Origin of the sequence: Streptacidiphilus fuscans (genome assembly GCF_015690355.1) — a bacterium.
Classification (GTDB): Bacteria; Actinomycetota; Actinomycetes; order Streptomycetales; family Streptomycetaceae; genus Streptacidiphilus; species Streptacidiphilus fuscans.
Genome location: NZ_JADPRT010000002.1, coordinates 677,330 through 733,407 on the forward strand (window position 1 = coordinate 677,330; position 56,078 = coordinate 733,407).

The following is a 56,078-nucleotide window of genomic DNA, read 5'->3' on the forward strand; positions in this document are numbered from 1 at the left end:
CCGCCGTAGCGGCGGTTGCGCTGGGCGTAGTCGCGCAGGGCGCGGAGGAAGTCGACCTTGCGGAAGGCCGGCCAGTACGCCTCGCAGAAGTAGAACTCCGAGTGCGCCGACTGCCACAGCAGGAAGCCGGAGAGCCTCTGCTCTCCGGACGTCCGGATGACCAGGTCCGGGTCCGGCTGGCCGCTGGTGTAGAGGTGGCGGGCGATCTGCTCGACGTCGATCATCTCGGCGACCTGCTCCAGCGGAGTCCCCTCCGCCGCCTGCTCCTGGAGCAGCTTGCGCACCGCCTCGGCGATCTCGTGCCGACCGCCGTACCCGACTGCGACGTTGACCAGCAGGCCCTTGTTGTCCGCGGTGTCCTGGTCGGCCGCCTTCAGCACCGAGGCCGTCGACTCCGGCAGGAGATCGAGCGCGCCGACCGGGTGGACCCGCCAGCGGCCGGAGGCGGCGAGCCCGCGGACGGCCTCCTCGATGATGCCGAGCAGCGGCACCAGCTCGTCGGCGGGCCGGTTCAGGTTGTCCGTGGACAGCAGCCACAGGGTGACCACCTCGACGCCGGTCTCCTCGCACCAGCCGAGGAACTCCGGGATCTTGTCCGCGCCGGTCTGGTGCCCGTCTGCCGTGGACATGCCCGCCGCGCGCGCCCAGCGGCGGTTGCCGTCGAGCATGACGCCGACGTGGCGCGGCACGTCGCCGCGGTCGAGGTGCGCCTCGACGCGGTATCCGTACAGGCCGTAGACGGCGCTCCGGAGCAGCGGGGAACGCCGGACCCATCCTCCGAGATCCATGTCGGCCCCTCCGTGTGCTCGCCAGTGCGGGGCCACCCTACTCCCCACCGGTTAATGTTCCGTGAGGAGACAAAACCCACGGAGAGGCCCCCATGATCCCCGCCCCCTACCGGCCTGCCGACAACCGCTACGACGGTTCGATGAAGTACCGCCGGACCGGCCGCAGCGGTCTCAAGCTGCCCGAGATCTCCCTCGGGCTGTGGCACAACTTCGGCGACGACCGGACGCTGGACACCCAGCGCGCCATCCTGCGCCGGGCGTTCGACCTGGGCGTGACCCATTTCGACCTGGCCAACAACTACGGCCCGCCCTACGGCTCGGCCGAGGCCAACTTCGGCCGTCACCTGGCCGCGGACTTCCGCCCGTTCCGCGACGAGCTGGTGATCTCGACCAAGGCGGGCTACGACATGTGGCCCGGCCCGTACGGCGAGTGGGGCTCGCGCAAGTACCTGACCGCCAGCCTGGACCAGTCCCTGAAGCGGATGGGCCTGGACTACGTCGACATCTTCTACTCGCACCGCTTCGACCCGGAGACCCCGCTGGAGGAGACGATGGGCGCGCTGGCGTCCGCCGTCCAGCAGGGCAAGGCGCTCTATGTCGGCATCTCCTCGTACAGCGCGGAGAAGACCCGCGAGGCCGCCGCGATCCTGCGCGACCTGGGCGTCCCGCTGCTGATCCACCAGCCGTCCTACTCGATGCTGAACCGCTGGATCGAGGACGACGGCCTGCTGGACACGCTGGAGGCGGAGGGCGCGGGCTGCATCGGCTTCGCGCCGCTGGCCCAGGGCATCCTGACGGACCGCTACCTGCACGGCATCCCCGCCGACTCCCGTGCGGCGCAGGGCAAGTCGCTGGACCCGGCGTCCATCGACGAGCGGACGCTCGGCAAGCTGCGCGGCCTCAACGAGCTCGCGGCCGGACGCGGCCAGTCGCTGGCCCAGCTGGCGCTGAGCTGGCTGCTGCGCGACCCGCGGATGACCTCGGCGCTGATCGGCGCCTCCTCGGTGGCACAGCTGGAGACGAACGTCGCCGCGGTGCAGGGCGCTCCGCTGAGCGACGAGGAATTGGCTGAAATCGATCGCTATGCGACCGACGCGGACCTCAACCTCTGGGCGAAGTCCAGCGAGAGCTGAGTCGTAAGACGCCCACCGGTCCAGACTGCGACTGAAGCGAACGCTCCAGTTGTGGTCTGGACCATCTTTTTGCCGGTCACCGGGGCAACACCCCTGTTGAACAGCCAACTTCATGGACACCGCACGACCTTAACCAAGCCTTAAGAGGCTTTCTGACCCCTTGACAGGCCAACTGGTCTAGTCCAACTTGTGTTGCGGGTTTCACTTCTCGTCTTTCCCCGCTTCCCCCACAGTTGAGGACAGACCGCCATGCCATCCCCCCGTGCTGTGAACGCCGCGCTGGCCTCCGTGGCCGCGTTGGGACTCGGCCTCACCGGCCTGGTCGCCCTGAGCGGCGGCGCGTCCGCCGCCACCGCCAACCTCGTGGTCAATCCCGGTTTCGAGACCGGGACGCTGGCCAACTGGACCTGTGACGCCGGCACCGGCGCGGTCACCACGTCCACCGTCCACTCCGGCTCCTACGCGCTGGCGGCGACCCCCACCGCCTCCGACGACGCACAGTGCACGCAGACCATCAGCGTCCAGCCCAACTCGTCCTACACGCTGAGCGCGTGGGTCAACGGGCCGTACGCCTACCTCGGCACCCAGGGCGACGGCACCACGGACGTCAGCACCTGGTCCGACACCAGCTCCTGGAACCAGCTGAGCACCACCTTCAGCACCGGGGCGTCCACCACCAGCGTCACCATCTACCTGCACGGCTGGTACGGGCAGTCGACCTACTACGCGGACGACGTCGTGCTGAGCGGCGCGGCCGGTCCCAGCCCGAGCCCGACGCAGAGCGGCAGCCCGTCGCCGAGCGCCAGCGCGTCCGCCTCGTCGAGCCCGAGCTCGTCCCCGACGCCGACGGCCACCGCCACGACACCGACCCCCACGTCCACCGCGACCGGCAGCGGCGGCGGGGGCAACCCGAAGCACTGGGTGACCGGCTACTGGCAGGACTTCGACAACGGCGCGACCGACCAGACGATCGCCGACGTCAACTCGGAGTACAACCTGATCGCGGTCGCGTTCGCCAACGCGGACTCGGCCGGGGACGGCGGGATCACCTTCTCGCTCGACCCGACGCTGCAGAGCAAGCTCGGCGGCTACACCGACGCCCAGTTCAAGGCGGACATCGCCGCCAAGCAGGCGGCCGGCGACAAGGTGATCCTCTCGGTGGGCGGCCAGAACGGCACCATCTCGATCACCAGCGCCGCGCAGGCCACCGCCTTTGCGAACAGCGCGTACTCGATCATCCAGCAGTACGGCTTCAACGGCGTGGACATCGACCTGGAGAACGGGCTCAACCCGACCTACATGGCCTCCGCGCTGCACCAGCTGGCGGCGAAGGTGGGGTCGGGCTTCATCCTGACCATGGCCCCGCAGACGATCGACGTGCTGAACTCCTCGTCCGACTACCTGGCGACCGCGCTGCAGGTGAAGGACATCCTGACGATCATGAACACCCAGTACTACAACTCGGGTTCCATGAACGGCTGTGACGGCGGTGTCTACTCCGAGGGCAGCGTCGACTTCATCACCTCGCTCGCCTGCACCGCGATCCAGGCGGGCCTGAGCCCGAACCAGGTGGGCATCGGCGTCCCGGCGTCGAGCAGCGCGGCCGGCAGCGGCTACGTCGGGCCGAGCGTGGTCGAGAACGCCCTGAACTGCCTGGCGAAGGACACCAACTGCGGCACCTTCAAGCCCAGCACCACGTGGCCGACGATCGGCGGCGTGATGACCTGGTCGACCGCCTGGGACGCCAGCAACGGCAACCAGTTCGCGACCAACGAGGGCGCGTTCGTCCACGCCATGCCGTAACACCCGCTGAGAACGGAAGACTGCCCGCCGCGCTCGACAAAGCGCGGCGGGCAGTCGCGTCTGCCGTCCCGTGCTCAGTCGGTGACGGCCAACGCGTCGATCTCGACCAGCAGACCGGCCGGGAGGCCGACGTAGACGGTGGTGCGGGCCGGGACGTCGCCGTCCGGCAGCTCCTTGGCGAACCACGCGTTGTACGCCTCGTTGAGCTCGGCGAAGTGCGCGGTGTCGGTGAGGTAGACGCGCATCATCACCAGGTCGCCCCAGCTCGCGCCGCCTTCGCTCAGCACGGCTCCGACGTTGCGGAGCGTCTGCTCGACCTGCTCGGTGAGGCCGGGGCCGACCGGGGCGCCGGTGGCGGGATCGAAACCGACCTGTCCGGCGACCTGCAGCAGGCCGCCCTTGGCCACGCCCTGCGAGAAACTGGCGACCGGGGTCGGGGCGTGCTCGGTCCGGATCACTCGCTTGCTGCTCATGCGGCTTGCTCCTCAGCACTCTGGGGGTTCTCCGACGGACTGCTGTCAGGCAGGATATGCAACCGACGTTGCACACGGCGCAACCGAATCGACATCCGAAGGAGTCGCTTCATGGGCAGGGACCGGATGAACGGAGCCGCGCTCGACGCGCTGGGCGAGACCGTCGTCGACTGGCGCTTCAAGGGCATGCCGCTGGGCATGTCGACGATGACCGTCGACCGGATGCGGGACGCCAAGCTGAACCTCTTCGAGGACGGCTTCTCCACTCCCCTGCTCACGCTGGAGTCGACGGCGCTGAGCCACAACCTGGAGCTGATGGCCTCGTGGGCCGCCCGCCACGGCCTGGCCCACGCCCCGCACGGCAAGACGCCGCTCGCCCCGCAGCTGATGCAGCGCCAACTGGAGCTCGGCGCCTGGGGCATCACCGCCGCCACGCCGTCGCACGTCCGGATGTACCGGCACTTCGGCGTCCAGCGGATCTTCCTCGGCAACGAGCTGGTCGACGCGGCCGCACTGCGCTGGCTGAGCGACGAGCTCTCCGCCGACCCGGAGTTCCGCTTCGTCTGCTACGTCGACTCGGTGCGCGGCGTCGAGCTGATGGACGCGGCGCTCAGCCACCGCGTGGACGTGGTGGTCGAGCTGGGCGCGACCGGTTCGCGCACCGGCGTGCGGTCGGCGGCGGAGGCGGACGAGGTGGCGCAGGCCGTTCGCGCCTCACGGTGGCTGCGGCTGGTCGGCGTCGCGGGATACGAGGGCACGCTGCCCGACGTGGACGCGGCGCGTACCGTCGTCGCCGACTGGATGGCGAACCTGGTGGCGACGGCCCACCGCTTCGACGCGGCAGGCTGCTTCGCGGATCTCGCGGCGGACGACGAGATCGTCGTCAGCGCGGGCGGCAGCGAGCACTTCGACCTGGTCGCGGCGGCGCTCACCGAGGAGGCACTGGAGCTCTCGCGTCCGGTGCTGCGGCTGCTGCGCTCCGGCGCGTACGTCACGCACGACCACCTCCACTACGCCAGGATCACCCCGCTCACCGACGAGGCGGAGCACTTCCTGCCCGCCCTGAAGCTCTGGGCGCAGGTGGTGTCCCGCCCGGAGGACGGGCTGGCGCTGGTGAACGCGGGCAAGCGGGACGTGCCGTACGACCTCGGCCTCCCGGTCCCGCTGCAGATCCGCACGCCGACGGGGCTGTTGCGCAAGGCCGAGGGTCTGACCGTGACCAAGCTGTCCGACCAGCACGCCTTCGTCGAACTCGCCCCGGGCGCGGCCCCGCTGGAGGTCGGGGACTGGGTGGCCTTCGGTCTGTCCCACCCCTGCACGGCCTTCGAGAAGTGGCAGTTGATCCCCGAGGTCTCCCCCGACGGACAGACGGTCGTCGACTACATCCGCACCTTCTTCTGATTCATATGAGAACGGTCCTGCGCGGCGCGCTCGTCGTCGACGGCAGCGGCGGCGCGCCCTACCGCGCCGACGCCGTCCTCGATGTCAGCCCCGACGACGGCGGACGGATCGCCCGCCTGCACCGCGAGGGCGCGCCCGGCCCCCGGCCGGGCGCTGCCCCGGGCAGCGGTCGGGTGATCGACGCGGACGGCCTCGTGCTCGCGCCCGGCTTCGTCGACATGCACGCGCACTCCGACCTGGCGCTGCTCACCGACCCCGGGCACGAGGCCAAGGTCGCCCAGGGCGTGACGCTGGAGGTGCTGGGCCAGGACGGCCTCTCCTACGCGCCCGTGGACGAGACGACGCTGCCCGGGCTGCGCCGTCAACTCGCCGGCTGGAACGGCGATCCGGACGCCGCCGAGCTGGACTGGAACTGGCGCTCCGTCGGCCAGTACCTGGACCGGCTCGACCAGGGCGTCGCCGTCAACGCCGCCTACCTCGTCCCGCAGGGCACGCTCCGCGCCCTCGTCCTGGGCTGGGAGGACCGCGCGGCCACGCCCGACGAGCTGGAGCGGATGCGCGGGCTGCTCGCGCAGGGGCTGGCGGAGGGCGCGGTCGGCATGTCGTCCGGGCTGACCTACACGCCGGGGATGTACGCCGACACCGCCGAACTCACCGCGCTCTGCGAGGTGGTGGCCGCGCACGGCGGCTACTACTGCCCGCACCACCGCTCGTACGGCGCGGGTGCGCTCGCCGCCTACGCGGAGATGGTCGCGGTGGCCCGCGCCTCCGGCTGCGCGCTGCATCTGGCCCACGCCACCATGAACTTCGAGGTCAACCGGGGCCGCGCGGGCGAGTTGCTGGCGCTGGTCGACGCCGCGCTCGCGGATGGCGTGGACCTGACTCTGGACAGCTATCCCTACCTGCCGGGGTCCACCACCCTGGCCGCGCTGCTGCCCGGCTGGGCGACGGCAGGCGGCCCGGAGGAGACCCTGCGCCGCCTCGGTGACCCGGCGGCGCTGGCCCGGATCCGCGCCGACCTGGAGGTGCACGGTTCGGACGGCTGCCACGGCGTCGTCGCCGACTGGGACACCGTGCAGGTCAGCGGCGTCCGGACGCCCGCGCTGCGCTCGCGCGTCGGCCTGACGGTCAGTCAGTTGGCGTCGCGGGACGGCGTCGAGCCGTTCGCGGCGTTCACGCGACTGCTGGTCGAGGACGGCCTCGGCACGACGATCCTCCAGCACGTCGGCGACGAGGCCAACGTGCGCGCGATCATGCGGCATCCGGTGCACTGCGGCGGCAGCGACGGCCTCCTGGTCGGCGACCGGCCGCATCCGCGCGCCTACGGCACCTTCCCGCGCTATCTCGGCCACTACGTCCGCGAGTTGGGCGTGCTGGGACTGGCGGAGTGCGTGCGGCACCTGGCCGCGACCCCGGCGCGGCGGCTGGGCCTGCGCGACCGCGGACAGGTCCGCGAGGGATGGCGGGCCGACCTGGTCCTGCTCGACCCGACCGAGATCGCGGACGAGGCGACCTACGAGCAGCCCCGGCGGCTGCCGCACGGCATCCCGTACGTCTTCGTCGACGGTGTCGCGGTGCTGGACGACGGCCGACGGACCGCCGCCCTGCCGGGCCGCTCGGTGCGGCTCACCCCTCCGACGTAGCAGGTCACCCGACGTTCTGGTCAGCCCACGTTCTGGACCGGGGTCGACGGGGTCAGTTGGAGCGTGTGCAGGGTGCCGGGGACGGGCTTCTTCTCGGTGAGCGACAGGATGTGCCGGACCGGGTCCCAGGCGTAGGTGTACTCGGCGTCGAACTCGATCTGCGGCCCGTTCGGGAAGTCCGAGGGCGGCAGATAGACGTCGGTCGAACCGCTCACCCCGGCGGCGTCGCGGAACTGGAGCGTGAAGACCAACGTGCCCTTGTCGTAGTCGAACTCCACCGGCACCCCGGCCACCGCCCGCGGGTACGCGGTCTGGAGCACGTTCGCCAGGTCGCTCGGCTGCCCCGGCTTGGTCCAGGGCGAGTACGGACCAGGCGTGGCGCTCCAGTACGCGGAGCCGACCATCATCTGGTCGAACAGCGCCTGCGTGTGGTCGACATAGAGGTGCGCGCCTATGGAGTTGTCGTTCACCGTCCAGCCGCCGACCAGCACCGGCGCGTCCAGCCGGGCCGCGGTCCTGGCCACCTGGATCTGCCAGGACGCCTCCGCCCGGTCGGCCATGAAGGCACTCGTGCCGCTGTACGAGCCGGACGGATCCAGCGGAGCAGGGTAGAGCTGCGGCGCGTACCCGATCCGCGCGCCCCCGGACCGGGGGTCGGTGAGCGCGGGCAGCGCGCTGGGCATGCCCCAGTCCGTGGCAGCGGCCTCCGGTTCGACGAAGAGCCAGTGCTCGGGATCGACCGCGCGGATGTCGTCGATGACGCGCTGGTAGAACTGCGCCAGCGGCCCGGACTCGAACGCCGCGCCCTGGACGGAGCCGCCCCACGGACGGTCCATCAGGTCGAAGCCGAGGATCGGGTCGACGCCCTTCATCCCGTGCCGGTCGAGGTAGTCGGCGATGTGGACCCAGGCGGCGGCATAGCTCTGCCGCAGGTCGGGCCGGTCACCGCGGGTACCCCAGAACTCGTCCGCCGCCTGCGTGGACGCGGCGTCGACGGCCGCGAGCGCGACGGGCGTGCCCGGGGGCGGGCCGTAGGCGTCCTGCTCCATGGCCAGCACGACGTGGTCGCCCTGGGCCGCGTACCAGCCGATCCGCTGGACGACCCCGGCCAGGTAGGCGTCGTCGTACCGGCCGGGCCGGGGCTCGACCTGGCTCCAGCGCAGCACGATGCGGGCGTAGTCGTCGCCGAGTGCGTCGTACTCGGCCGCCGCGGCCGGTCCGGAGCCGACCGCACTGCCGGCGTCGGCGTCCAGCCCGTCCAGGATCAACGCGCGCCCCTGGCCGTCCGTCAGAAAGCGCGGCGCGGCCGACACCCCCTGCGCGGAGGGCGTCCCGACATGCACCAACAACCCGGCCGCGCACGCGATCACGACCAGCGTCACCAGCAGTCGGCGCAACCGAGAGCGCCGACTGCGTATCCGCCTCCGCATGACCCCTCCCCCGGACCAGGCAACTGGAGTGATCCTAGATCGCGTTCCTGGGCGCCCACAGGGAGAGGGGTGCTGATCGGGTATCAACATCGCCTTGCCGCCCGCGCGCGTGAACACCCGCGCTACAGTCCGGCCATGTCCGCGTTGCCACACCCTTCGCGCTCCCCGCACTCTCCGCATCCACAACTGGACCGCCCGCGTCTGGTGCTGACCGCTGGCGTCGCCGCCGCCCTGCTGCTGGTGCTCGCGCTCGGCACGGACACCGTCTGGCTGGCGCTGACCGACGCGTACGGCGGGCGGCTGCTGCGGCCCGCCGCGCTCGGGCTGCCGCTCTTCCTGCCCGGCCTGCGCCCGGACCCGCGCGGCGACACCACCTGGGCGTACCTGTGGTGCGAGGACTTCGCGGCGCTGCTGCTGGTCGGTGCGGTCGCGCTGGTGCTGCGACGGCACGTGCTGCTGCACCCGTACGCGTCCCGGCTGCACCGGCTGCTCACCGGGTGGCGCGCGGTGGTGCTCGGCGGGGCGGCTGCGGGCCTGTTCCGGGGGCTGGTCGAGGCGCGGATGACGGGCGACGGCCCGATCGGCTGGACCGGCTATCCGGTCAGCGGGGCGGTCGCCGGAGCGCTCTGGGGCGTGGCGCTGGGCTGGACCGTCGGCGTCACCGTCGCGATGGTCTCGCGCGGCGCGACGCTGCGGCGGATCGCGCGCGGGGTGGTCCGCCTGGGCGGGGTGGGCGCCAGACGGGCGGAGGCCGGAATGGCGAAAATCACCCGGCGTACCTGATGGTCAGGCACTAAAGTGCATGGGTATGCAGCCGGTGCTTCAGTCCTCCAAGCTCGCCAACGTCTGTTACGACATCCGCGGCCCGATCCTCGACGAGGCGATGCGCCTCGAGGACGAGGGCCACCGGATCCTGAAGCTGAACACCGGCAACCCGGCACCCTTCGGTTTCGACGCACCGCCGGAGATCCTCCAGGACATCGTGCGCAACCTCGCCGGGGCGCACGGCTACGGCGACTCCAAGGGCCTGCTCTCGGCCCGCCGCGCCGTGGTCATGCACTACGAGGAGCGCGGGCTGCCCGGCCTGAGCGTGGACGACGTCTACATCGGCAACGGCGTCTCCGAGCTGATCCAGATGGCGATGCAGGCGCTGCTCGACAACGGCGACGAGGTGCTCGTCCCCGCCCCCGACTACCCGCTGTGGACGGCCTCGATCAGCCTGTCCGGCGGCACGGCGGTGCACTACCGCTGCGACGAGCAGTCGGAGTGGTACCCGGACCTGGCCGACATCGAGGCGAAGATCACCGACCGCACCCGCGGCATCGTGATCATCAACCCGAACAACCCGACCGGCGCGGTCTACCCGGTGGAGCTGTTGGAGGGCCTGGTCGAGATCGCCCGTCGGCACAACCTGATCGTCTACTCGGACGAGATCTACGACAAGATCCTCTACGACGACGCCACCCACACCTCCACCGCGTCGCTCGCCCCGGACCTGCTCTGCCTGACCTTCAACGGCCTGTCCAAGGCCTACCGGGTGGCCGGCTTCCGCTCCGGCTGGATGACCATCTCCGGCCCCAAGGACAACGCGCGCAGCTACATCGAGGGCCTGACCACGCTGGCCACGATGCGTCTCTGCGCCAACATGCCCTCGCAGCACGCGATCGCGGCGGCGCTCGGCGGACGCCAGTCGATCAAGGACCTGGTCCTCCCCGGCGGTCGACTGCGCGAGCAGCGGGACATCGCCTGGAAGATGCTCAACGACATCCCCGGCGTCTCCTGCACCAAGCCCCAGGGCGCGCTCTACGCCTTCCCGCGGCTCGACCCGAAGGTCTTCAAGATCAAGGACGACGCCCAGATGGTGCTGGACCTGCTCAAGCAGCAGCACATCTACGTGGTCCAGGGCACCGGCTTCAACTGGCCCGAGCCGGACCACTTCCGCCTGGTCACGCTGCCGCGCGCGGAGGACCTGACGGAGGCCATCGAGCGGATCGGCGTCTTCCTCAGCGACTACAGCCAGCCGTAGCCAGGGCAGCGAGCTGACCGACACGCGAGACAGGCGATTGTTTTAGACAGAGTCCAAGTTAGGCTGTTCTCCATGTACGAGCAGCCGAGGACTCATGCTGCGCCGCGCCATGTCCGCGTGAGCCAGATGTCGAACGCTTCCGTGCGCCCGCAGAGCGGACGGGCCGGGCAGTTGGCCGGTCACCTGTCGGCGCTGCTCGACGTCACCAGCGAACTCCACCGCCGGACCGGCGACTCCGCACTGGAGATCGCCGTCGCCGCACTCACCGCGCGGATAGCGGAGATCGGCGCGAGCCTGCCGCCGCGCGCGGCCACCGCCTACCCGGACGACCTCACCACCCTGCACGCCCAGGCGTTCGACCTGGCCGGCCGGGTGCTGGTGGTCGCCGCCGCCCAGCAGGACACCAGGACGGCGGTACTCGCGTGCCGCCGCATGGATGTCCATACGGCGGCACGGGAGTCGGTTGCCCTGTGAGCTGAGCGCTCAGGCGCTTCGCCTCAGCTCAGTCGCTCAGCTCAGTCGCTCAGCTCAGTCGCTCAGTGCTGTTGCGCGACTTCCGCTTCAGCTCCGCTTCGCTGCGCCTCAGCTCAGTCGCTCGGTGAGCTTGTTGTACTCGTCCCACAGCGCCTGCGGCGTGTGCTCGCCGAACAGCTCCAGGTGCTCGGGGATGAGCGCGGCCTCCTGCTTCCAGATGTCGTTGTCGACGGAGAGCAGCAGGTCCAGGTCGGCCTGGTCGATCGTCAGACCGTCCAGGTCCAGCGCGTCCTGGGTGGGCAGGACGCCGATGGGCGACTCGACACCCTCGGCGGAACCCTCCAGGCGCTCGACGATCCACTTCAGCACGCGGCTGTTCTCGCCGAAGCCCGGCCAGACGAACTTGCCGTCGGCGTTCTTGCGGAACCAGTTGACGTAGTAGATCTTCGGCAGCTTGGCGGCGTCGGCGTTCTCGCCGACCTCCAGCCAGTGGGCGAAGTAGTCACCCATGTTGTAGCCGCAGAACGGCAGCATCGCGAACGGGTCGCGACGCAGCTTGCCGACGGTGCCCTCGGCCGCGGCGGTCTGCTCCGAGGCGACGTTGGCGCCCAGGAAGACGCCGTGCTGCCAGTCGAAGGACTCGGTCACCAGCGGAACCGCACTGGCGCGACGACCGCCGAAGAGGATGGCCGAGATCGGCACACCTGCCTGGTCCTCCCACTCCGGGGCGATGGTCGGGCACTGGGCGGCCGGGACGGTGAACCGGGCGTTGGGGTGCGCCGCCGGGGTCTCCGACTCGGGAGTCCAGTCGTTGCCCTTCCAGTCGATCAGGTGGGCGGGCTTCTCCTCGGTCATGCCCTCCCACCAGACGTCGCCGTCGTCGGTGAGCGCCACGTTGGTGAAGACCGTGTTGGCGTACATCGAGTCGATGGCGTTGGCGTTGGTGTCACGGCCGGTGCCGGGCGCGACGCCGAAGAAGCCGGCCTCCGGGTTGATCGCGTAGAGGCGGCCGTCCGCACCGAACCGCATCCAGGCGATGTCGTCGCCGATCGTCTCGACCTTCCAACCCGGGATGGTCGGCTGGAGCATGGCCAGGTTGGTCTTGCCGCAGGCGCTGGGGAACGCGGCGGCGACGTACTTGGCCTCGCCGGACGGCGGGGTGAGCTTGAGGACGAGCATGTGCTCGGCCAGCCAGCCCTCGTCACGGGCCATCGTGGAGGCGATGCGCAGCGCGTAGCACTTCTTGCCGAGCAGCGCGTTGCCGCCGTAGCCGGAGCCGTAGGACCAGATCTCCTTGGTCTCCGGGAAGTGCGAGATGTACTTGGTCTCGTTGCACGGCCACGACACGTCGGCCTCGCCCTCCGCAAGCGGGGCGCCGAGGGTGTGCACGGCCTTGACGAACTCGCCGTCCTCACCAAGGAAGTCGAGCACGGCCTGTCCCATGCGGGTCATGGTGCGCATCGACACGGCGACGTAGGCGGAGTCGGTGATCTCCACACCGTAGGCGGCCAGCGGCGAGCCCACGGGACCCATGGAGAACGGCACCACGTACATGGTGCGGCCCTTCATGGAGCCCTTGAAGATGTCGCCGAAGATCGCCCGCATCTCCGCGGGAGCCTTCCAGTGGTTCGTCGGACCGGCGTCCTTCTCCTGCTCGGAGCAGATGAACGTACGGTCCTCGACGCGCGCGACGTCACGCGGGTCGGACGCGGCGTAGTAGGAGTTGGGCCGCTTCTCCGGGTTGAGCTTGCGGAAGGTGCCCTTCTCGACAAGCAGGTCACACAGACGCTGGTACTCGGCTTCAGAGCCGTCGCACCACTCGATCCGATCCGGCTGGGTGAGCTCTGCGATCTCCTGGACCCACGCCAGCAGCGCCTTGTGCTGGGTCGGGGCAGCGTTGACCTGGGCAGAGTTCTCGTACGGCACGATCGCTCCGTTTCACATCCGGTCGTCCTTGAACGGATGGGGAGGGGTTGAGGGTCTTCGCAGCGTATCTCGCATGTCGGAGAAGTGACATACCGCCCCCCTTGTGAGAACGACAACACCGCAGGTCAGCGTCACATTGACGAGAACCTCGACCGACCTACCAGTAGGTAACCTACGGGTCCGTAGCTACACTTTGCGACATGACAGCTGGGGTGGAAATGACGGAGCCCGATACCGGTCGCAATTCCCTGCAAAAACCAGCAATGCGCGGCTGGTTGCACGCAGGCATGTTCCCGGCGACAGTCGCCGCAGGAATCGTGCTCATCTGCCTGGCAACGACCACGGCAGCGCGGGTCGCGTGCGCGATCTACGCCGCAAGCGCCTGGATGCTGTTCGGCATCAGCGCGCTCTACCACCGCTTCTCGTGGGGGCCGCGCGGCGAGGCGGTGCTGCGGCGGCTCGACCACAGCAACATCTTCCTGATCATCGCCGGGACCTACACACCCGTCACCATCCTGCTGCTGCGCGGCGGCCAGCAGCAGATACTGCTCTGGCTCGTCTGGGCGGGCGCGCTGGCCGGGATCGCCTTCCGGGTCTTCTGGGTCGGCGCGCCGCGCTGGCTCTACACCCCCTGCTACCTCGCCCTGGGCTGGGCGGCCGTCTTCTTCCTCCCCGACTTCTTCCGCACCGGCGGCATCGCGGTGACCGTGCTGATCATCGTCGGCGGCCTGCTCTACAGCGTCGGCGGCGTGATCTACGGCCTGAAGCGGCCGAACCCCTCACCGCGCTGGTTCGGCTTCCACGAGATCTTCCACGCGTGCACCCTGGCGGCGTTCACGGTGCAGTTCGTGGGGGTGTCCCTGGTCGCCATGTGACGGGACCGCCTTCCGACAGTCGGTAGTGATTGACAGCCCCTATATTTTGAGAGTCACTGTCAGAAGACAGTAACTCTTAGGGGGCTGCCATGAGCACGCACGCGACCGTGAGCACCACCGCACCACCCGACTCCCCGCCCGCCGACCGCCGCCGCTGGTGGGCGCTGGCCGCCGTCTGCCTGAGCGTCCTGGTGCTCGGCTTCGACGGCACCATCCTGAACGTGGCACTGCCCGACCTGGCGGTCCAACTGCACGCCACCACCGACCAGTTGCAGTGGATCGTCGACGCCTACCTGGTCGTCTTCGCCGCCGCGATGCTCCCCGCCGGGCTGCTCGGCGACCGCTTCGGTCGCCGCAGGCTGCTGGTCGGCGGCCTGGTCCTCTTCGGCGCGGCGTCGCTGGTCGGCACGCTGGTGCACTCCGCGGACACGCTGATCGCGGTCCGCGCGGTGATGGGCCTCGGCGGGGCGTTCATCATGCCGCTGGGCATCGCGATCCTGCCGAGCCTCTTCGCCCCGGCCGAACGGCCGCGCGCGGTGGCCGTGATGACGGCGGGGATGGCCGTCGGCATGCCGCTCGGCCCGATGCTGGGCGGACTGCTGCTCAACCACTTCTGGTGGGGCTCGATCTTCCTGATCAACGTGCCGCTGATCGCGGTCGGCATCGTCGCCTGCCTCTGGCTGATCCCCGAGTCCCGCGACCCCGCCGTCCCCCGGGTCGACGTGCTGAGCGCGGCGATCGGCGTCCTCGGCCTGGCCGCGCTGACCTTCGGCATCATCCAGGGCCCGACGGACGGTTGGGGCTCGGCGACCGTGGTCGGCTCGCTGGTCGCGGCGGTCGCGCTGATCGGCGGCCTGGTCTGGCGTGAGCGCAGCCAGCCGCACCCGATGGTCGACTTCACGCTGCTGGCCGACCGGGTCTACCGGTGGAGCACGGTCGCGTCCGTGCTCGTCTCCTTCTCGCTGATGGGCGCGCTGTTTGTGCTGCCGCAGTACCTCCAGTCCGTCCTCGGCAACGACGCGCTGGGCACCGGCATCCGGCTGATGCCGCTGATGGGCGGCCTGCTGGTGGCCGCGCGGCTCGCCGAGAGGCTGGTGGAGAAGCTGTCGGTGCGGTGGGTGGTCTCGGTCGGGATGCTGATCGTGGCGGGCGCGCTGCTGCTCGGCGCGACCACGACCGTCAGCGACGGCTACGGGCTGACCGCGGTGTGGCTGTCGCTGCTCGGCTTCGGCATGGGCTTCACCATGGTCCCCGCGATGGGCGCGGCGATGGCCGCCCTGCCGGACGAGAGGGCCGGCGTCGGCTCCGGCCTGTTGCAGACGCTGCGTCAGTCCGCCAGCGCCATCGGCGTCGCACTGCTCGGCAGCCTGCTGGCCGGCGCGTACACCGCGCGGCTGCACACGGGCCAGCTCCCGGCGCCGCTCGCGAAGACGGCCCAGGGTTCCGTCTCCGCGGCCCAGGCCGTCGCCACCCAGCTCCACGACACGGCGCTGGCCGCGAGCGCGCACGCCGCGTTCGTCCACGGCATGGACCTGGTGCTGCTGGCCTGCGGCATCGGCTCGGCGCTCTCCGCCGCACTGCTGGCCCTGCGGATGCCGGGCGCGCGGGCCGGAGCGGGAACGGGAGCGGGTACGGGAACGGGAGCGGGTACGGGAGCGGGGATGGGTACGGAGGAGGTGGCTGGGGCAGCGGGGGCGGCCGGTGCGGGACAATCCCTGACATGAGTGCCGCCTCCCCCCATCCCCGCCCCGCAAGCACCGAGCTGGAGCATCTGCTGGAGGCTCCACTCGGTTTGCGGGAGCGCAAGAAGCTGAAGACCCGCCGGGCGATCCGCACGGCGGCCTTCGGCCTTTTCGCCGAGCAAGGCTACGAGGCGACCACCGTCGACCAGATCGCGGCGGTGGCGGAGGTCTCCCCCAGCACCTTCTTCCGCTACTTCCCCACCAAGGAAGACCTGGTCATCAGCGACGACTACGACCCGCTGCTGGAGGCCGCGTTCCGCGCCCGCCCGAAGGACGAGCCCGTCCCGCAGGCGCTGCGGATGGCCATGGTCGGCCCCCTCCGCCAGGTGCTCGCCGCAGAGCGGGACGAGATGCTGCTCCGGATGGAGCTGTACCGGGAGGTCCCGGCGATCCGCGCGAGGTCCATGGCGGAACAGCAGCAGACCTCCGCCCGCCTCTGTCGGCTGATCGCCGAACGCACGGGCGAGGACCCGTCCGGCCTGCACCTCCGCGTCCTGGTCACCACGATCATCGCCGCGGCGAGCGAGGCGGTCCTCTACTGGTCCGAGCGCGGCGGGGTGGACGACATGACGGAACTCCTCGACCAGGCACTGGACGTGGTCATCGGGCCGGCTAGCTGAGGCAGGGGCCGCAGTTCCACCACCCCAGGGGCGCGAGGCTCTACTGATCTGCGGCTCCGCCGCGTGGGCGCGACAAGCTGCGCTTTCGATCCCGCAGGTGGTTGCACCGTCAGGGGCGCGGGGCTCTACTGATCTGCGGCTCCGCCACGTGGGCGCGCCAAGCCACCTACGTCGGCGGTGCCCCGAACGCGCAGGGCCATCCGCGCGCCGGTGGTTGCTCACGCAGTTCCTCGCGCCCCTGGATAGTGCAACTCACTCACCTGGTCTGGCGTTCAGGCCCTCGCGGAGCCACTGCGGGTCGGTGACCGGGGCGTCGCAGGTGAACCTCCGGCAGACGTACGCTGCCGGCCTGCCGTCCGCGAGAGGCTTCTCCTCGTCCGGGGTGATCACCAAACCCGGCGCGGTAGCGCCGAGCGCCGCCGCCCGCAGGGCGAGCGTCTCGGGCGCGTCCGGCGCGCCCGCCAGGGCGACCCGGCGGGGGCCGTCGAGCAGGGCCTCGGCCACGGCCAGGCCCCAGCCGATGAACCGGGGAGCGCGGCTCGCCAGCGGGGTGACCACCGTCAACGCCTGCTCCGCGGCCTCGCGGTGGCGTTCGGACTCGGTGAGCGTCGCGTACGACAACATCGCGCCGGCCGCCGCCGACCACCCCGAGGGCGCCGCGTTGTCGGTCGGGTCCTGGGGGCGACGGATCAGCTGCTCCGCGTCGGCCGCCGTGTCGAAGAGCGCACCGGAGGACTCGTCGGTGAACTGGTTAAGCACGACCTCCAGCAGTTCGCCCGCGGCGTCCAGCCAGCGCCGGTCGCCGGTGACGTTGTGCAGCGTCACCAGGCCCTCGGCGACGTCGCCGTAGTCCTCCAGCACGCCGACGTTCGTGCCCGCGCGCCCGTCGCGTGAGGTGCGCAGCAGGCGGCCGGACGCGTCCCGGTGGACGTCGAGCAGCAGGGCGGCCGCGACAACGGCCGCGTCCAGGAACTCGGGGCGCTCCAGCAGGGCCCCGGCCTCGGCCAGAGCCGCGACGGCGAGGCCGTTCCACGCGGCGACGACCTTGTCGTCCCGCGCCGGACGCGGGCGCAGCTCACGGGCCTCGAACAGGCGCGCCCGCAACTCCGGTTCCGGCTCCTCGCCGGGGAGTTGGAGGACGGAGGCGCCCTCCTCGAAGGTGCCCTCCGCGGTGACGCCGAACAGCTCGACGGCGCGTGCGCCGTCCTCCGCGCCGAGCACGTCGACGAGTTGCTCCGGCGTCCAGACGTAGAACGCGCCCTCGTGGCTGTGGCCCTCCGGGTCCGCGGGGTCGGCGCTGTCCGCATCCAACGCGGAGGCGAACCCGCCCTCGGCGGTGCGGAGTTCACGCAGCAGGAACTCGCCCGTCTCGACCGCGACCCGGCGGGCGAGCGTACTACCGGTGGCCCGCCACAGGTGGGTGTAGACGCGGAGCAGCAGCGCGTTGTCGTAGAGCATCTTCTCGAAGTGCGGCACGACCCACGCCGCGTCGACCGAGTAACGGGCGAAGCCGCCGCCGAGCTGGTCGTAGATGCCGCCTCGGGCCATCGCCTCGCAGGCGTGGACGGCCATCTCCAGCGCGGGGTCGCTGCCGGTGGTGGCATGGTGGCGGAGCAGGAACTCGAGCACCATCGACGGCGGGAACTTGGGCGCGCCGCCGAACCCGCCGCGACTGCCGTCGTACTCGCGCGCCAGCGCGGCCACCGCGTGCCGCAGCGCGTCCGGTCCGGGTGTCTCGGCCCCGGCCAGCCCGGCGTAGACGCCTCCGCGCTGGGTCAGCTCGGCCACGATCCGCCCGGCCACCTCGGTGACCTCCTCACGCCGCCCGCGCCAGGCGTCGGCCACGCCGCCGAGCACCTGCCGGAACGACGGCATGCCGTGCCGGGGCTCGGGCGGGAAGTACGTGCCGAAGTAGAACGGGTCCCGGTCCGGGGTCAGGAACACCGTCATCGGCCAACCACCCTGGCCGGTCGCGGCCTGCACCGCCTCCATGTAGACGGCATCCACGTCGGGCCGCTCCTCGCGGTCCACCTTGATCGCCACGAAGTTCTCGTTGACCACCCGAGCCGTCGCGTCGTCCTCGAAGCTCTCGTGCGCCATCACATGACACCAGTGACACGCCGCGTACCCGACGCTGAGCAGGACCGGGACGTCCCGCTCCCGCGCTGCGGCGAAGGCCTCCGGCCCCCACTCCCACCAGTCGACGGGGTTGTCGGCGTGCTGCTGCAGATACGGCGACGTGGCGTTGTGCAGTCGGTTCACACCGCCAGCCTCTCACGCAGGGGGGTCGCACCGCCGTATGCGTCCGGGGCAACCGGAGACCGACCTGCGCTTCACCCCCGCCGGGACGAGGATGGAGGGGTAAGGGCTAACCCCACCGAACCGGCCGACATGGAGGTCGAGCCTATGCGCGTACTGATGACCATGGAATTCGACAACGACAAGGCCAGTCGCGTGATCCAGGACAAGCGCCTGGGAGAGCTTATGCAGACTGTCCTGAAGCCGCTGAATCCCGAGGCCGTGTACTTCGCGACCGTCCACGGGCACCGCGGCGGAATCGTCGTCTTCGATCTGCAGGAGCCGGCCCAGATGCCGTCCGTGGCCGAGCCGCTGTTCCAGGAGCTCGGCGCGGAGATCAGCATCCAGCCGGCGATGACCATCGACGACGTGACGCGCGCGCTCGTCTGAGCCGCCACGCACCACGCCGTCCCCCGACGGTCCTACCCGACGCGTCCGCGCAACGCGTCCCCGTACATCCCTGCGATGTCCCCCCGATGTCCCTGCGATGCCCCTCCGATCAGGCGTCCCTCACCAGGCGAACGCCTCCGGCGCCGGTCCCGGCCCGGGGAAGATCTCGTCGAGGGAGGCCAGCAGCTCGGCCGAGAGCGTCAGGTGCAAGGCCCGAAGCGCGGAGTCGAGCTGCTCCCGAGTGCGCGGGCCGACGATCGGGCCGGTGATGCCGGGCCGGGCCAGCAGCCAGGCCAGGGCGACCTCGCCGGGCTCAAGCCCGTGCTTCTCCACCAGGTCCTCGTACGCCTGCACCTTGGCGCGGACCTCCGGGTCGGCCAGGCCGGAAGCCGCGCGGCCCATCTTCGTGCGGGCGCCGGAACCCTCCGCCTCCTTGCGCAGCGCGCCGCCGAGCAGGCCCTGGTGCAGCGGCGACCACGGGATGACGCCGACCCCGTACTCCTGCGCGGCCGGGATCACCTCCTGCTCCGCCCGGCGCTCGAACAGGTTGTAGAGGCACTGCTCGCTGACCAGCCCGAGCCCGACGCGTCCGCCGCGCGACGCGGTCTCGTTGGCCTGGGCGATCTTGTAGCCGGGGAAGTTGGACGAACCGACGTAGAGCACCTTGCCCTGCTGGATCAGCACGTCCATCGCCTGCCAGATCTCGTCGAACGGCGTGGCGCGGTCGACGTGGTGGAACTGGTAGACGTCGATGCGGTCCGTCTGCAGCCGTCGCAGGCTGGCGTCCACGGCCCGGCGGATGTTCACCGCGGAGAGCCGGTCGTGGTTCGGCCAGGCGGCGTCGAAGAGCGAGCTGCCGTTGTTCTCGGCGTTCATGTAGCCCTTGGTAGCCAACACCACCTTGTCGCGCCGGTCGCCGCCCTGGGCGAACCAGCGGCCGATGACCTCCTCGGTCAGGCCCTTGTGGGCATCGCGGCCGTAGACGTTCGCGGTGTCGAAGAAGTTGACGCCCGCGTCGAGCGCGGCGTCCATCAAGGCGTGGCTGGTGGGCTCGTCGGCCTGCCCGCCGAAGTTCATCGTGCCGAGGACCAGTCGGCTGACCTTGAGTCCGGTGCGTCCGAGCTGCGTGTACTCCATGGCGTTCATGGTGTTCATCCAACGCGCTTGGAGTGCACTTCAGGCAAGCGCCAGCCGAGCGCGAACCGCACCGGACCTCAGGTCACCGCCGTGTCAAGGGACTTCAGCTGATCGGCGTCAGTCCGCGCTCGTGCAGCTGCTCGGCGTAGAGGCTCTGCGGCAGCTGCGGCTTGCCGGAGCCGGCGACCTCGCCGTTCGATCCGGTCAGCAGCTTTCCGGTGCAGCCGAACGCCCAGTTGTGCGCGGTCGGCGGGTTCTGCACCTCGTAGCCGCCGGTGGTGACGCAGTTCCACGCGGTGCTGTTGGCGTCGGACCAGCCGTGGCCGGTGCCGCGGCTGCCGTTGTTCACCATCAGCAGCGTGCCGTCGACGGTCACGTTGTCGTACAACGTGCCGCTGCCCCACCGCTGGTGGCCACCGGAGTCGTAGGAGCTCTGCAGCAGCACGGCGCTGCAGTCGGAGTAGACGTTCGGGCCGGACTGGCGGGCCTCGGTGGTGAAGGCGTGGATCTTGTCCGCCGTCACCTTGCAGTCCTGGATCAGGTTCTCCTGCCCCATCAGCGTGTAGCCGTCGGACCGGGCGGAGGTGGCGGTGTTGGTGATCATGTCCAGGGTCGCGGTGTGCAGCACCGTGATCCGGCGGCTCTGCCCGCCGAGGCGGGTGACGCCGTCCTGGCCGTAGTGGTAGGAGACCACGTCACGGACCCAGGAGTCCTGCACCGCGTTGAACGAGGAGAACGTCGAGTTGTAGAAGTCCGACGCGTACTTCGGGTCGGCCGCCATGGCCTGGCCGTCCGTGCTCAGCGACTCGATGCCCACGTGGTCGATCCGCGCGAAGCTGTCCTTGAAGACGCTGGCCTGCGTGTACTGCGCCTCCAGCGCGGTGGTCAACGGCGCGTCCAGGGTGAGCTGCCTGCCGTGGACGGCGGTGACGGTCCGCTCGGAGTAGAGACTCCAGTCCGGCTTCCACAGGTTCTGCATACCGATGGCGTCGAGCCATGCCTGCGTGGTCGGCCGCTGCACCACCACGGACGAGCCGACGCCCAGCCCGGCGGTGGAGGCGACGTCCACCGTGGTGCCGCCGACCGGGACATAACGGTCGGTCACCTTGGTGGGCGTGGTCAGCGCGCGGTAGGAGGAGGTGCCGCCGATGGTCAGGACGGTCCGGGCGCTTGCGCCCTCGGCGACCAGCCGGGTGCCTCCCGCACCGCTGCCGCTGCCGCGCAGCACCACGCCGGAGGCGTCGATCTGCAGCGATCCGGCGATCTTGTACGAGCCCGGTCCGAGCAGCACCGCGCCGCGCAGGCCCTGGGAGTTGACCGGCAGCTTGGAGACCGCGTCGATCGCGGCCTGGATCTGCGCGGTGTCGTCGCCGCCGCTGGGCTTGGCCACCCGGTCACGGACGGCCGCGGTCGGCAGCGGGACACCGCCGCCTTCGTAGCCGGCGTGCGAGTAGTCGGGAACCTGGTTGCCCTGGGCGTCGTGCCCGTACACGAGCTTGCCGCCGCTGTAGCCCAGCCATGCGGTGGTGGCGCCGGTGGCCGTGCTCGTGGCGGCACCGGCGGCGGGCGCCTGGGACGCGACCGAGGCGCCGGCGTCGGAGACCGCGAGTGCGATGCCGCCTGCCGCGAGTGCGGCGACGGCCGATACGAGGGTGAAGCGCCTGGCGCGGCGCCGGTGACGGATGTTCACGAAGGGATCCTGTCAAGCACCCCCAATCAAGTAAAGCTTCCTAACCCAGTTCTTTGCCAGTTCATTCACAGGCTGCGCTCAAGTGGCCCACGTGTCGCCTGAGCTCTTCCGTGCCCGCTGCGGCGTCCGAGGACGTTGGTCGTAGGGTCATGACGGACAGTCAACGGCCCGCAAGGAGAACCCGGTATGGCACTGCACCAGGGACACGACGCCCACCACAAGCTGCACCTCACTCCGCTGGTCGGCGACCCCGACATACTGGGTGCGATGGAGGAGCTCATCCCCAAGGGCCGCCTCGCCGAGACGCCGCTGCCTCCCACCGTCGCCCAGCGCCTGATCCGCGACGAGCTGATGCTCGACGGCAACGCCCGGCTCAACCTCGCCACCTTCGTGACCACCTGGATGGAGCCGCAGGCCCAGGAGTTGATCGCGGAGTGCCTCGACAAGAACATGATCGACAAGGACGAGTACCCGCAGACGGCCGAGGTCGAGCGCCGCTGCGTGTCGATCCTGGCCGACCTGTGGCACGCCCCCGACCCGACCAAGGCCATCGGCTGTTCCACCACCGGCTCCAGCGAGGCCTGCATGCTCGCCGGGCTCGCCCTCAAGCGCCGCTGGATGGCCCGCAACAAGGACCGTTACGCGGCGGGCGCGAAGCCCAACCTGATCATGGGCGCCAACGTCCAGGTCTGCTGGGAGAAGTTCTGCAACTTCTGGGAGGTCGAGTGCCGGCTCGCCCCGATGGAGGGCGAGCGCTACCACCTGGACGCCGAGTCGGCGCTGGCGCTGGTCGACGAGAACACCATCGGCGTGGTCGGCGTGCTCGGCTCGACCTTCGACGGCAGCTACGAGCCGATCGCGGAGATCTGCGCGGCGCTGGACGACCTGCAGCAGCGGACCGGACTCGACGTGCCCGTGCACGTCGACGGTGCGTCAGGCGGCATGATCGCGCCGTTCCTCGACCCCGAACTGGTCTGGGACTTCCGGCTTCCGCGCGTCGCCTCGATCAACACCTCCGGCCACAAGTACGGCCTGGTCTACCCGGGCGTCGGCTGGGCGCTGTGGCGCGACGCGGAGGCGCTGCCAGAGGAGCTGGTCTTCCACGTCAACTACCTCGGCGGCGACATGCCGACCTTCGCGCTCAACTTCTCGCGTCCGGGCGCGCAGGTCATCGCCCAGTACTACGCGTTCCTGCGACTCGGCCGCGTCGGCTACACCGCTGTGCAGCGGGCGACGCGTGACGTGGCCCGCAAGCTCGCCAAGGGCATCGAGGAACTCGGCCCGTTCCGACTGCTGACGCGCGGCGACGAGCTGCCGGTCTTCGCGTTCACCACCAAGGACGAGGTCACCAACTTCGACGTCTTCGACGTCTCCCGCCGCCTGCGGGAACGGGGTTGGCTCGTCCCCGCGTACACCTTCCCGGAGAACCGGACCGACCTGGCGGTGCTGCGCATCGTCTGCCGCAACGGCTTCTCCATGGACCTCGCCAACCTCCTCATGGAGGACCTCGGCAGGCTCCTCCCGGAGCTCCAGTCCCAACCCGCCCCGGCCAGCAACATCGGCATCAAGCCGAGGACCGGCTTCCACCACTGACGGATGCCGGTGCTCCCACAGCTAGGTGCAGCACCCAGGGGCGCGGGGAGTTCCCCGCGCCCCTGCGGAAGGTGCAACTAGTCCTCGATGGGGACGGGCGCCGCCGAGCTCGCGGACCACTTCTCCTCGACCCGGCCGAAGCGCCAGATCAGCAGGGAGACGGCCCAGGTGACCACGAACAGGCCGACGATCACGAAGCCGACGTTGTTGAGGTCGAGCCCCGCGACCCACCCGATCACGCCGCCCGTGATGTCCAACTTCTGCGCCAGCAGGCCCACCAGCTCGATGCCGCCGATGAGCACGGCCACCGCGACCGACAGGCCGGTGATGGTGATGTTGTAGTAGACCTTCCGCACCGGCCGCGAAAAGGCCCACTCGTAGGCGAAGTTCATGAACGAGCCGTCGATGGTGTCCAGCAGCGACATGCCCGCCGCGAAGAGGATCGGCAGGGTCAGGATCGCGTACCAGGGCAGCGAGAATGCCGAGGCCCCGCCCGCCAGGACCAGCAGCGAGACCTCCGTCGCCGTGTCGAAGCCGAGACCGAAGAGGAAGCCCACCGGGTACATGTGCCACGACTTGTCCACGGCCTTGGTGACCCGGCCGAGAATGCGGTTCATGAAGCCGCGCTTGTTGAGGTGGTCCTCGAGCTCCGCCTCGCTGTAGCTGCCGGACTTCATCTTCCGGAACACCTTGACGATGCCGACCAGCACCACCGCGTTGATCACGGCGATCAGCATCAGGAAGACGCCGGAGACGGTGGTCCCCACCGTTCCGGCGACGGTCTGCAGCGTGGAGCTGCCGTTCTCCACCTGGCCCGCCAGCGCGCGGACGCCGAAGGAGAGCAGCAGGCAGAGGCCGAAGACCACGGACGAGTGGCCGAGCGAGAACCAGAAGCCGACCGAGAGCGGGCGCTTCTCCTGGCTCATCAGCTTGCGCGTGGTGTTGTCGATCGCAGCGATGTGGTCGGCGTCGAAGGCATGGCGCATCCCCAGCGTGTACGCGGTCAGTCCCATGCCGAGGCCGAAGAACTGCCCGTTCACGTTGTAGTGGTGCGGGGCGACGATCAGGAGGAGCACCCCCCAGCCGACGATGTGCAGGGCGGCCACGAACGCGGCCATGCCACCGAGCCGGGCCCACTCGCCTCGGGTCAGAGCTCCCCTGATACGCGCGATCGTCCCCATGCGACACCCCTCCTGGATCCGTACTGCCGATCCAAGGTAGGGGCTGCTGATATTTAGTTGCAAGTCATTCGCAATAACGAGCCAGAGGCAGAAGGAGAATTACTTCTCCGTCGACACGCTCGCTGCTGCGGCCGCCTCGGCGGGCTCCGGCTCCTCGACGAAGTCGACCTTGCCCAGGGAGCGGTTCATCGCCTTCAAGATCCACCAGGTGCCCGCGCCCAGCGCGGCGAAGATCAGGAAGCCGAGGATGCCCGGGGTGACCTTGTTCTCGTCGAGGGCCAGCAGAACCGTGGCGGCGGGGTGCATCGCAGTGTTCACTCGTCCATCGTCTCAGGAGGCGTTCGGGATCTTGGCGGCGATCCCCTCGAAGAGGTCGTCCTCGGGCAGCGAGGAGTCGACCAGGGAGCGCGCCAGCTCGTAGTCCTCGGTCGGCCAGACCTCGCGCTGGAGCTCCAGCGGCACCCGGAACCACGGGCCGTCCGGGTCGATCTGGGTGGCGTGGGCCAGCAGCGCCTTGTCCCTGATCTCGAAGAAGTCGCCGCAGGGGACGCGGGTGGTGATCTCGCGCGGGGTGCGGTCCGACTCCTCCCAGCGGGCGATCCACTCCTTGTAGGGGGACTCCATGCCGCGCTCGTTCATCGCCGCGTCCAGGGCCTTGATCCGCGCCAGCGAGATGCCCTGGTTGTAGTAGAGCTTGAGCGGCTGCCACGGCTCGCCGGCCTCCGGGTACGCGTCCGGGTCACCGGCAGCGTCGAAGGCGGCCATGCTGATCTTGTGGGTCATGATGTGGTCCGGGTGCGGGTACCCGCCGTTCTCGTCGTACGTGGTGATCACGTGCGGGCGGAACTCGCGGATCAGCCGGACCAGCGGCTCCGCGGCCTCCTCGACCGTCTTCAGCGCGAAGCAGCCCTCGGGAAGCGGCGGCAGCGGGTCGCCCTCCGGCAGACCCGAGTCGACGAAGCCCAGCCAGGCCTGCTTGACGCCGAGGATCTCCCGCGCGGCGTCCATCTCCTTGGCGCGGACCTCGTGGATGTTCTCCTCGATCCACGCGTCACCCTGGAGCTTCGGGTTCAGCACCGACCCCCGCTCGCCCCCCGTACAGGTGGCGACCAGCACGTCGACACCGCGCGACACGTACATCGCCATGGTCGCCGCACCCTTGCTGGACTCGTCGTCCGGATGCGCGTGCACTGCCATCAGTCGCAACTGCTCAGTCACTGCCCCTGTGCCCTTCGTCTTCGGTACCGACTCCTATAGTGACGGACGGGGGCGTGCGGTTAATTCCGCGAGGAGCTCCCGTTGCCCCCGAAGGAGGCCAAAGTCCGATGGCGGATACAACCCAGGGCGTACGTCCCGCCGAGCAGCCTGCCGAAGGGCAGTCCGCCGGACAGCCCGGCACGCCGTTGCGCCCGCCCGTCGGCCGCTACGGCACCCGGGACCTGGCCAAGGCCCGCCGCCGCGGCAAGCGCATCTACTACGTGACCGTCAGCCTGGCGCTCGCGCTGGTGGCCGCCATCGCCTACAAGTACATCTCAGGTTCCTCCGTCAGCGGCGAGGTGCAGACCTTCCAGGTGGTCTCTGCACATGAGGTGCGGATCACCCTGGACGTGAGCAAGCCCGACGGCCAGGCCGCCAGCTGCACCGTCCGCTCCCGCGACGAGAACGGCGCCGAGGTGGGCCGGGTCACCGTCGCCATCCCGGCGAGCGGCGGCGAGCAGCTCACCACGGTGCTGCTGAAGACCACCTCCCGCGGCACCACCGGCGAACTGGTCGGCTGCTCCTGAGCCCACGCCCGGGGAGGTCGGACTCCTGACTCTGGGCGTCGAAATTGTTAGGGTTGGGGTTTCGCCCGTTCCCACCGGACGGGCGATGATTTGTATCCCCAGTACCTACGAGGAGCACCAGTGACCCAGACCAGCGACAACGTCACCTGGCTCACCCAGGAGGCGTACGACCAGCTCCGTGCCGAGCTGGAGCACCTGTCGGGTCCCGCACGCACCGAGATCGCCCAGAAGATCGAGCAGGCCCGCGAAGAAGGCGACCTCAAGGAGAACGCCGGCTACCACGCCGCCCGCGAGGAGCAGGGCAAGATGGAGCTGCGTATCCGCCAGCTGACCCAGTTGCTCGAGCGCGCCAAGGTCGGCGAGGCCCCCGCGGACAACGGCGTGGTCGGCCCCGGCATGGTCGTCACCGTCGCCTTCGACGGCGACAAGGACGACACCATGGTCTTCCTGCTCGGCTCGCGCGAGGCCGCCTCCGGCGACATGGAGACCTACTCCCCGCAGTCGCCGCTCGGCCGCGCCATCGACGGCCGCAAGGTCGGCGACGACGTGACCTACGAGCTGCCGAACGGCCGCAAGGCGAACGTCACCATCACCGAGGCCAAGCCCTACACGGGCTGACGCCCGCCTCCCCCGCAACGTTCCAGGTACCGCTCCCCACCCACGCTCACCCCGGGCAGACCACCCGGGGTCAGCCGGTGGCGGAGCGGTACTTGCGTACGGCCAGCCACGAGAAGACGGCCATGATCAGCAGCGACCAGCCTATGGACACCCCGATCGCGTGCTCCATCGGCCAGACCTTGGCCGGGGCGCCGGTCGGGTTGCCGAACAGCTCACGGCAGGCCTGAACGGTGGCGCTGAAGGGGTTCCAGTAGGCGATCGCCTGGAGCCAGCCCGGCATGCCCGCGACCGGCACGAAGGCGTTGGAGACGAAGGTCAGCGGGAACAGCCAGATCAGCCCGGCCGAGGTGGCCGCCTCGGGGCTGCGCACCGAGAGCCCGATCAGCGCGCCGATCCAGGAGAACGCGTAGCCGAGCAGCAGGAGCAGCCCGAACGCGGCCAGCGCCTTGAGCACGCCGTTGTTGATCCGCCAGCCGACGATGAACGCGACCACCGCAAGCACCAGCACGGTGAACCCGGTCTGCACCAGGTCCGCCCAGGTGCGGCCGACCAGCACCGAGGAGCGGGTCATCGGCAACGACCGGAACCGGTCGACCAGGCCCTTGGTCATGTCCTCCGCGAGCCCCGCCGAGGCCCCGGCCACCGCGAAGGTGACCGTCTGCGCGAAGATGCCCGCCATCAGGTACTGCTTGTAGGCGTCGGCCCCGGCCGAACCGCTCATGCCGGGCACCGCGATCGCGCCGCCCATCACGTACGTGAAGAGCAGCACGAACATGACCGGCTGGAGCAGCCCGAACACGACGATCTCGGGGATCCGCAGCATGCGCCTGAGGTTCCTCTTGGCCACGACCCAGGAGTCGTGCGCCATCTGCCCCAGGCCGCCCTTGGCCGGACGCGGCAGCGTGCCCGTGGCGAGGGCGGAGGTGGTCGCGGTCATACCCGGGCCTTCTTCCTGCGCGCGTCGGCGCCCTCGTCCCCGTCCCCGCTCCCGGACGCGGGCTCGCCGTCGCCGGCGCCCGCCCCCGAGCCGTTCTCGTCGTCCTCGCTGAAGGTGGCGTGACCGGTCAGCGAGAGGAAGACGTCGTCCAACGTCGGACGCCGCAGGCCGATGTCGTGGATGACGACGTCCCGAGCGTCGAGCTCCCTGATCACGTCGGCCAGCACCCGGGCGCCGCCGCTGACCGGGACGGTGATCCGCCGGGTGTGCGGCTCGACCGTCGCCTCGCCGATGGCGAACTGCGCCAGCGCGTCCATCGCCACCGTCAGCACCGCCGGATCGTTCACGACGACCTCGACGCGCTCACCGCCGATCTGCGCCTTGAGCTGGTCGGCCGTACCGCGCGCGATCACCTTGCCGTGGTCGACCACGGCGATGTCGTGGGCGAGGCGGTCGGCCTCCTCCAGGTACTGCGTCGTCAGCAGCAGCGTGGTGCCCTCGGCGACCAGCGTCTCGATGACCTCCCACAGGGCCATGCGGTTGCGCGGGTCGAGGCCGGTGGTGGGCTCGTCCATGAACATCACCGGGGGCCGCACCACCAGTGCGGCGGCCAGGTCGAGACGGCGGCGCATGCCGCCGGAGTACGTCTTGGCGATGCGCCCGGCCGCGTCGGTGAGGTTGAACCACTCCAGCAGCTCCTTGGCGCGGGCCTTCGCGTCGCGCGCGGACATCTGGTAGAGCTCGCCGACCATCTGGAGGTTCTCCTGGCCGGTCAGGTACTCGTCCACGGCGGCGTACTGGCCGGACAGGCCGATCAGGCTGCGTACCTCGTTCGGATGCTTCAGCACGTCGACGCCGGCGACGGTGGCCCGCCCGGCGTCGGGCTTGAGCAACGTCGTCAACACCCGGACGGTGGTGGTCTTTCCCGCGCCGTTCGGGCCCAGCAGCCCGAGCACGGTGCCCTCCGGCACGTCCAGGTCCACTCCGTCGAGCGCCCGGACGTCGCCGAAGGTCTTGACCAGACCCTCGGCCGTGATCGCCCCTGTCATCGGCCTCGCCTCCCGCCGGGATCGTCACAGGTTCTCCCAGCCTCACCCGTTTGCGATCTTTTGGCACCTCGGAAGGCGCCTCGAACGTCACTCGGACAGGCTGCTCACAACCTAAGGCACACCACTGACAATCCGGCGGGCTTTTTCGCTACGCCTGGCTCAACACCCGGTAGCCCTCGGCCCGCAGCTCGGCGACGACCGCCGCGCAGTGCTCCGGGCCCTTGGTCTCCAGCCGCAGGTCGACGTCCGCCTCGCCGAGGCCGAGCTTCGGGTCGGTGCGCACGTGGGCCACGTCGACCACGTTGGCGTCGGTGCGGGAGAGCACCTCCAACAGCCCGGCCAGGACGCCGGGGCGGTCGTTGATCCGCAGCCGCAGCGACATGTAGCGGCCCGCCGCCGCCATGCCGTGGCGCAGCACCCGCTGCATCAGCAGCGGGTCGATGTTGCCGCCGGAGAGCACGGCGACGACCGGGCCCTCGATCTCGCCGCCGTGCTCCAGCAGCGCCGCGACCGTGCTCGCGCCCGCCGGTTCGACGACCAGCTTGGCGCGCTCCAGGCAGAGCAGCAGCGCCCGTGCCAGCGCGTCCTCACTGACCGTCAGGACACCGTCGGCCAGCTGGTTGATGATCTCGAACGGCACGTCGCCGGGGCGGCCGACCTGGATGCCGTCGGCCATGGTGCCGAACCGGTCCAGCGTCACCGGGCGCCCGGCGCGCAGCGAGGGTGGGTAGGCCGCCGCGCCCTCCGCCTGGACGCCGATCACCCGCACGTCCGGCCGCACCGGCTTGACCGCCGCCGCGATCCCGGCCAGCAGGCCGCCTCCGCCGGTGCCGACCAGGATGGTCCGCACCTCTGGGCACTGCTCCAGGACTTCGAGGCCGACCGTGCCCTGACCGGCGACGATGTCCGGGTGGTCGAAGGGGTGGATGAAGACCGCGCCGGTCGTCTCCGCGTACTCCAGCGCGGCGGCCAGCGTCGCGTCGAAGTTCTCGCCGACCAGGCGGACGTCCGCGCCGTAGTCGCGGGTCGCGGCGACCTTGGGAAGCGGGGCGACGACCGGCATGAAGACCGTCGAGTGCACGCCCAGGGTGGACGCCGCCAGGGCCACGCCCTGCGCGTGGTTGCCCGCGCTGGCCGCGACCACACCGGCCGCCCGCTCGACCGGCGACAGCCCGGCGATCCGGACGTACGCGCCGCGCAGCTTGAACGACCCGGTGCGCTGGAGGTTCTCGCACTTCAGCTGAACGGGCGACCCGATCAACTCGGAGAGATGGCGGCTGCTCTCCATCGGAGTGACCCGGGCGACCCCCGCCAGCATCTTGTGTGCACCGCGGACGTCGTCAAGGGTGATGGGCCAGACGCTCATAGGGTTCAGCCTAGGGCCTGGGAAGGCTAGGCTCGGAAAGCTCAGCCGAACGAGAGATCGCGATTCTCCGATGCCAACGCCGATGCCCGAGAACGACCGCCTGGACCCCGCAGAGGGGCCCGCCGACTCCGGCGCGCCCATGGATCTGCACGACCAGTTGCAGTACCAGGTGGCCATCTTCGCCCGCCGGGTCGAGCAGGCACGGATCGGCGGCCTGGGCGAGCAGCGCAACTCGATGGACCGGGCGGCCTTCCTGCTGCTCAACCGGCTCAACTGGACCGGCCCGGTGGGCGTCAAGGCGCTGGCCCAGGCGATGGGCATCGACTCGTCGACGGTCACCCGGCAGGTGGCGCCGCTCGTCGACTGCGGCCTGGTGGAGCGCGTCCCCAACCCGGACGACGGCCGCGCGGTGCTGCTGGAGCTCTCCGACCAGGGCCGCGCCCGGCTGGAGGAGGTCCGGGCCTCGCGCCGGGAGCTGATGCGGATGCTGACGGACGACTGGTCCGAGGAGGACCAGCAGGCCTTCTGCACCCTGCTGACGCGGTTCAACCTCGCGATCAAGGCGCACCACCGGACGTCCTAGCCCGACGTCCGGTAGCGCGTCCTCGACCCGTGGGCGTCAGCCCAGCGCGCGCTGCAGGTCGCCCAGCAGGTCGTCGACGGACTCGATGCCGACGGAGAGGCGGACCAGGTCGGCCGGGACCTCCAGCTGGGAGCCGGCGGCGGAGGCGTGCGTCATCCGACCCGGGTGCTCGATCAGCGACTCCACGCCGCCCAGCGACTCGCCGAGGGTGAAGAGCTGAGCGCGGTTGCAGACCTCGACCGCCGCCTCCTCGCCGTCCCGGTGCCGGAACGACACCATGCCGCCGAAGGCGCGCATCTGCTTGGCGGCGATCTCGTGGCCGGGGTGCTCGGGCAGGCCCGGGTAGAGCACCTGGGCGACCTTCGGGTGGCCGGTCAGGAACTCCGCGATGCGGGCGGCGTTCGCGCTGTGACGGTCCATCCGGACGCCCAGCGTCTTGATGCCGCGCATCACCAGCCAGGCGTCGAACGGCCCGGCGACGGCACCCATCGCGTTCTGGTGGTACGTCAGTTCCTCACCGAGCGCGGCGTCGTCGGTGACCAGGGCGCCGCCGACCACGTCGGAGTGGCCGCCCATGTACTTGGTGGTCGAGTAGACGACCACGTCCGCGCCGAGCGCCAGCGGCTGCTGGAGGTAGGGGCTGGCGAAGGTGTTGTCGACGACCAGCAGCGCGCCGGTCTCGTGCCCGATGTGGGCGAGCGCCGCGATGTCCGCGATGCCGAGCAGCGGGTTGCTGGGCGTCTCGGTCCAGATCACCTTGGTGTTCGGGCGGATCGCGGCGCGCACACTGGCCGGGTCGTGGGTGTTGGCGACGGACCACTCGACGCCCCAGCGGCTCAGCACCTTGGAGAAGAGGCGGAAGGTGCCGCCGTAGGCGTCGTTCGGGATGACGATGTGGTCTCCGGGCTTGGTGACCGTGCGGAGCAGGGTGTCCTCGGCCGCCAGACCGGACGCGAAGGCGAGGCCCTTCCGGCCGCCGTCCAGCGCGGCGAGGTTCTCCTCCAGCGCGGTGCGGGTGGGGTTGGCGGAGCGGCTGTACTCGTAGCCGCCGCGAAGGCCGCCGACGCCGTCCTGCTTGTAGGTGGAGACCTGGTAGATGGGGGTGACCACCGCCCCGGTCTGCGGGTCCGCCTCCTGACCGGCATGGATGGCCAGGGTCTCGAAGGCGTAGTGCTGGTGCTCGCTGTGCTCGCTCATGAGGCCTGAGCGTAGTCGGGGTGGACCCGGTACCGCCTGATCTCAGCAGACCACGACGGTGTGGGTCCGGCCAGGTCCACGAGGCCGGGCCGGGGCCTCAGGTCGACTCCCAGACGCGGCGGTAGAACGCGGTGCGCTCCGGGTCGGCAGCGACGCCGTAGGCGTCGAGCAACAGGGCGTCCCATCCGGGGCCGTAGTTCCACTCCAGGCTCCAGGTCGCGACGGCCAGGTCGGCCCAGCGGTCGGCGACGCCCAGGCAGTCGAGGTCGACGTGCGCGGAGAAGCTGCCGTCCGGGTGGATGAGCGTGTTGGGCGAGCAGGGATCACCGTGGCAGACCACCAACCGGTCGACCGGCGGCGCGTCGGCGAGCTCCGGACGGTCGGCCGGGTCGACGCCCGCTTCGGCGAGCCGGTCCGCGACGGACCAGGAGAAGGGGCAGTCGTCGACCGGCAGCCGGTCGTGCAGCGCGCGCAGCCCGACCCCGATGGCGCGGACGGCGGTGGCCGGGTCGGCCAGCCAGCGCGGCGCGACCGCGCTCTCCCCCGGCAGCCCCGCGGTGACCAGCCACGCGCCGTCGGCGTCCGCGCCCGCGTCCAGCACCCTCGGCACGGTCGTGTAGCGGGCGGCCCAGCCCAGACGCGCGGCCTCCGCGTCGAACCCCAGGCCGGATCCCGCCGGGGCCCACTTCACGAAGGTCCGCGTCTCGTCCTGGCCGAGCTGGAAGGTCAGCCCGCCGGCCTCGTTGCGCCACACCGGCGTGACCGGCCGGTCACCGGCGAGCTCCGCGACGGGTGCGGGAACGGGGACGGATCGGGGCGGCGGCCCGGAGTGGACGGTCATGACCGCATCGTGCGCGCACTGCCCCTGTCGATCCACCGATTTCCGTGCGCCCGGCCCCGATCCTCCGACGGCCCCTCGACGCGTGCCACAGAATGTGCCACGCTATGAGGCATGACCACATCGATCGAAGAACTCATGCAGAACGCGGTCGACACCCGTCGCGTCGCCCAGACGGCGATCGCCCTGGCCGTCCGCGAGGCCCGCGCCGCGGACTGGTCCTGGGACCGCATCTCCGCCGCGCTCGGCGGCTCCCCCAACGGCGAGACCCTGCGCCGCAACTTCGGCGGCGGGTCCGGAGGCCGCCCGGAGCAGGCCTGATCCGGGCGTCGGCCGGTGATCAAGCGGTGGTCAGCCGGTGATCGCCAGATTGTTGGCGCGCAGCAGCTCCACGATCTCGGCCGGGGCCTTGGCGACCGAGCCCGCGTCGTACGGGGGCTCCGGGTCGTACTCGGTCAGCAGCTGGATCTGCTGCGCGACCCGCTCCCCCGCGATCCTCCCGACCAGCGTCAGCGCCAGGTCGATCCCCGAGGAGACGCCCGCGGCCGTGGCGTACTTGCCGTCGAGCACCACCCGCTCCGAGGTCGGCAGCGCGCCCAGGCTGCCCAGCAGCTCCAGGGCGTTCCAGTGCGAGGTGGCTGCCCGGTCCTTGAGCAGCCCGGCCGAGGCCAGCAGCAGCGAGCCGGTACAGACGGAGGTGGTCCACTCCGTCGTGGCGTCGACCCGGCGGATCCAGTCCAGCAGGACGGGATCGGACAACGCCTCCCGCGAGCCAGGTCCGCCCGGGACGAGCAACAGGTCGGCCGAGTCCACCTCGTCGAGCGTCGCGTCCGCGACCAGTGCGAGGCTGCCGCGGTCGGCGCGCACCTCGCCACGCTCCGCGGCGACGAAGACGACCTCGGCGCCGGGAACGCGCGCCAGGATCTCGTAGGGGCCCACCGCGTCGAGCGAGGTGAAGCGATCGAACAGCAGGATGGCGATCTTCATCGGAGTTCTTCCTCTCAGCCGGGAATTCTCGTACAGCTCGGTTCTGGTGCAGTTGCCTTCAGCAGGCCGACGCACTCGGGTGCAGCGGACGGAAGCGGCGGCGGTACTCGGCGGGCGAGACGGCCAGCGTGCGGACGAAGGCGCGGCGCATCGCCTCCGAGGTCCCGTAGCCGCAGGCGCGGGCGACGGACTCGACCGCATCGTCGGAGTCCTCCAACCGTCGTCGGGCCGCCTCCAGGCGGACGCCGTCCACATAGCGGCCGGGCGTCTGCCCCGCCTCCGCCGCGAAGGCGCGGGCGAACTGACGGGGCGACAGCGACGCGCGCCGGGCCAGCTCCTCGACCGACAGGTCGGCCTCCGGATGCTCGGCGATCCACTGCTGGACCTCACGCAGCGGCTGCCGCTCGGCGAGCTGGGCGGCAAGCTGGGTGCTGAACTGGGCCTGTCCGGCGGGGCGGCGCAGGAACATCACCAGGTGCCGGGCAACCTGGAGCGCGGCCTCCCGGCCGAGGTCCTCCTCGACCAGCGCCAGGGCCAGGTCGATGCCCGCCGTCACCCCCGCCGAGGTCGCCACCGATCCGTCGCGGACGTAGATCGGCTCCGGGTCCACCTCGACGTCGGGGAACCGCCGGGCCAGGTCGGCGCAGTGGGACCAGTGCGTGGTCGCCCGACGTCCCGCCAGCAGGCCCGCCTCCGCGAGCAGGAACGCTCCGGTGCAGACCGAGACCACCCGCTCCGCCCCGGCCGCGAGTTCGCGGATCCGGGCAACCAGCGCGCTCTCGGGCTCGCGCGTCCCGCGCCCGCCGGGGACGACGAGCGTGTGCGGCGACTCGACCTCCGGGCTCGCCAGATCCGCGTCGGGCAGCAACCGCAGCCCGCTGCTCGCGCGCACCGGGCCGCCGCCCAGCGAGGCGGTCACCACCCGGTACGCGTCGGACCGCCCGGCGGCCGGACCGCCGCCGGAGAAGACCTCCAGCGGACCGGTGACGTCCAGGCTCTGGACGCCGTCGAAGAGCACCAGCAGAACGGTGCGCGTCCGCGTGTCCGCGGGCCTGGTGGTTGCCATGGAAAAAGCCTGCACCGGCCGGCCGATGGCAGCAATGACGAGAATCCCACCTTTCCTGCCATGGCCAGTGTGGCCGAGTGTTCGATCCGGTCCGGGGCCATCGGCTAGTCTCACGCGGTGACCCTGACTCCCGCCCCGCCGGCCGCCGGGCAGCCGACCCTTCCGGTCGCACGCCCCAGGACCAGCGCCGCCGCTGTCATCGCCCTGATCGCCGGGGTGCTGGCTCTGGTCCCGGTGGCTGTCGTACTGGGGATCGTCGCGCTCTTCCGTACCCAGCGTCGGGGACTGCGCGGCAAGCGGCTCGCGGTCGTCGCCCTCTCGTTCAGCGCGGCGTGGACCGCGCTGGCCATGATCGGGATCATCGCAAGCGCGGCCTACGTCGGGTCGCAGTCCGGACCGATAGAGACCTTCGCGACCGGCACCTGCTTCACCTACACCGACAGCGTCGACGCCAACTCGGGGATCGACGTCATCGGCTGCGACGCGCGCCACGACGGTGAGATCGTCGGCGTCTACGGCCTGGGCGGCAGCTTCCCCGGCACGTCGGCGTCCGAGGTGCAGTCCGTGCTCGGCTGCGTCCGCACGGCGGCCCAGGAGATCGCCGACCCCGGCGGGTTCGGGACGGCGGCCCGGCTCAACGTCTACTTCCCGCCGTCACAGTCGGCGTGGGACTCCGGCTTCCGCTCGGCCACCTGCGTGCTCACCAACGCCGACGGCAGCCAGTTCTCCGGCGACGCGCGGGACGGGAGCAGGCTGACGGCGCAGCAGAAGCAGGTGCTGGCGCTCACGGCGGAGTCGGTCCTGCTGCGGATGAAGCTCGACTACCTCCCCGGCGCGCACTGGCAGATCGCCGCGCCCCTGGAGTCCCGCCTGGCCGCGGTGGACCGCAGCGAGGCGTCCGCGCTGCGGGGCCTCGCGGCCCAGGCCCCCGGCGGCGCGGGTTCGGACGGCCTTCCGTCGCTCCTCACCGCGCTGGCGGACACGGAGTCCGCGGAGGCGGGCCACGCGAGCGTGAACGCGACGGTGGCGACGAACGCGTCAGCGTGGCAACAGATCTCCGACGCGCGCAACGCCACGGACCAGACCGCGGAGAACGCGTACGCGGACCTCCGCACGGGTCTGGGGCTCAGCAACCCGGATTAGGCCCGGAGGCTGTGCTGCCGCGGGTGGTTGCAACCACCCGCGGCAGCACAGGCTCAGAGAGTGCAACTAGACCGCGCTGCCGGCCTTCCAGGAAGCCCAGTCCACGTTCCAGCCGTTGAGGCCGTTGGACGGGTCCACCGTCCGGTCGCCGGAGTTCACGACCTCGACCACGTCGCCGACGATCGAGCTGTTGTAGAACTCCGCCGCAGGCGTCTCCGGGTCGCCCGCGCCGCGCACGTCGTGGAGGCCGACGCAGCCGTGGCTGGTGTTGACGACGCCGAAGATCCCGGAGGACCAGTAGTTGCCGTGGATGAACGTGCCCGAGTTGGTCAGCCGCTGCGCGTGCGGGACGTCGGGGATGTCGTACTCGCCGCCGAGGTTGACGGTGCGTGAGTCCATCCGGGTCTGCACCAGCTTCTCGGAGATCACCATCTTGCCGCCCCACGTGGTGTGCTGGGGGCTGCCGCCGGAGATCGGGAAGGTCTGGGTGACCTTGCCGTCGCGGGTGACCGTGAGCTGATGGCTGGACAGGTCGGCGACGCTGGTCTGGCTGCGGCCGATGGTGAAGGTGGCCGTGCGGTTCTGGGTGCCGAAGCGGTCCGGTGCGCCCTGGATGTCCTTGAGGGCGAGCTTCACGGTGACCTTGGTGCCCGGCTGCCAGTACTTCTGCGGGCGGAAGTCGATGCGGTTGTCGTCGAACCAGTGGCCGACGATCTCGACGGGCGGATGCGAGGTGACCGTGATGGCCCGCTGCACCGCCTTGCGGTCGGATATCGCGTTGTCGAAGCGTATGGAGACCGGCATCCCCACGCCCACCGTCGCGCCGTCGTCCGGCGTGTAGGTGCCGACGAAGGTCTTGACGGGCTTGCCGGTGATGAATCCGGCCGCCGTCGTGCCGCTCGTGCCGGAGCTGTCCTTCGCGACGGCGGAGACCTTGTACGAGGTCAGCGACGACAGCGGAGTGTGGCTCGTCCAAGCGGTCCGCTCGGCGTTGAGCTGACCGGGTATCTGCTTGCCGTCGGGGCCGGTCAGCGCGACCGACTCCAGAGTGCCCTGGGCCACCGTCACGGTGACCGGCGCGGTCATGTCCGCTCCGGTCGTGCCGTCCTTCGGGGTGATGGTCACCGTGGCCTGGGAGGCCTTGGGTGAACTACCGCCGGACCCCGATCCGGAGCCGGAACCGGAACCGCTGCCGGTGCATGCCGCGAGCAGCAGCACCGGAGTCCCCACCATCCCGGCCACCACCGAACGCCGGGTCCACTGTGCCGCCGTCGTCATGCCGCCTCACTCCTGCCCTCGACCGTCGCTTCTCTCGCCTCTCGGCACATCACCCTAAAACGGACAATCAAGAGAAGCCCAATCCGGACTTTTCAGGCTAAGCACACCGGATCCGGCGGCAACCGGCAACAGGCGAACGGATGGTTCGACGGAGCGTCACCAACCACCCGTCCGCCGACGGCCTCGGAACGCGCCTACTCGTCGTCCTCGCCGAGCAGCTCCCAGTCCTCGTTCTCCTCGTCGTAGTCGACCGGCTGGGTCTCCCAGCCCGCCTCGGCGAGATCGACGCCGGGGATGGCCTCCAGCATCGCCACCGGGTCGATGAAGTGGGCGATCGCGCCGCTCGGGTCGACGTTGATCGCCTCGATCGCCTCGGCGCGCTCGTCGTCCTCGAGGTACTCGTCCTTCTCCACCTGCTCAAGCGCCGCTGCCTGCAGCGCCTTCTCATCCACGATCTCCGCGATCAGCTCGATCTGGAGGCGGATGTAACGCCGTCCGCCGTCGTCCGGCAGACCGGCCGCACTGCTCTCAGTAGTCATGGCCCGAGCCTATCCAAACCCGACGACGCTGATTAGCATCGTTCGCGCCGGTACTGGCATGGTCAGTGCAGGAGTACAGCGACGTACGAGTACCTCAAGGAACGGGAGCGCCCGTGGGCGGCCGTCACCTCACCACCACCGCGGTTGCAGCGGGAATCGGCATCGCCGCGTCGGTGGCGCTCACCCCCTTTGCCTCCGCCGCCGTGCAGGGCGACAACCCCGCCCACACGCAGACCATGACCACGGCGGCGGCCGCCCAGGGGACGACCCGGGAGCCGGACGCGCTCCCCTACATCGGCGGCGCGGCGGGCTTCCTGCTGGCCGGTGCCGGCCTGATCGTGATCCGCCGCAACAACGCCTGAGACACCAGGAGCGCCGCCTGACGCGGCGTCGGGCGGGCGAGGGCAAGCAGCGACGGCCAGCGAAGACCCGGGAAAACACCAGCAGGGCCGGCCCGATGGGCCGACCCTGCTGTCTCCGTCAAGTTCCCCCACCCGGGAACGCGGAGCTGGTGCCGCGGGGCCCGCCGCACCCCGTCGGCAGAGCCGACAGGGGCGGGACGACGGCGTTCCCCGCGGGCGGACGCGGCCGGCCGGGTCAGGGCCGTCCGACGCGTCCTGGTGGCCGCGGGATCCGGGAGCCGCTCCGGACCTTCGCCGCCACCACGCTCGGCATTCTTGCCGTCGAGAAGAACACTGCCGGAGCGTTGTTAACCACGTGCTGCCGGAACGTGACGCCTACGTACCGATTGAACTTATTTCTGCAACGCCTACTTCTCCGACATGAAGGTCAGCAGGTCCTGGCGGGTGACGATGCCCTGCGGCTTGCCCTCGACCAGGACCACCGCGGCGTCGGCGTGACCCAGCACCGCCATCAGGCTGGTGACGGACTCTCCGGAACCGACGACCGGCAGCGGCGCGGACATGTGCGCGCCCAGCGGGTCGTCCAGGCCGAACTTCTTGGCGAACAGACCCTCCAGCAGGTCGCGCTCCACGATGGAGCCGATGACCTCGCCCGCCATGACGTCCGGGTGACCGGCGCCCGGGGAGACGACCGGCATCTGCGAGACGCCGTACTCGCGCAGGATCTCGACCGCCTCGCCGACGGTCTCGTTCGGGTGGACGTGGACGAACTGCGGGATGCCGCCGTGCTCCAGCGCGTCCTTGCGGACCAGCACGTCCCCGGCGACGGCCTCGTCGCCGCCCTCCTCCAGGAAGCCGTAGTCCTGCATCCAGTCGTCGTTGAAGATCTTGCTCAGGTAGCCGCGGCCGGAGTCCGGCAGCAGCACCACGACGACGTCGTCCGGGCCGAGGCGCTTGGCCACCTCCAGCGCGGCCACGACGGCCATGCCGCAGGAGCCGCCGACCAGCAGGCCCTCCTCCTTGGCCAGGCGGCGGGTCATCTGGAAGGAGTCCTTGTCGGAGACCGCCACGATCTCGTCGGCGACCGTGCGGTCGTAGGCGGTCGGCCAGAAGTCCTCGCCGACACCCTCGACCAGGTACGGACGGCCGGAGCCGCCGGAGTAGACCGAGCCCTCCGGGTCCGCGCCGACGACCTTGACCTTGCCGTCGGAGACGTCCTTCAGGTAGCGGCCGGTGCCGGAGATGGTGCCGCCGGTGCCGACGCCCGCGACGAAGTGCGTGATCCGCCCGTCGGTCTGCTCCCACAGCTCGGGGCCGGTGGAGGCGTAGTGCGAGGCCGGGTTGTTGGGGTTGGAGTACTGGTCCGGCTTCCAGGCGCCAGGCGTCTCCCGGACCAGGCGGTCGGAGACGTTGTAGTAGGAGTCCGGGTGCTCCGGGGCGACGGCGGTCGGGCAGACCACGACCTCGGCGCCGTAGGCGCGCAGTACGTTGATCTTGTCAGTGGACACCTTGTCCGGGCAGACGAAGATGCACTTGTAGCCCTTCTGCTGGGCCACGATGGCCAGGCCGACGCCGGTGTTGCCACTGGTCGGCTCGACGATGGTGCCGCCCGGCTTGAGCGCGCCCGAGGCCTCGGCGGCCTCGATCATCTTCATGGCGATGCGGTCCTTCACGGAGCCGCCGGGGTTGAAGTACTCCACCTTGGCCAGGACCGTGGCGGAAATGCCTTCGGTCACCTTGTTCAGCTTGACCAGGGGGGTGTTCCCGACCAGGTCGATGATCGAGTCGTGGTACCGCACGGGGTCCTCCGCGGATGCATGACGGAAATACGCGGGACCAGTCGGTTTGTCGACCCCGCGAGAGCCAGCGTAGTAGGGGAGACTCGGTCAGGCGGAGGAGCTGGGGACTGGACACCGGGCGAACGGCGCCGGAAGAACACCGGTACAGCTGCGTCGGTACGGCTGAGTCCGAAACCCGAGCGAGTCCGTGCACGTTACCGGGTATTGACGCAGTGATGCACTGATACCGGGTCGCCCGGCCGTGCGGGACCGGCACCACCCCGCGGCCGAACGATCCGGACCGACCCACATGGGGGTGGTCATGTCTCGTGAACGAGTCGCCCGACGGATCGCCGCAGCGGCGGCCTACGGCGGAGGAGGGATCGGCCTGCTCGGCGTGGGATTCGTCGGGCTGCTGCTGGCCGAGGCGAAGATCGCCGAACACACACTGGACTCCCTCAAGGGTGAACCGCCGCACGCGGACGGCCGCTACGGGACCGCCTTCGCGGCGCAGGACGCCGAACCGCTGCGCTTCGCGGTGATCGGCGACTCCACGGCGGCCGGCTTCGGCGTCGACCGGGGCCGCGAGACGCCCGGCGCGCTGCTGGCCCAGGCGATCGCCTCGGTCGCCGAGCGCCCTGTGGACCTGATGGTCGCCGCCGCCAACGGGGTGACCTCCCAGGACCTGGCCCGCCAGGTCGACACGGTCATCCAGGCCTTCGGCCCGGGCGGTCCTGAGGTCGCGCTGATCATGATCGGCGCCAACGACGTGACCCAGATGGTGAAGCCCGCCGTCTCGGTCCGGCTGCTCGGCGACGCGCTCAAGCGGCTGCGGGCCAACGGCACCGAGGTGGTGGTGGGCACCTGCCCGGATCTCGGCACCATCGAGCCGGTACGCCCGCCGCTGCGCTGGCTGGCGCGCCGGGCCAGCCGTCAGCTGGCGGCGGCCCAGTCGATCACCGTGGTCGAGGCGGGCGCACGCAGTGTCTCCCTCGGCGACCTGCTGGGCCGCGAGTTCCGCGGTCGGCACGAGATGTTCGCCTCCGACCGCTACCACCCCTCGGCGCGCGGCTACGCGACGGCGGCGATGGCGCTGTTGCCGACGCTCTGCGCGGCGCTGGGGATCTGGCCGGAGCTCCCGGCCAAGCAGCGCGCGGAGGGCCTGCACACGCTCGCCAAGGCAGCGGCGGTCGCCGCCGGTCACGGCGGCACGGAGGTCGCCCCCGCCGGCCACTGGGCGCAGCTGCTCCGTCGGGCGCGGCGTCCGCTGAACGGCATCGGCGCGAACGGGACGCACAGCGCGCCCGGCGCATCCGGCACGCCCGGTGCAGCCGACACCCCCGGCACCCCCGGCGTATCCGGCACACCTGGCGCGGAGCCAGCCGCTCCGGAGCCGGGCGTGTCTACGTCAGACACCTCACACGTGAGCAGCGCTGACGCAACGGCTACCTGAGAGTAGCTTTCTCAGAGGCTGCCGGTGGTCTGCCTGTCCGCGGCGGCTCTCCACCCACACGTTCACTCCCCAGCAGCTCAGGAGCAACGATGCCCGAAGCCGTAATCGTCAGCGCCGCCCGTTCGCCGATCGGCCGGGCCGGAAAGGGCTCTCTCAAGGACGTCCGCCCGGACGACCTGACCGCACAGATCGTCGCCGCCGCGCTCGCCAAGGTGCCGCAGCTCGACCCGCGCGACATCGACGACCTGATGCTGGGCTGCGGCCTGCCCGGCGGCGAGGCCGGCTACAACCTGGGCCGCGTCGTCGCGGTGCAGCTGGGCATGGACCACCTGCCCGGCTGCACCATCACCCGCTACTGCTCCTCCTCGCTGCAGACCAGCCGGATGGCGCTGCACGCGATCAAGGCGGGCGAGGGCGACGTCTTCATCTCGGCCGGTGTCGAGACCGTCTCCCGGTACATCAAGGGCAGCTCGGACGGCCTGCCGGACACCAAGAACCCGCTGTTCGCCTCCGCCGAGGAGCGGACGGTGACCCGCGCCGAGGCCGGTGCGCCGATCTGGCGCGACCCGCGCGAGGACAGCGAGCTGCCGGACGTCTACATCGCCATGGGCCAGACCGCGGAGAACCTCGCCCAGGTCAAGGGTGTCACCCGCCGCGACATGGACGAGTTCGGCGTCCGCAGCCAGAACCTGGCCGAGAAGGCCATCGCCGACGGCTTCTGGGCCCGCGAGATCACCCCGGTCACGACGCCCGACGGCACGGTCGTCAGCAAGGACGACGGCCCGCGCGCCGGCGTCACCCTGGAGGCAGTCGAGGGCCTCAAGCCGGTCTTCCGCCCCGACGGCCTGGTCACCGCCGGCAACTGCTGCCCGCTGAACGACGGCGCGGCGGCCCTGGTGATCATGTCCGACACCAAGGCGAAGCAGCTCGGCCTCACGCCGCTGGCCCGGATCGTCTCCACCGGCGTCTCCGGCCTCTCCCCCGAGATCATGGGCCTCGGCCCGGTCGAGGCCTCCAAGCAGGCCCTCAAGCGCGCCGGTCTGTCGATCTCGGACATCGACCTGGTCGAGATCAACGAGGCCTTCGCGGCCCAGGTGATCCCCTCCTACCGCGACCTCGGCATCGACCTGGACCGCCTGAACGTCAACGGCGGCGCGATCGCGGTCGGCCACCCCTTCGGCATGACCGGCGCGCGCATCACCACGACGCTGATCAACTCCCTGCAGTGGCACGACAAGCAGTTCGGCCTGGAGACCATGTGCGTCGGGGGCGGTCAGGGCATGGCCATGGTGATCGAGCGACTGAGCTGACCTGGCAGGCTGGGGCGTCTCAGATTTCTCTCATAATGACCCGTTTGGGCCAATAGCACGCGGGTAAGGGTTGGGTCACGTTCCGACGCGACCCAACCCGTTTTCTTTATACAACGCTCACAACCGATCGACAGAGTGCAACCGACCGACTGCATTCCGTCGACTTCTGCGTTCCGGGCAATTCCTGCAATGTCGGACGTCACAAATTAAAAGGACATTACGCACTGCCAGGACTCGCGCCGGTGGGGCACTGTTGTCGTGACCGCTCGTACGACTCCTCGCAAGGGGTGCCTCCCGTGATCGTCCTCCTTCTCGTTCTGCTCGCGCTGGTTGCCGCCCTCGCCGCTGCCGCGTTGCTTTCCGTGCGCGCCATGTCCCGGCGCCTGGAGTCGACCGTCCGCCGCGCGGTGGGCATCGCGCTCGCCGAGGACCGGGAAAGGGAAATAGCGGAGGCCCGCACGTTCTGGGCCGAGCAGGAGGCCCGCGCCGCGGAGGATTCCCTTGACGGCGTCGACATGGACGCGGTGTCCGTGGACACGCTGGTGGCGGAGAACACCATGTTCCTGCCCGCTCCGCGCGGATTCGTCGACGAGACCGGCGAAATGGACCCGGAGTTCGCCGACGCACTGCGCTCCGCGCTGGAGGAGATGATCTCCGAGAGTGACCGCGCCCCGCTCCCCTCCCACCCGGCGCAGCCCGGGTTCGTCCCGCAGCCGACTCCCACTCCCGAGTGGACCGACCTGCGCCTGCTGGAGCTGGTCGAGGTCGGCACCGCGCTGAAGGACGTCCGTCCGGGCCCGATGGGCACGCTCGATGTGTACGTCTTCGAGGACGAGACCACCCTGTGCATCGCCCCCGGCGATCAGGCGACGGGCCGTCGCATCCGCGAGGCCGTCGCCGACGGCACCGACGTCCGCCTCCTCGGCACCTCGCGCCTCCCCGGCGCGCACGCCCTGACCTTCGCCCTCTCGGAGACGGAGACCGTCTACGTCCTGGCGGACCGGGTTGTAGCCAGCCTTTGAACTTAGGCAGAGGGGCTTGTTGCACTCACCTCAGGGGCGCGGGGAACTGCACGAGACACCACTGACATGCGGATGGCCCTGAACGTTCGGCCTGCCAGCTGCGTGGGTGGCTTGTCGCGCAGTTCCCCGCGCCCCTGGGTGATTGCAACTACAGCTCTGATACCTCGGCTATCGATGCGAGTGTCTCCGCCAGGACCCGCTCCGCGTCCCGCACCTCGCCCGCGGCCAGCGCGTGCGCCAGATCGTGCGCCGTCGCCGCGATCTGATCCCCCACCACGAACGCCCCCACGTCCGGGACCTCCCTCGGCGCGCCGGCTGCCGAAGCCATTCCGCGGGCCAGGGCCAGACCGGCCGGCGCGCAGCGCGAGAGCCTGCTCTGGGGGAGCGAGCGGAAACGGTCCGCCAAACGCTCAGCGGCAGCGACAAGGGGAGTCGGATCGAGCATGGAGCGAGCGTATCCGCGCATCAGGGATGGAGCCACGTGCCCCTGGGTACGCCAGCCTCGACGCGGACTGTTGCCATCGTCCCCACCCTGCGGCACAGTCGTGAAACGGACCGCTCCATCGGAGGCGCCTTGTGACCCTCATGTACTCCGCAGAGACCCACCAGAACCTGATCTCCCGCATCCCCGGCGTGACCGGCCGCACCATGGACGACTGGCTCCGCGCCGTCGCCGACGGCCCCTCCCTCATCCGCTGTGAGGAAAAGATCGAATGGCTCCGCCGCGAGTACGACCTCTCGTACGGCTACGCCAAGGCGATCATCCACGAGTTCGACCTGCGTCGCGCCGCCGCGCGGATGACGCACTGACCCGCCTTCCCCACCGGCGCGCCACCATGGCCTGACCATGTCAGACCATGGCGTGCACACGTGCCCGGAGCCGGATTCGAACCGGCACGGCCTGGCGGCCAGCGAGGTTTAAGCTCGCCGTGTCTGCGTTCCACCATCCGGGCGCAACCCCACGGGGAGAGCCTATCGGCAGCAGGGCGGAGCTTGCTCCCGCATGGGTGGAAGTTGACTTGATTTGCTGGACTCTGACAATTCGTCAGCCCTGAAGCAGCGCCGGAGCGGTGCGGGTCGGCGCCCTCGACCCTGACCCGCACCCTGACCCGCACCACCGCTCGGCCCTGAGGGGACCCCCGAGGAGGCGGGGGTGGGGTCATCCCGGAGAAGGAGCATCAGTCCGTTCCTCGGAGCGACTTCCGGGGCGATCGGGAGCACGAGGATGAAGAAGCGGCGACAAGCCGCCCTTCCCTCTGCTGTCCCGAACCTCGGAGATCCCACCGTGACGACCACCGCTCTGCGCACCGCCGCAGCCCGGGCCACGGACCTGTCGAAGGTCTACGGCACGGGCGACACCCGCGTCACCGCACTGGACCACGTCTCGGTGGATTTCTACCGAGGCGAGTTCACCGCCATCATGGGCCCCTCTGGCTCCGGCAAGTCCACCCTGATGCACTGCATGGCCGGCCTCGACTCGGTCAGCTCCGGCTCGGCCCGGATCGGCGAGGTCGAGCTGGGCGGCCTGAAGGACAAGCAGCTGACCAAGCTGCGCCGGGATCAGATCGGCTTCGTCTTCCAGGCGTTCAACCTGCTGCCGACGCTGACGGCGCTGGAGAACATCACGCTGCCGATGGACATCGCCGGCCGCAAGCCCGACCAGGCCTGGATGCAGCAGGTCATCGCGACCGTCGGCCTGGCCGACCGCCTCAGCCACCGGCCCAGCCAGCTCTCCGGCGGCCAGCAGCAGCGCGTGGCCTGCGCCCGCGCGCTCGCGTCCAAGCCGGAGATCATCTTCGCCGACGAGCCCACCGGCAACCTCGACTCCCGCTCCGGCGCGGAGATCCTGGGCTTCCTGCGCTCGTCCGTGCGCGACCTCGGCCAGACCATCGTGATGGTCACCCACGACCCGGTCGCCGCCTCCTACGCGGACCGCGTGGTCTTCCTCGCCGACGGCCGCATCGTCGACGAGCTGCACGGTCCCACCCCCGACGGCGTGTTGGACCGGATGCGGCAGTTCGACGCCAAGGGCCGGACCAGCTGAGGCGAGAGCCGCGAGACGAGAGCCGTTCACCCATGTTCAAGACCGCACTGCGCAACGTGCTGTCCCACAAGGGACGCCTGCTGATGACGATGCTCGCCGTCGTCCTGGGGACCGCCTTCGTGGCGGGGACCCTGGTCTTCTCCGACTCGGTCAGCACCGCGCTGAAGAACAGCCTTTCCCACAACTACGACAACGTCTCCGTCCGGGTGGACAACCAGGCCGCCGGCATCGAACGGAGCGAGAAGAACAACAACAGCGCCGCCGACCCGCTCACCACGCAGACGCTGCACCGGATCCAGGCCCTGCCCGGCACCGCCTCGGCCGTGGGAACGGTGACCGGCTTCGCCGGGATCGGCGACCCGAGCGGCAACCTGATCGGCGAGAAGGGCGGCACCAACGGCGCCAACTGGAGCCCGAACAGCGGTGGCAGCGACCCGCGCTACCCGATGGTCCAGGGCACCGGCCCGGCCTCGGCGAGCCAGGTCGCCGTCGACCAGAACACCGCCACCAAGAACGGTTTCAAGGTCGGCGACACGATCCGCGTCGCCGTCGACGGCCCGGTCATGCAGCTGACCGTCACCGGCATCTTCACCACCACCGATCCGCAGGTCTCCTCCGGCGGCTCGCTGGTGCTCTTCGACACCCCGCTGGCACAGCAGCTCTACGCCCAGCCGGGCCAGTTCGGCACCATCGACGCCACCGCCAAGCCCGGCACCAGCCAGGACGCGCTGGCCAGCGAGATCGAGCAGGTCGTCCCGCAGAGCGCCAACATCACCGTGCACACCGGCGCCCAGCTCACCGCGGACGCCAAGACGATGGTCGAGAACGGCACGTCGAACATGAAGACGGCGCTGCTGTTCTTCGCCGGTGTCGCGCTCTTCGTCGGGGTCTTCCTGATCTCCAACACCTTCACCATGCTGATCGCCCAACGCACCCGTGAGCTGGCGCTGTTGCGCGCGCTCGGGGCGAGCCGTCGGCAGGTGCGGCGCTCGGTGCTGATCGAGGCGCTGCTGGTCGGCCTCACGGCCTCGGTGGTCGGTCTCGGCGTGGGCGTCGGGATCGGCGCGGCGCTCAAGGCCTGGGCGGGCAGCAGCGGCAACCTGCCCGGCGGCGGCCTGACGGTCACCGCCTCCACCGCGGTGATCACACTGCTGGTCGGCACGGTGGTCACCTCGCTGGCGGCGCTCTTCCCGGCGCTGCGCGCCTCCCGGGTCGCCCCGGTCGCGGCGATGAGCAGCAACGAACAGCCGTCGTCGCAGCGCAGCCTGGTGATCCGGAACAGCATCGGCGGCGTGCTCGCCGGGCTCGGCATCGCCTCGGTGCTGATGGGCGTGGGCCAGGGCGGCAGCAACGGACGGGTGCCGGTCGGCCTCGGCGCCGCGCTGCTGGTACTCGGCGTCTTCGTGCTGACGCCGCTGCTCTCCCGCCCGATCATCGCGGCCACCGGCCCGCTCTTCCGCGGCCTGTTCGGGGTCAGCGGCAAGCTGGCCAAGCAGAACGCGATCCGCAACCCGCGCCGCACGGCGGCGACCGCGTCCGCGCTGACCATCGGCGTCACGCTGATCTCGGCGCTGACCGTCATCGGCACCTCGGTCAACTCGGCCGTGGCGGGCCAGGTCACCGCCAACATGAAGGCGGACTACGCGGTCGAGATGCAGATGGGCTTCCCGGTCTCCCCCGCCCTGGCCTCCGAACTCCGCAGCGCCCAGGGCGTCACGGCCACCAGCGTGCTGGACATGCAGGATCTGCAGACCTCCGGCGGCTACCTCACGGTCAGCGGCTTCGACGAGAACACCTTCGGTCAGTTGGTCGCCCCGGTGATGACCGCGGGTTCGGCGAGTTCGCTGAGCCAGGGTCAACTCCTGCTCTCGACGGACGAGGCGAACACGCGTCACCTCAGCGTCGGCAGCACGATGCAGGTGACGTACCCTAACGGCACCAGCGGCACGGTCACCGTCGGCGGCGTCTACCAGAAGAGCCAGCTGCTCGGCCCGGCGATCCTCGGCGAGCAGGCGCTCGCCCCGCACACCACGGCGCCGTACTACAACGCGGTCCTGGTGAAGTCCGACGGCGGCGCCACGCCGGCCAACGAGCAGGCCCTGCGCGACGCGACGGGCCGCAACCCGCTGGTCAAGGTCGAGTCGCAGCAGCAGATGATCGACCAGTTCAGCTCGACCATCTCGATGATGCTGACGATCCTGTACGCGCTGCTGGGCATGGCGGTCCTGATCGCCGTCCTCGGCGTGGTCAACACGCTGGCGATGTCGGTCTTCGAGCGCAAGCGCGAGCTGGGCATGCTGCGGGCGATCGGCCTGGACCGACGCGGCGTCAAGCGGATGGTCCGGCTGGAGTCGGTGGTGATCGCGGTCTTCGGGGCGGCGATGGGTGTAGCGATCGGCACGTTCCTCGCCTGGGCGGCGAACCGTCTCCTGGCGGGAGATCTGGCCGGGCTGACCACGGTCCTGCCGTGGGGCGAGTTCGCCCTCTTCATCGGGATCGGCGCGAGCGTCGGCCTGTTGGCCGCGCTCTGGCCCGCGCGGCGGGCCGCCCGACTGGACATCCTGGGCGCGATCAAGACGGACTGAGTCCAGGGGCGCGAACGCAGTCCGGACATGCCAGTGCCCCTGCTCGTCAGTGACGGGCAGGGGCACTCTTTTTACGGCAGCGGTGCCGGTTATGAGCACCACGGGCTGTGGTCCGGCGACGCTGCCGGGCTTTGGGGAGCAGCTGACCCGCGAGGGTCAGCCGGCGTCAGGCGGAGACGGTTTCCTTCGCGGCGGGAGCCGCGGGCGCAGCCGGCGCCGCAGGGAGCGTCTTCGCGGGACCAGCCGCCTCGACGAACACCTCGCGCGGCTTCTCCATCTCCACCAGGGAGACGGTCTCACGCTTGAGGAACATGGCCAGGGTCCAGTCAGCGAACACGCGCACCTTGCGGTTCATGGTGGGCACGCGGCTGCCGTGGTACAGGCGGTGGAACCACCAGGCCGGACGGCCCTTCAGCTTGTACTTGCCGAAGAGGATCGCCACACCCTTGTGCAGGCCGAGACCGGCGACCGCACCCAGGTTCTTGTGCTTGTACTCCTTCTGCGGGAAGCCCCGCATACCGGAGACCACGTTGTCGCCGAGCACGATGGCCTGACGGACGGCGTGCTGCGCGTTCGGCGGGCACCAGGCGCCCTCGCCGACGGCGAGGTCCGGCACCTGGGCGTTGTCGCCCGCGGACCAGACGTTGTCGAAGCCCTGGACCTGCAGGGTCGGCGCGGTGTCGACGTGGCCGCGCGGGCCCAGCGGGAGGCCGAAGTTGGCCAGCGCCGGGTTCGGCTTGACGCCCGCCGTCCACACGATGGTGGAGGCATCGACCTCGACACCGTTCTTCAGCACGACGTGCTTGTCGACGCAGGACTCCATCGAGGTCTCGATGTAGATCTCGATGCCGCGCTCTTCGAGCTTCTCCTTGGTCCACAGACCGAGGTCCGGGCCCATCTCGGGGAGGATGCGGTTGGCCGCCTCGACCACGATGAAGCGCATGTCCTCGCGCTTCACGTTGTGGTAGATCTTCGCCGAGTCACGAGCCATGTCCTCGATCTCGGCGATGGTCTCGATACCGGCGAAGCCGCCACCGATGACCACGAAGGTCAGCGCCTGCTTGCGCACGGCCTCGTCGGTGGTGGACTCGGCCATGTCGAGCTGGGCCACGACGTGGTTCCGGAGGCTGATGGCCTCCTCGACCGACTTCATGCCGATGCCGTGCTCCGCCAGACCCGGGATCGGGAAGGTGCGGGACACCGAGCCCATCGCGACGACGAGGTAGTCGAAGGGGATCTCGTAGGCGTCGCCGGCTGCGGGCTGCACGGTGGCCACCTTGCGGTCCTGGTCGACCGTGGTGACATGACCCGTGAGGACCTCGGCCTTCTTCAGGACGCGGCGCAGCGGGGCGACGAGGTTGCGAGGCGCGACGTTGCCGCCGGCCGCCTCGGGGAGGAAGGGCAGGTACGTCATGTACGACCGCGGGTCGACGACCGTGACGGTCGCCTCTCCGTAGCGCATCTTCTTGAGGATGCGCATCGCGGCATACAGGCCGACGTAGCCACCGCCGACAATCAGGATGCGAGGACGCTCCGTGGTGCTCATATCCGAAAGTATCCACCCCCTGCTCGCCTGGCATTTGTCGGCCTACTCACAGGGGTCTGGACAGCATCTGCTACACTTCGCGCCCCCGATCGCGCGGTCGGGGCCCCTCCTCACCCACCCCACCCGGCAGCCGTGAGAATCCGCAGCTCGACGGCCACATTGCGATTGTGTGTGCGACCGCGACGCACGACCTGGGAACGGGCGGGTCAGCCCACCGGAGCGCCTTCAGTCCCACAATTCGGACGAAGCGCCCCGAGAGGTCATCCGAGCGACGGGAACTCCATGTGAAGAAATTCACGAACATTTCCGCGCGACACGAATCCGCCCGGCCCGACACGCCCTGACGTGGGCCTGCCGGGCCTGCTGCCGGACCGTCAGAGCACCGTGCTCCAGGCGATCCCGTCGAGGATGTCGTGCTCGCTGACGACGACCTCCGAGGCCCCGGTGCGCTCCATGATCGCGAGCAGGACCAGCGCCCCGGCGGTGATCACGTCGACGCGTCCCGGGTGCATCACGGGGATCGCCGCGCGCTCCTCGTGGGTGGACCCGAGGAGCCGCTCGGTGACGGCCCGGACGTCGGCCAGCGGGATGCGGGAGTGGTGGATCGCCTCGCTGTCGTAGGCGGGCAGGCCCAGCGCGATGGCGGCCACCGTGGTGACCGTCCCGGCCAGGCCCACGAGCGTGGCGCCACGCTCCTCAAAAGGTTCAGTGAGGGGGACGACCTCGGCGGCCTGGTCCAGCGCCTTCTTGATGTCGGCGCGCATCGAGACGAAGTCGTCGCCGTGGCGCTCGGTCATCCGCACGCAGCCGATGTCGACCGAGCGGGCCGCCTCGACGCGGTCGGTGCCGAGCACGAACTCGGTCGAGCCGCCGCCCAGGTCGAAGACCAGGTAGGGGCCGTGCTCCCCGCTCAGCTCCTTGGTCGCGCCGGTGAAGGAGAGCTGGGCCTCCTCGTCGCCGCTGATGACCTCCGGGTCGACGCCGAGGATCTCGCGCACCCCGGCGGTGAACTCGTCCCGGTTCTCGGCGTCCCGGGAGGCGCTGGTGGCGACGAAGCGCAGCCGGGTGGCGCCGAGTTCGCGGATCACCGTCGCATAGTCGCGGCAGGCGGCGAAGGTCCGCTCCAGCGCCTCCGGCGCCAGGCGGCCGGTGCGGTCGACGCCCTGGCCGAGGCGGACGATCGTCATCCGCCGGTCCAGCTCGTGCAGCTCGCCCGTGGCCGGGTCGAGGTCCGCGACGAGCAGGCGGATGGAGTTGGTGCCGCAGTCGACGCCGGCGACTCGGGTCAGGCTCACGCGTTCTCTCCAGCGGCTTCGGTCTTGTCGTTCTGCGACTCGTCCACGCAGACGCACGGGCCCTTGCGCCACCACTCCGGCAGCGCGGCCAGCGCCTCGTCGCCCAGGGGGTTCACGCCGGGACCTGCGGCCAGCGAGTGGCCGACCAGCACGTGCAGGCACTTGACCCGGTCCGGCATGCCGCCGGCGCTCGGGAAGCCCTCCAGCACCTCGATGGCGTCGCGGCGGGCGATGTAGTCCTCGTGGGCCTTGCGGTAGCCGTCAGCGAGCTCGGGGTCCTCGTCGAGCCGGGCGGTCTGCTCCTTCATCATCCCGTCCGCCTCCAGGGTGCCGATCAGCGAGGCGGCCCGGGGGCAGGTCAGGTAGTAGAGCGTCGGGAACGGCGTGCCGTCCTCCAGGCGCGGGGCCGTCTCGACGACGTCCGGCAGGCCGCAGGGGCAGCGGTGGGCGACGGCGCGCAGACCGCGCGGCACCCGGCCCAGCTGGGCCTCGACGGCGGCGCGGTCGGCCTCGGACACACCGGACGCGGACGTGCCGGACGTGCCGGACGTGACGGGCGTGACGGGGGTGGACTGGGCGGGACTCTGAGGGTCGTGCGACATGTCTCTATTCTTCAATGTTTGTCTGGGTTCCTCAGCGTCCCGGCTGCGTGGTCCGGTCGGCGGAGTCGGCTGAGTCGAGCGAGCCGAGCAGGCTCTGGTACCAGGGCTGCGCCGCCGCCTGCTGCTGCGCCGAGGGCGAGGCCGTCGCGGTGGGGGTGGGCAGGACGGAGTTGAACGGGACGTCGCCCGGGAAGCCGTAGTGCAGCCGCTGCCGGGCCTGCGCCTCGACGTAGGCCGGGTCCTCCCAGCGGGCCCGCTCCCGGCGCAGCTCGTCGACCTGCTGCTGCGCCTGCTGCTGGGCGGCGCGCTGCTGGGCGATCTGCGAGCGCTGCGCGATGAACTGCCGCATCGGATACGCCAGCGCCGCGACAAGGGCGCAGACCACGAGGGCGAGCACCGCCGCACGGCCGGTCAGCTTCGGCCGCCGCCGCGCCTGCTTCGGCACCGCCTGCTTCTCCCGCTCGGCCTGCTTCTCGTGGGCCTGCCTCTGGTCGGCCACCGCCACCCTCGTCGTCCCTCCCTGGCTGTCGGGCGCTCAGACGCCCCACCGCCCCCACCCTAGAGGGTGAAGGCAGCGGGGCGTCGGAGGGAACCGGGTGAGGTTCGGTCAGCCGTTGACGACAGCTGACGACGTCAGCCGTTGAAGCGCGGGAAGGCGCCGCGGCCGGCGTACTCGGCGGCGTCGTCGAGGATCTCCTCGATGCGCAGCAGCTGGTTGTACTTGGCGACGCGCTCGGAACGGGCCGGGGCACCGGTCTTGATCTGGCCGCAGTTGGTGGCGACGGCCAGGTCGGCGATGGTGACGTCCTCGGTCTCGCCGGAACGGTGCGACATCATGCAGCGGAAGCCGTTGCGCTGGGCCAGCTCGACGGCGTCCAGGGTCTCGGTCAGCGAGCCGATCTGGTTGACCTTCACCAGCAGGGCGTTGGCGGCGCCCTCCTTGATGCCACGGGCCAGACGCTCCGGGTTGGTGACGAACAGGTCGTCACCGACCAGCTGGACCTTGTCGCCCAGCTCGGCGGTGATGGTCTTCCAGCCGTCCCAGTCGTCCTCGAACAGCGGGTCCTCGATGGAGACCAGCGGGTACGCGGCGACGAGCTCGGCGTAGTAGGCGGTCATCTCGGCGGCGGTGCGGGACTTGCCCTCGAACTGGTAGGCGCCGTCCTTGTAGAACTCGGACGCGGCGCAGTCCAGGGCCAGGGCGATGTCGCGGCCGGGGGTGTAGCCGGCCTCCTTGATCGCCTCGACGATCAGGTCCAGGGCCTCACGGTTGGAGTCGAGGTTCGGCGCGAAGCCGCCCTCGTCGCCCAGACCGGTGGAGAGGCCACGGGCCTTCAGCACGCCCTTGAGCGTGTGGTAGACCTCGACGCCCCAGCGCAGCGCCTCGGAGAAGGACTCGGCGCCGATCGGAGCGATCATGAACTCCTGGATGTCGACGTTGGAGTCCGCGTGCGAACCGCCGTTGAGGATGTTCATCATCGGGACCGGCAGCACGTGGGCGTTCGGGCCGCCCAGGTAGCGGAAGAGCGGCAGGTCGCTGGCCTCGGAGGCGGCGTGCGCGACGGCCAGGGAGACGCCCAGGATCGCGTTGGCGCCCAGCGAGGACTTGTCGGCGGTGGCGTCCAGGTCCAGCATCGCCTGGTCGATCAGCCGCTGCTCGGTGGCGTCGTAGCCGACCAGCTCCGGGCCGATCTGCTCGATGACGGCGAGCACCGCCTTCTCCACACCCTTGCCGCCGTAACGGGACTTGTCACCGTCACGCAGTTCCAGGGCCTCGAACGCGCCGGTGGAGGCGCCGGACGGCACGGCCGCGCGGCCGGTGCTGCCGTCGTCGAGGCCGACCTCGACCTCGACCGTGGGGTTGCCTCGCGAGTCGAGGATCTCCCGGGCTACGACGACGTCGATGGAGGGCACAACTGTCTCCTCATGGGGATGCGGGTTGTTACGCACTGAGCCTAGCTGCATTGTCCGCGCGAACCACTCAGGACCTTTGCACCGTCTTGACTGACGAACACCGAGGACAAAACGGACGGCGAGACGGGCGGAGCCCCTACCCGTCGGTAGGAGCTCCGCCTGCTGCACGGCGCTACGTCAGAACGGTCAGAACGAGAGCTTCTGGCCGACGAGGATCAGGTTCGGGTTACCGCCGACCGTGGCGCGGTTCTTCGCATAGAGCGCGTGCCAGCCGCCCTGGATGTCGTGGGACGCGGCGATGCCGGAGAGGGTGTCGCCCGGCTTGACGGTGTAGTCGCCGGTGCCGCCACCGGACGCGTGGCTCGGGGCGTACTGCGGCGTGCTGCTCGTCGATGTGCTGTGGTGGCGCGTCGAGTGGTGGGAGCTCGACGAGTAGGACGAGTCCGAGCTCGAAGAGTGCGACGACGAGGACGTCGAGGACGTCGAGGACGACTGGGACGACGAACCCGAGGAGCCGGAGGAGCCCGACGACGAGGTGTTGATCGCCGGGGCCGAGCCGCCCTGGCTCAGGCCGGCCTGCGGGCCGCAGACGGGCCACGCGCCGGGCCCCTGACTGGCCAGCACCTTCTCGGCGACGGCTATCTGCTGGCCCTCGCTGGCCTGGTCGGCGGTCGACGCGTAGGCGCCACCGCCGTAGGCACGCCAGGTGCTCGCGGAGAACTGCAGGCCACCGTAGTAGCCGTTGCCGGTGTTGATGGACCAGTCGCCGCCGCTCTCGCACTGGGCGACCTTGTCCCAGGTGGAGACCGAGGCGGCGTGGGCGCTGGACGCACCGAGGAGCGGGAGCGCGACGGCCGCGCCGGCCACACCGGTGGTGGTGACGATGGCCTTGGCCTTGTTGACACGGATGCGGCGATGACGGCCGGTGCCGGAGAACAGCATGGAAATGTTCCTCTCCGACGCCTGCGAGGTGAGCTGTCGGGTTCGGGCCGTGAGGTAGCCCGGGCGCTCTCGCGCCTTCACCCCTAGCCGTGAACCGAGTTCACGGCGACGTACCTGGGTCCCCCGCTCCTGTCCGGTCGTCAAGTAGACGTTGCCGCCTCGCGGTGGACAGGACTCGGCGTCCCGCATGGCGGTGTCCGCTTCCGCGAACGACACGGAGGCTAGGCAGATCTTCATACGAATCTCAACCATCGACACAGGGAGGTACGTTGGCGAACCACGCGCTTCTTCCATCGCCTGACCGGCGCTGACCTGCGGTTATGCGCCTGCCGTGACGTCAGCTCTGGTCGCATGAGGAGCTCGTGTGAGGTCCGTTACCCCGCTGTTATTTGACTTTTCGCCTTACCTGACGACGTTGCAGGTCAGCGCGTCGGCGCGGACTGACACGCGTCAACGGTCAAGCGAGATCCCGTACGGATCGCCCTGGGACCACCAGGAGTCGAAGGACGCCTGCGCGGCGTCCACGTACGCGGAATCGACGTGGTTGGGCAGCGCGTGCCGGGTCCTGACGAAGAGCGGGGTGCTCAGCCCCGTCAGATCGGCCTGCGTGCGCTGGTGGCCGCCGACTTCGACCTGACGCTCCCGCAGTTCGTACCGGCCCTCGACCACCTCGCCGTCGTTGACGAGGTAGAGCTGCGACATCGGCGGGAACGGCAGCGTCCGCGCCTCGATCAGCGGCTCACCGGCGACCAGTCGGAAGGTGTGCAGGGACATCGCGGCCGAGCGCAGCACGGTCACCTGGTCCTGCCCGATTCGTCGCAGTCGGGCGATCGGCCGGTGGTCGTCCGGATCGCCCAACACCCGTGGGAACGTCGGCAGTCCGCTGAAGTCGCAGAACAGCAGCCGCACCCGGAACTCCTCCAGCACCGGCCCGCGCCGCGCACGCAGCCCGAGCAACTGCCGTTGCAGGGCGGTGACGAAGGTCTCGGAGGTCGCGGAGAGCACGTCCACCCGGAGCCTGCCGCTGCGCACGGCACGACCGAGCCGGCGCTCCAGGACGTCGACCGCCCCCTCCTCGGGCAAGGGCTGCGGCTGCCTGCCCGGCTGCCGAGCGGCGGGGTCGGGCCGGGCGCCGGTGAGGACGGCGGGCTTGCCGGCCCGGGTGAGGATCAGGCCGTCGCGCGCGAGCGCGGTCAGCGCCTTCTGCACCGTGACCC

Annotated in this window: 52 protein-coding genes, 1 tRNA gene and 1 riboswitch (2 of these 54 running past the window's edge); of the genes, 24 read left to right on the top strand and 29 right to left on the bottom strand. The window is 70.4% G+C overall.

What is annotated here, in order from left to right:
* On the bottom strand, positions 1-788 hold the 5' portion of the coding sequence (locus I2501_RS06705; protein WP_196192873.1) for an isoprenyl transferase. The gene continues 4 nt to the left of window position 1, outside the view; 788 of the gene's 792 nt are visible here — the first part of the coding sequence; the start codon lies at positions 786-788; its stop codon lies off the left edge, out of view.
* Positions 789-880: 92 nt separating this feature from the next.
* Between I2501_RS06705 and mgrA the strand changes: the two genes are divergently transcribed.
* Both mgrA and I2501_RS06715 read left to right on the top strand, forming a co-directional pair.
* A complete protein-coding gene (gene mgrA, locus I2501_RS06710; RefSeq protein WP_196192874.1) occupies positions 881-1,921 on the top strand; it encodes an L-glyceraldehyde 3-phosphate reductase in 1,041 nt (346 codons plus the stop codon).
* 249 nt (positions 1,922-2,170) lie between these two features.
* Positions 2,171-3,724 carry a chitinase gene (locus I2501_RS06715; RefSeq protein WP_196192875.1) on the top strand — a complete coding sequence of 518 codons (1,554 nt, stop codon included), beginning with the start codon at positions 2,171-2,173 and terminating at the stop codon, positions 3,722-3,724.
* Between the two features lie 74 nt (positions 3,725-3,798).
* Here I2501_RS06715 and I2501_RS06720 read toward each other — a convergent pair whose 3' ends face one another.
* Positions 3,799-4,197 (bottom strand): RidA family protein, encoded by a 399-nt coding sequence (locus tag I2501_RS06720; RefSeq protein WP_196192876.1) that lies wholly within the window; start codon positions 4,195-4,197, stop codon positions 3,799-3,801.
* 111 nt (positions 4,198-4,308) lie between these two features.
* Here I2501_RS06720 and I2501_RS06725 point away from each other — a divergent pair, with 111 nt between their 5' ends.
* Positions 4,309-5,598, top strand: a complete 1,290-nt coding sequence (locus tag I2501_RS06725) for an alanine racemase (protein WP_236045896.1) — start codon at positions 4,309-4,311, stop codon at positions 5,596-5,598.
* Between the two features lie 5 nt (positions 5,599-5,603).
* Positions 5,604-7,241, top strand: coding sequence for an N-acyl-D-amino-acid deacylase family protein (locus I2501_RS06730; RefSeq protein ID WP_196192877.1), 1,638 nt, complete (start codon positions 5,604-5,606; stop codon positions 7,239-7,241).
* A gap of 20 nt (positions 7,242-7,261) precedes the next feature.
* Here the strand turns inward: I2501_RS06730 and I2501_RS06735 are convergent, their stop codons facing one another.
* On the bottom strand, positions 7,262-8,671 hold the full coding sequence (locus I2501_RS06735; RefSeq protein ID WP_196192878.1) for a cellulase family glycosylhydrolase: 1,410 nt from the start codon (positions 8,669-8,671) through the stop codon (positions 7,262-7,264).
* 135 nt (positions 8,672-8,806) lie between these two features.
* Between I2501_RS06735 and I2501_RS06740 the strand changes: the two genes are divergently transcribed.
* The 3 genes from I2501_RS06740 to I2501_RS06750 all read left to right on the top strand — a co-directional run bounded on the left by I2501_RS06740 (position 8,807) and on the right by I2501_RS06750 (position 11,171).
* Positions 8,807-9,454: a hypothetical protein gene (locus I2501_RS06740; RefSeq protein ID WP_196192879.1), complete on the top strand. Its 648-nt coding sequence runs from the start codon at positions 8,807-8,809 to the stop codon at positions 9,452-9,454.
* A 25-nt stretch (positions 9,455-9,479) separates the two neighbouring features.
* Positions 9,480-10,697 (top strand): pyridoxal phosphate-dependent aminotransferase, encoded by a 1,218-nt coding sequence (locus I2501_RS06745; protein WP_196192880.1) that lies wholly within the window; start codon positions 9,480-9,482, stop codon positions 10,695-10,697.
* A gap of 72 nt (positions 10,698-10,769) precedes the next feature.
* The gene (locus tag I2501_RS06750) at positions 10,770-11,171 is read left to right on the top strand and encodes an SCO4983 family protein (protein WP_456243083.1); all 402 of its coding nucleotides are present in this window, start codon (positions 10,770-10,772) and stop codon (positions 11,169-11,171) included.
* Between the two features lie 108 nt (positions 11,172-11,279).
* Here I2501_RS06750 and I2501_RS06755 read toward each other — a convergent pair whose 3' ends face one another.
* Entirely contained in the window at positions 11,280-13,097 is a 1,818-nt protein-coding gene (locus tag I2501_RS06755) for a phosphoenolpyruvate carboxykinase (GTP) (protein ID WP_196192882.1), read from the bottom strand.
* A gap of 200 nt (positions 13,098-13,297) precedes the next feature.
* Here I2501_RS06755 and trhA point away from each other — a divergent pair, with 200 nt between their 5' ends.
* The 3 genes from trhA to I2501_RS06770 all read left to right on the top strand — a co-directional run bounded on the left by trhA (position 13,298) and on the right by I2501_RS06770 (position 16,334).
* Positions 13,298-13,972, top strand: a complete 675-nt coding sequence (gene trhA / locus I2501_RS06760) for a PAQR family membrane homeostasis protein TrhA (protein WP_196192883.1) — start codon at positions 13,298-13,300, stop codon at positions 13,970-13,972.
* An 89-nt stretch (positions 13,973-14,061) separates the two neighbouring features.
* Positions 14,062-15,696 carry an MFS transporter gene (locus tag I2501_RS06765; protein WP_196192884.1) on the top strand — a complete coding sequence of 545 codons (1,635 nt, stop codon included), beginning with the start codon at positions 14,062-14,064 and terminating at the stop codon, positions 15,694-15,696.
* Positions 15,693-16,334 (top strand): acyl-CoA-like ligand-binding transcription factor, encoded by a 642-nt coding sequence (locus I2501_RS06770; RefSeq protein WP_196192885.1) that lies wholly within the window; start codon positions 15,693-15,695, stop codon positions 16,332-16,334. Before I2501_RS06765 ends, I2501_RS06770 begins: the two co-directional genes overlap by 4 nt.
* Positions 16,335-16,586: 252 nt before the next feature.
* Here I2501_RS06770 and I2501_RS06775 read toward each other — a convergent pair whose 3' ends face one another.
* Positions 16,587-18,596: a thioredoxin domain-containing protein gene (locus I2501_RS06775; RefSeq protein ID WP_196192886.1), complete on the bottom strand. Its 2,010-nt coding sequence runs from the start codon at positions 18,594-18,596 to the stop codon at positions 16,587-16,589.
* A gap of 162 nt (positions 18,597-18,758) precedes the next feature.
* Here I2501_RS06775 and I2501_RS06780 point away from each other — a divergent pair, with 162 nt between their 5' ends.
* The gene (locus I2501_RS06780; RefSeq protein WP_196192887.1) at positions 18,759-19,022 is read left to right on the top strand and encodes a hypothetical protein; all 264 of its coding nucleotides are present in this window, start codon (positions 18,759-18,761) and stop codon (positions 19,020-19,022) included.
* Between the two features lie 120 nt (positions 19,023-19,142).
* Here the strand turns inward: I2501_RS06780 and I2501_RS06785 are convergent, their stop codons facing one another.
* On the bottom strand, positions 19,143-20,159 hold the full coding sequence (locus I2501_RS06785) for an aldo/keto reductase (protein WP_196192888.1): 1,017 nt from the start codon (positions 20,157-20,159) through the stop codon (positions 19,143-19,145).
* 103 nt (positions 20,160-20,262) lie between these two features.
* Entirely contained in the window at positions 20,263-21,849 is a 1,587-nt protein-coding gene (locus I2501_RS06790) for a glycoside hydrolase family 55 protein (RefSeq protein ID WP_215909296.1), read from the bottom strand.
* A gap of 186 nt (positions 21,850-22,035) precedes the next feature.
* On the opposite strand from I2501_RS06790, the gene I2501_RS06795 reads away from it, so the two are divergent.
* Positions 22,036-23,442, top strand: coding sequence for a glutamate decarboxylase (locus I2501_RS06795; protein ID WP_196192889.1), 1,407 nt, complete (start codon positions 22,036-22,038; stop codon positions 23,440-23,442).
* A 77-nt stretch (positions 23,443-23,519) separates the two neighbouring features.
* Here I2501_RS06795 and nicT read toward each other — a convergent pair whose 3' ends face one another.
* The 3 genes from nicT to mca form a co-directional block, all read right to left on the bottom strand.
* Positions 23,520-24,623, bottom strand: coding sequence for a Nickel transporter NicT (nicT, locus tag I2501_RS06800; RefSeq protein WP_196192890.1), 1,104 nt, complete (start codon positions 24,621-24,623; stop codon positions 23,520-23,522).
* Between the two features lie 99 nt (positions 24,624-24,722).
* A complete protein-coding gene (locus I2501_RS06805; RefSeq protein WP_328806243.1) occupies positions 24,723-24,941 on the bottom strand; it encodes a hypothetical protein in 219 nt (72 codons plus the stop codon).
* 12 nt (positions 24,942-24,953) lie between these two features.
* A complete protein-coding gene (gene mca / locus I2501_RS06810; RefSeq protein WP_196192891.1) occupies positions 24,954-25,841 on the bottom strand; it encodes a mycothiol conjugate amidase Mca in 888 nt (295 codons plus the stop codon).
* A 107-nt stretch (positions 25,842-25,948) separates the two neighbouring features.
* Here mca and I2501_RS06815 point away from each other — a divergent pair, with 107 nt between their 5' ends.
* Positions 25,949-26,407 (top strand): DUF4307 domain-containing protein, encoded by a 459-nt coding sequence (locus I2501_RS06815; protein WP_196192892.1) that lies wholly within the window; start codon positions 25,949-25,951, stop codon positions 26,405-26,407.
* 120 nt (positions 26,408-26,527) lie between these two features.
* Complete coding sequence (gene greA / locus I2501_RS06820) at positions 26,528-27,025, top strand: transcription elongation factor GreA (protein WP_196192893.1); 498 nt, start codon at positions 26,528-26,530, stop codon at positions 27,023-27,025.
* Positions 27,026-27,095: 70 nt separating this feature from the next.
* Here greA and I2501_RS06825 read toward each other — a convergent pair whose 3' ends face one another.
* From I2501_RS06825 to ilvA, 3 genes are all read right to left on the bottom strand, one after another.
* Entirely contained in the window at positions 27,096-27,962 is an 867-nt protein-coding gene (locus I2501_RS06825; protein WP_196192894.1) for an ABC transporter permease, read from the bottom strand.
* Entirely contained in the window at positions 27,959-29,011 is a 1,053-nt protein-coding gene (locus tag I2501_RS06830) for an ATP-binding cassette domain-containing protein (protein ID WP_196192895.1), read from the bottom strand. Before I2501_RS06830 ends, I2501_RS06825 begins: the two co-directional genes overlap by 4 nt.
* 148 nt (positions 29,012-29,159) lie before the next feature.
* Positions 29,160-30,377, bottom strand: coding sequence for a threonine ammonia-lyase (ilvA, locus tag I2501_RS06835; protein ID WP_196192896.1), 1,218 nt, complete (start codon positions 30,375-30,377; stop codon positions 29,160-29,162).
* 82 nt (positions 30,378-30,459) lie between these two features.
* On the opposite strand from ilvA, the gene I2501_RS06840 reads away from it, so the two are divergent.
* Complete coding sequence (locus I2501_RS06840) at positions 30,460-30,960, top strand: MarR family winged helix-turn-helix transcriptional regulator (RefSeq protein WP_408022711.1); 501 nt, start codon at positions 30,460-30,462, stop codon at positions 30,958-30,960.
* Positions 30,961-30,996: 36 nt separating this feature from the next.
* Here the strand turns inward: I2501_RS06840 and I2501_RS06845 are convergent, their stop codons facing one another.
* Together I2501_RS06845 and I2501_RS06850 are read right to left on the bottom strand one after the other, a co-directional pair.
* The gene (locus I2501_RS06845) at positions 30,997-32,157 is read right to left on the bottom strand and encodes a cystathionine gamma-synthase (RefSeq protein WP_196192898.1); all 1,161 of its coding nucleotides are present in this window, start codon (positions 32,155-32,157) and stop codon (positions 30,997-30,999) included.
* 97 nt (positions 32,158-32,254) lie between these two features.
* Positions 32,255-32,998, bottom strand: coding sequence for an aminoglycoside 3'-phosphotransferase (locus I2501_RS06850; protein ID WP_196192899.1), 744 nt, complete (start codon positions 32,996-32,998; stop codon positions 32,255-32,257).
* Positions 32,999-33,109: 111 nt separating this feature from the next.
* On the opposite strand from I2501_RS06850, the gene I2501_RS06855 reads away from it, so the two are divergent.
* Positions 33,110-33,316, top strand: a complete 207-nt coding sequence (locus I2501_RS06855; protein WP_196192900.1) for a hypothetical protein — start codon at positions 33,110-33,112, stop codon at positions 33,314-33,316.
* 30 nt (positions 33,317-33,346) lie between these two features.
* Here the strand turns inward: I2501_RS06855 and I2501_RS06860 are convergent, their stop codons facing one another.
* On the bottom strand, positions 33,347-33,982 hold the full coding sequence (locus I2501_RS06860; RefSeq protein ID WP_196192901.1) for a DJ-1/PfpI family protein: 636 nt from the start codon (positions 33,980-33,982) through the stop codon (positions 33,347-33,349).
* Between the two features lie 58 nt (positions 33,983-34,040).
* Entirely contained in the window at positions 34,041-35,048 is a 1,008-nt protein-coding gene (locus I2501_RS06865; protein WP_196192902.1) for a GlxA family transcriptional regulator, read from the bottom strand.
* Positions 35,049-35,165: 117 nt separating this feature from the next.
* Between I2501_RS06865 and I2501_RS06870 the strand changes: the two genes are divergently transcribed.
* Positions 35,166-36,191 (top strand): septum formation family protein, encoded by a 1,026-nt coding sequence (locus I2501_RS06870; protein ID WP_196192903.1) that lies wholly within the window; start codon positions 35,166-35,168, stop codon positions 36,189-36,191.
* A gap of 66 nt (positions 36,192-36,257) precedes the next feature.
* On the opposite strand, the gene I2501_RS06875 is transcribed toward I2501_RS06870, so the two are convergent.
* Positions 36,258-37,469 (bottom strand): L,D-transpeptidase, encoded by a 1,212-nt coding sequence (locus tag I2501_RS06875; protein ID WP_196192904.1) that lies wholly within the window; start codon positions 37,467-37,469, stop codon positions 36,258-36,260.
* Positions 37,470-37,663: 194 nt separating this feature from the next.
* Positions 37,664-38,008: a hypothetical protein gene (locus I2501_RS06880; protein WP_196192905.1), complete on the bottom strand. Its 345-nt coding sequence runs from the start codon at positions 38,006-38,008 to the stop codon at positions 37,664-37,666.
* 113 nt (positions 38,009-38,121) lie between these two features.
* Between I2501_RS06880 and I2501_RS06885 the strand changes: the two genes are divergently transcribed.
* Positions 38,122-38,370, top strand: a complete 249-nt coding sequence (locus tag I2501_RS06885; RefSeq protein ID WP_196192906.1) for a hypothetical protein — start codon at positions 38,122-38,124, stop codon at positions 38,368-38,370.
* Between the two features lie 407 nt (positions 38,371-38,777).
* Here I2501_RS06885 and I2501_RS06890 read toward each other — a convergent pair whose 3' ends face one another.
* Positions 38,778-40,169 (bottom strand): cystathionine beta-synthase, encoded by a 1,392-nt coding sequence (locus I2501_RS06890; RefSeq protein WP_196192907.1) that lies wholly within the window; start codon positions 40,167-40,169, stop codon positions 38,778-38,780.
* 301 nt (positions 40,170-40,470) lie between these two features.
* Here I2501_RS06890 and I2501_RS06895 point away from each other — a divergent pair, with 301 nt between their 5' ends.
* From I2501_RS06895 to I2501_RS06905, 3 genes are all read left to right on the top strand, one after another.
* Positions 40,471-41,601, top strand: a complete 1,131-nt coding sequence (locus I2501_RS06895; protein ID WP_196192908.1) for an SGNH/GDSL hydrolase family protein — start codon at positions 40,471-40,473, stop codon at positions 41,599-41,601.
* A gap of 89 nt (positions 41,602-41,690) precedes the next feature.
* Positions 41,691-42,911 (top strand): acetyl-CoA C-acetyltransferase, encoded by a 1,221-nt coding sequence (locus I2501_RS06900; RefSeq protein ID WP_196192909.1) that lies wholly within the window; start codon positions 41,691-41,693, stop codon positions 42,909-42,911.
* A 296-nt stretch (positions 42,912-43,207) separates the two neighbouring features.
* A complete protein-coding gene (locus I2501_RS06905; RefSeq protein WP_328806244.1) occupies positions 43,208-43,933 on the top strand; it encodes a hypothetical protein in 726 nt (241 codons plus the stop codon).
* Positions 43,934-44,081: 148 nt separating this feature from the next.
* On the opposite strand, the gene I2501_RS06910 is transcribed toward I2501_RS06905, so the two are convergent.
* The gene (locus I2501_RS06910) at positions 44,082-44,378 is read right to left on the bottom strand and encodes a hypothetical protein (RefSeq protein ID WP_196192911.1); all 297 of its coding nucleotides are present in this window, start codon (positions 44,376-44,378) and stop codon (positions 44,082-44,084) included.
* Positions 44,379-44,518: 140 nt separating this feature from the next.
* Between I2501_RS06910 and I2501_RS06915 the strand changes: the two genes are divergently transcribed.
* Positions 44,519-44,743, top strand: coding sequence for a DUF4287 domain-containing protein (locus I2501_RS06915; protein ID WP_215909383.1), 225 nt, complete (start codon positions 44,519-44,521; stop codon positions 44,741-44,743).
* Positions 44,744-44,804: 61 nt separating this feature from the next.
* Here I2501_RS06915 and I2501_RS06920 read toward each other — a convergent pair.
* Positions 44,805-44,886, bottom strand: a tRNA-Leu gene (locus tag I2501_RS06920).
* A 272-nt stretch (positions 44,887-45,158) separates the two neighbouring features.
* Here I2501_RS06920 and I2501_RS06925 point away from each other — a divergent pair.
* Both I2501_RS06925 and I2501_RS06930 read left to right on the top strand, forming a co-directional pair.
* On the top strand, positions 45,159-45,977 hold the full coding sequence (locus I2501_RS06925; RefSeq protein ID WP_196192913.1) for an ABC transporter ATP-binding protein: 819 nt from the start codon (positions 45,159-45,161) through the stop codon (positions 45,975-45,977).
* A 32-nt stretch (positions 45,978-46,009) separates the two neighbouring features.
* The gene (locus tag I2501_RS06930) at positions 46,010-48,562 is read left to right on the top strand and encodes an ABC transporter permease (RefSeq protein WP_196192914.1); all 2,553 of its coding nucleotides are present in this window, start codon (positions 46,010-46,012) and stop codon (positions 48,560-48,562) included.
* Between the two features lie 166 nt (positions 48,563-48,728).
* Here I2501_RS06930 and I2501_RS06935 read toward each other — a convergent pair whose 3' ends face one another.
* The 7 genes from I2501_RS06935 to I2501_RS06965 all read right to left on the bottom strand — a co-directional run.
* The gene (locus tag I2501_RS06935) at positions 48,729-50,108 is read right to left on the bottom strand and encodes an NAD(P)/FAD-dependent oxidoreductase (RefSeq protein WP_196192915.1); all 1,380 of its coding nucleotides are present in this window, start codon (positions 50,106-50,108) and stop codon (positions 48,729-48,731) included.
* Positions 50,109-50,482: 374 nt separating this feature from the next.
* Positions 50,483-51,397 carry a Ppx/GppA phosphatase family protein gene (locus I2501_RS06940; RefSeq protein ID WP_215909384.1) on the bottom strand — a complete coding sequence of 305 codons (915 nt, stop codon included), beginning with the start codon at positions 51,395-51,397 and terminating at the stop codon, positions 50,483-50,485.
* Positions 51,398-51,399: 2 nt separating this feature from the next.
* Positions 51,400-52,005, bottom strand: a complete 606-nt coding sequence (locus I2501_RS06945; RefSeq protein ID WP_196192917.1) for a DUF501 domain-containing protein — start codon at positions 52,003-52,005, stop codon at positions 51,400-51,402.
* Between the two features lie 31 nt (positions 52,006-52,036).
* Positions 52,037-52,504, bottom strand: coding sequence for a septum formation initiator family protein (locus I2501_RS06950; RefSeq protein ID WP_328806245.1), 468 nt, complete (start codon positions 52,502-52,504; stop codon positions 52,037-52,039).
* A gap of 134 nt (positions 52,505-52,638) precedes the next feature.
* Positions 52,639-53,919 (bottom strand): phosphopyruvate hydratase, encoded by a 1,281-nt coding sequence (gene eno, locus I2501_RS06955; RefSeq protein WP_196192919.1) that lies wholly within the window; start codon positions 53,917-53,919, stop codon positions 52,639-52,641.
* A 186-nt stretch (positions 53,920-54,105) separates the two neighbouring features.
* Entirely contained in the window at positions 54,106-54,861 is a 756-nt protein-coding gene (locus I2501_RS06960) for a LysM peptidoglycan-binding domain-containing protein (RefSeq protein WP_196192920.1), read from the bottom strand.
* A 3-nt stretch (positions 54,862-54,864) separates the two neighbouring features.
* Positions 54,865-55,014: riboswitch (cyclic di-AMP (ydaO/yuaA leader) on the bottom strand.
* 297 nt (positions 55,015-55,311) lie between these two features.
* Positions 55,312-56,078: the 3' portion of a GntR family transcriptional regulator gene (locus I2501_RS06965; RefSeq protein ID WP_196192921.1), read on the bottom strand. Its footprint extends 115 nt past the window's final position; 767 of the gene's 882 nt are visible here — the last part of the coding sequence; the start codon falls outside the window, past its right edge — the gene reads right to left on this strand; it ends in the stop codon at positions 55,312-55,314.

Bases quoted from the DNA above. Each gene is read 5' to 3' on its own strand.
- nicT (WP_196192890.1), bottom strand. From the start codon at position 24,623: ATGGGGACGATCGCGCGTATCAGGGGAGCTCTGACCCGAGGCGAGTGG.
- I2501_RS06930 (WP_196192914.1), top strand. From the start codon at position 46,010: ATGTTCAAGACCGCACTGCGCAACGTGCTGTCCCACAAGGGACGCCTG.
- mgrA (WP_196192874.1), top strand. From the start codon at position 881: ATGATCCCCGCCCCCTACCGGCCTGCCGACAACCGCTACGACGGTTCG.
- I2501_RS06815 (WP_196192892.1), top strand. From the start codon at position 25,949: ATGGCGGATACAACCCAGGGCGTACGTCCCGCCGAGCAGCCTGCCGAA.
- I2501_RS06875 (WP_196192904.1), bottom strand. From the start codon at position 37,469: ATGACGACGGCGGCACAGTGGACCCGGCGTTCGGTGGTGGCCGGGATG.
- I2501_RS06860 (WP_196192901.1), bottom strand. From the start codon at position 33,982: ATGAAGATCGCCATCCTGCTGTTCGATCGCTTCACCTCGCTCGACGCG.
- I2501_RS06765 (WP_196192884.1), top strand. From the start codon at position 14,062: ATGAGCACGCACGCGACCGTGAGCACCACCGCACCACCCGACTCCCCG.
- I2501_RS06745 (WP_196192880.1), top strand. From the start codon at position 9,480: ATGCAGCCGGTGCTTCAGTCCTCCAAGCTCGCCAACGTCTGTTACGAC.
- I2501_RS06770 (WP_196192885.1), top strand. From the start codon at position 15,693: ATGAGTGCCGCCTCCCCCCATCCCCGCCCCGCAAGCACCGAGCTGGAG.
- I2501_RS06865 (WP_196192902.1), bottom strand. From the start codon at position 35,048: ATGGCAACCACCAGGCCCGCGGACACGCGGACGCGCACCGTTCTGCTG.
- I2501_RS06795 (WP_196192889.1), top strand. From the start codon at position 22,036: ATGGCACTGCACCAGGGACACGACGCCCACCACAAGCTGCACCTCACT.
- I2501_RS06730 (WP_196192877.1), top strand. From the start codon at position 5,604: ATGAGAACGGTCCTGCGCGGCGCGCTCGTCGTCGACGGCAGCGGCGGC.
- I2501_RS06910 (WP_196192911.1), bottom strand. From the start codon at position 44,378: ATGCTCGATCCGACTCCCCTTGTCGCTGCCGCTGAGCGTTTGGCGGAC.
- I2501_RS06750 (WP_456243083.1), top strand. From the start codon at position 10,770: ATGTACGAGCAGCCGAGGACTCATGCTGCGCCGCGCCATGTCCGCGTG.
- trhA (WP_196192883.1), top strand. From the start codon at position 13,298: ATGACAGCTGGGGTGGAAATGACGGAGCCCGATACCGGTCGCAATTCC.
- I2501_RS06915 (WP_215909383.1), top strand. From the start codon at position 44,519: ATGTACTCCGCAGAGACCCACCAGAACCTGATCTCCCGCATCCCCGGC.
- I2501_RS06735 (WP_196192878.1), bottom strand. From the start codon at position 8,671: ATGCGGAGGCGGATACGCAGTCGGCGCTCTCGGTTGCGCCGACTGCTG.
- I2501_RS06720 (WP_196192876.1), bottom strand. From the start codon at position 4,197: ATGAGCAGCAAGCGAGTGATCCGGACCGAGCACGCCCCGACCCCGGTC.
- I2501_RS06925 (WP_196192913.1), top strand. From the start codon at position 45,159: ATGAAGAAGCGGCGACAAGCCGCCCTTCCCTCTGCTGTCCCGAACCTC.
- I2501_RS06855 (WP_196192900.1), top strand. From the start codon at position 33,110: ATGACCACATCGATCGAAGAACTCATGCAGAACGCGGTCGACACCCGT.
- ilvA (WP_196192896.1), bottom strand. From the start codon at position 30,377: ATGAGCGTCTGGCCCATCACCCTTGACGACGTCCGCGGTGCACACAAG.
- I2501_RS06785 (WP_196192888.1), bottom strand. From the start codon at position 20,159: ATGGAGTACACGCAGCTCGGACGCACCGGACTCAAGGTCAGCCGACTG.
- I2501_RS06740 (WP_196192879.1), top strand. From the start codon at position 8,807: ATGTCCGCGTTGCCACACCCTTCGCGCTCCCCGCACTCTCCGCATCCA.
- I2501_RS06935 (WP_196192915.1), bottom strand. From the start codon at position 50,108: ATGAGCACCACGGAGCGTCCTCGCATCCTGATTGTCGGCGGTGGCTAC.
- I2501_RS06715 (WP_196192875.1), top strand. From the start codon at position 2,171: ATGCCATCCCCCCGTGCTGTGAACGCCGCGCTGGCCTCCGTGGCCGCG.
- I2501_RS06945 (WP_196192917.1), bottom strand. From the start codon at position 52,005: ATGTCGCACGACCCTCAGAGTCCCGCCCAGTCCACCCCCGTCACGCCC.
- I2501_RS06850 (WP_196192899.1), bottom strand. From the start codon at position 32,998: ATGACCGTCCACTCCGGGCCGCCGCCCCGATCCGTCCCCGTTCCCGCA.
- I2501_RS06960 (WP_196192920.1), bottom strand. From the start codon at position 54,861: ATGCTGTTCTCCGGCACCGGCCGTCATCGCCGCATCCGTGTCAACAAG.
- I2501_RS06725 (WP_236045896.1), top strand. From the start codon at position 4,309: ATGGGCAGGGACCGGATGAACGGAGCCGCGCTCGACGCGCTGGGCGAG.
- I2501_RS06880 (WP_196192905.1), bottom strand. From the start codon at position 38,008: ATGACTACTGAGAGCAGTGCGGCCGGTCTGCCGGACGACGGCGGACGG.
- I2501_RS06845 (WP_196192898.1), bottom strand. From the start codon at position 32,157: ATGAGCGAGCACAGCGAGCACCAGCACTACGCCTTCGAGACCCTGGCC.
- I2501_RS06895 (WP_196192908.1), top strand. From the start codon at position 40,471: ATGTCTCGTGAACGAGTCGCCCGACGGATCGCCGCAGCGGCGGCCTAC.
- I2501_RS06840 (WP_408022711.1), top strand. From the start codon at position 30,460: ATGCCCGAGAACGACCGCCTGGACCCCGCAGAGGGGCCCGCCGACTCC.
- I2501_RS06830 (WP_196192895.1), bottom strand. From the start codon at position 29,011: ATGACAGGGGCGATCACGGCCGAGGGTCTGGTCAAGACCTTCGGCGAC.
- I2501_RS06780 (WP_196192887.1), top strand. From the start codon at position 18,759: ATGGAATTCGACAACGACAAGGCCAGTCGCGTGATCCAGGACAAGCGC.
- I2501_RS06900 (WP_196192909.1), top strand. From the start codon at position 41,691: ATGCCCGAAGCCGTAATCGTCAGCGCCGCCCGTTCGCCGATCGGCCGG.
- I2501_RS06825 (WP_196192894.1), bottom strand. From the start codon at position 27,962: ATGACCGCGACCACCTCCGCCCTCGCCACGGGCACGCTGCCGCGTCCG.